The 57,671-nt window shown below is 34.8% G+C and carries 61 protein-coding genes (2 of these 61 running past the window's edge); 30 read left to right on the top strand and 31 right to left on the bottom strand.

What is annotated here, in order from left to right; genetic code table 11:
• From FDM27_RS02735 to FDM27_RS02720, 4 genes are all read left to right on the top strand, one after another.
• Positions 1–1,096 carry the 3' portion of an adenylosuccinate synthase gene (locus tag FDM27_RS02735; RefSeq protein ID WP_140485087.1) on the top strand. It extends 176 nt beyond the left edge of the window, so 1,096 of the gene's 1,272 nt are visible here — the last part of the coding sequence; its start codon lies beyond the left edge, outside the window; its stop codon occupies positions 1,094–1,096.
• Between the two features lie 53 nt (positions 1,097–1,149).
• Positions 1,150–1,731: a GDP-mannose pyrophosphatase NudK gene (gene nudK / locus FDM27_RS02730; RefSeq protein WP_071185216.1), complete on the top strand. Its 582-nt coding sequence runs from the start codon at positions 1,150–1,152 to the stop codon at positions 1,729–1,731.
• 66 nt (positions 1,732–1,797) lie between these two features.
• Positions 1,798–2,052, top strand: coding sequence for a type II toxin-antitoxin system Phd/YefM family antitoxin (locus FDM27_RS02725; RefSeq protein ID WP_140485086.1), 255 nt, complete (start codon positions 1,798–1,800; stop codon positions 2,050–2,052).
• Between the two features lies 1 nt (position 2,053).
• Positions 2,054–2,311, top strand: coding sequence for a Txe/YoeB family addiction module toxin (locus tag FDM27_RS02720; protein WP_140485085.1), 258 nt, complete (start codon positions 2,054–2,056; stop codon positions 2,309–2,311).
• Positions 2,312–2,385: 74 nt separating this feature from the next.
• On the opposite strand, the gene FDM27_RS02715 is transcribed toward FDM27_RS02720, so the two are convergent.
• Complete coding sequence (locus FDM27_RS02715) at positions 2,386–3,024, bottom strand: peroxiredoxin (RefSeq protein WP_140485084.1); 639 nt, start codon at positions 3,022–3,024, stop codon at positions 2,386–2,388.
• Positions 3,025–3,136: 112 nt separating this feature from the next.
• On the bottom strand, positions 3,137–4,048 hold the full coding sequence (locus tag FDM27_RS02710; protein ID WP_140485083.1) for an AEC family transporter: 912 nt from the start codon (positions 4,046–4,048) through the stop codon (positions 3,137–3,139).
• Between the two features lie 228 nt (positions 4,049–4,276).
• Here FDM27_RS02710 and meaB point away from each other — a divergent pair, with 228 nt between their 5' ends.
• Complete coding sequence (meaB, locus tag FDM27_RS02705; protein WP_255510449.1) at positions 4,277–5,347, top strand: methylmalonyl Co-A mutase-associated GTPase MeaB; 1,071 nt, start codon at positions 4,277–4,279, stop codon at positions 5,345–5,347.
• Positions 5,348–5,362: 15 nt separating this feature from the next.
• Here the strand turns inward: meaB and FDM27_RS02700 are convergent, their stop codons facing one another.
• The 5 genes from FDM27_RS02700 to FDM27_RS02680 form a co-directional block, all read right to left on the bottom strand.
• Positions 5,363–6,115, bottom strand: coding sequence for a hypothetical protein (locus FDM27_RS02700; RefSeq protein ID WP_140485082.1), 753 nt, complete (start codon positions 6,113–6,115; stop codon positions 5,363–5,365).
• A 159-nt stretch (positions 6,116–6,274) separates the two neighbouring features.
• Positions 6,275–6,505 carry a hypothetical protein gene (locus FDM27_RS02695; protein ID WP_071185210.1) on the bottom strand — a complete coding sequence of 77 codons (231 nt, stop codon included), beginning with the start codon at positions 6,503–6,505 and terminating at the stop codon, positions 6,275–6,277.
• A gap of 70 nt (positions 6,506–6,575) precedes the next feature.
• Positions 6,576–7,952: an MATE family efflux transporter gene (locus FDM27_RS02690; protein ID WP_071185209.1), complete on the bottom strand. Its 1,377-nt coding sequence runs from the start codon at positions 7,950–7,952 to the stop codon at positions 6,576–6,578.
• Between the two features lie 204 nt (positions 7,953–8,156).
• Entirely contained in the window at positions 8,157–9,917 is a 1,761-nt protein-coding gene (locus tag FDM27_RS02685; RefSeq protein WP_140485081.1) for a cytochrome c peroxidase, read from the bottom strand.
• Positions 9,918–9,999: 82 nt separating this feature from the next.
• Positions 10,000–11,436: a hypothetical protein gene (locus tag FDM27_RS02680; RefSeq protein ID WP_140485080.1), complete on the bottom strand. Its 1,437-nt coding sequence runs from the start codon at positions 11,434–11,436 to the stop codon at positions 10,000–10,002.
• Between the two features lie 364 nt (positions 11,437–11,800).
• Here FDM27_RS02680 and FDM27_RS02675 point away from each other — a divergent pair, with 364 nt between their 5' ends.
• Positions 11,801–12,343, top strand: a complete 543-nt coding sequence (locus tag FDM27_RS02675) for a hypothetical protein (protein WP_140485079.1) — start codon at positions 11,801–11,803, stop codon at positions 12,341–12,343.
• A gap of 71 nt (positions 12,344–12,414) precedes the next feature.
• On the opposite strand, the gene FDM27_RS02670 is transcribed toward FDM27_RS02675, so the two are convergent.
• Entirely contained in the window at positions 12,415–13,293 is an 879-nt protein-coding gene (locus FDM27_RS02670; RefSeq protein ID WP_140485078.1) for a PPK2 family polyphosphate kinase, read from the bottom strand.
• A gap of 180 nt (positions 13,294–13,473) precedes the next feature.
• Here FDM27_RS02670 and FDM27_RS02665 point away from each other — a divergent pair, with 180 nt between their 5' ends.
• The 6 genes from FDM27_RS02665 (at position 13,474) to FDM27_RS02640 (ending at position 19,520) form a co-directional block, all read left to right on the top strand.
• Entirely contained in the window at positions 13,474–14,310 is an 837-nt protein-coding gene (locus FDM27_RS02665; protein ID WP_140485077.1) for a DUF6929 family protein, read from the top strand.
• Between the two features lie 2 nt (positions 14,311–14,312).
• Positions 14,313–15,029 (top strand): 3-ketoacyl-ACP reductase, encoded by a 717-nt coding sequence (locus tag FDM27_RS02660; protein WP_140485076.1) that lies wholly within the window; start codon positions 14,313–14,315, stop codon positions 15,027–15,029.
• A gap of 65 nt (positions 15,030–15,094) precedes the next feature.
• Positions 15,095–15,610 carry a hypothetical protein gene (locus FDM27_RS02655; protein WP_140485075.1) on the top strand — a complete coding sequence of 172 codons (516 nt, stop codon included), beginning with the start codon at positions 15,095–15,097 and terminating at the stop codon, positions 15,608–15,610.
• 260 nt (positions 15,611–15,870) lie between these two features.
• A complete protein-coding gene (locus FDM27_RS02650; protein WP_071185202.1) occupies positions 15,871–16,371 on the top strand; it encodes an RNA polymerase sigma factor in 501 nt (166 codons plus the stop codon).
• Positions 16,372–16,373: 2 nt separating this feature from the next.
• On the top strand, positions 16,374–17,546 hold the full coding sequence (locus tag FDM27_RS02645; protein WP_140485074.1) for a carboxypeptidase-like regulatory domain-containing protein: 1,173 nt from the start codon (positions 16,374–16,376) through the stop codon (positions 17,544–17,546).
• Between the two features lie 39 nt (positions 17,547–17,585).
• Positions 17,586–19,520 (top strand): vWA domain-containing protein, encoded by a 1,935-nt coding sequence (locus tag FDM27_RS02640; protein WP_140485073.1) that lies wholly within the window; start codon positions 17,586–17,588, stop codon positions 19,518–19,520.
• A gap of 91 nt (positions 19,521–19,611) precedes the next feature.
• On the opposite strand, the gene FDM27_RS02635 is transcribed toward FDM27_RS02640, so the two are convergent.
• Entirely contained in the window at positions 19,612–20,475 is an 864-nt protein-coding gene (locus tag FDM27_RS02635; RefSeq protein ID WP_140485072.1) for a L,D-transpeptidase, read from the bottom strand.
• Positions 20,476–20,691: 216 nt separating this feature from the next.
• Positions 20,692–22,020 carry a tRNA (N(6)-L-threonylcarbamoyladenosine(37)-C(2))-methylthiotransferase MtaB gene (gene mtaB / locus FDM27_RS02630; RefSeq protein WP_140485071.1) on the bottom strand — a complete coding sequence of 443 codons (1,329 nt, stop codon included), beginning with the start codon at positions 22,018–22,020 and terminating at the stop codon, positions 20,692–20,694.
• Between the two features lie 122 nt (positions 22,021–22,142).
• Between mtaB and FDM27_RS02625 the strand changes: the two genes are divergently transcribed.
• The 3 genes from FDM27_RS02625 (at position 22,143) to FDM27_RS02615 (ending at position 23,477) form a co-directional block, all read left to right on the top strand.
• Positions 22,143–22,388, top strand: coding sequence for an addiction module protein (locus FDM27_RS02625; RefSeq protein ID WP_140485070.1), 246 nt, complete (start codon positions 22,143–22,145; stop codon positions 22,386–22,388).
• A gap of 220 nt (positions 22,389–22,608) precedes the next feature.
• On the top strand, positions 22,609–23,031 hold the full coding sequence (locus FDM27_RS02620) for a hypothetical protein (protein ID WP_140485069.1): 423 nt from the start codon (positions 22,609–22,611) through the stop codon (positions 23,029–23,031).
• A gap of 14 nt (positions 23,032–23,045) precedes the next feature.
• Positions 23,046–23,477: a hypothetical protein gene (locus tag FDM27_RS02615; RefSeq protein ID WP_140485068.1), complete on the top strand. Its 432-nt coding sequence runs from the start codon at positions 23,046–23,048 to the stop codon at positions 23,475–23,477.
• 225 nt (positions 23,478–23,702) lie between these two features.
• Here the strand turns inward: FDM27_RS02615 and FDM27_RS02610 are convergent, their stop codons facing one another.
• The 11 genes from FDM27_RS02610 to hisS form a co-directional block, all read right to left on the bottom strand.
• On the bottom strand, positions 23,703–24,500 hold the full coding sequence (locus FDM27_RS02610; RefSeq protein WP_140485067.1) for a Cof-type HAD-IIB family hydrolase: 798 nt from the start codon (positions 24,498–24,500) through the stop codon (positions 23,703–23,705).
• Between the two features lie 3 nt (positions 24,501–24,503).
• Positions 24,504–24,803 (bottom strand): type II toxin-antitoxin system RelE/ParE family toxin, encoded by a 300-nt coding sequence (locus tag FDM27_RS02605; protein ID WP_140485066.1) that lies wholly within the window; start codon positions 24,801–24,803, stop codon positions 24,504–24,506.
• A 1-nt stretch (position 24,804) separates the two neighbouring features.
• Positions 24,805–25,050: a hypothetical protein gene (locus FDM27_RS02600; protein ID WP_140485065.1), complete on the bottom strand. Its 246-nt coding sequence runs from the start codon at positions 25,048–25,050 to the stop codon at positions 24,805–24,807.
• Positions 25,051–25,086: 36 nt separating this feature from the next.
• Positions 25,087–25,305, bottom strand: coding sequence for a putative signal transducing protein (locus tag FDM27_RS02595; protein WP_140485064.1), 219 nt, complete (start codon positions 25,303–25,305; stop codon positions 25,087–25,089).
• Between the two features lie 21 nt (positions 25,306–25,326).
• Positions 25,327–26,010: a DEAD/DEAH box helicase gene (locus FDM27_RS02590; protein WP_140485063.1), complete on the bottom strand. Its 684-nt coding sequence runs from the start codon at positions 26,008–26,010 to the stop codon at positions 25,327–25,329.
• Between the two features lie 93 nt (positions 26,011–26,103).
• Positions 26,104–27,267, bottom strand: a complete 1,164-nt coding sequence (locus FDM27_RS02585) for a sigma-54-dependent transcriptional regulator (protein ID WP_140485062.1) — start codon at positions 27,265–27,267, stop codon at positions 26,104–26,106.
• Positions 27,268–27,367: 100 nt separating this feature from the next.
• Entirely contained in the window at positions 27,368–28,684 is a 1,317-nt protein-coding gene (locus FDM27_RS02580; RefSeq protein WP_140485061.1) for an ABC transporter permease, read from the bottom strand.
• A 77-nt stretch (positions 28,685–28,761) separates the two neighbouring features.
• A complete protein-coding gene (locus FDM27_RS02575) occupies positions 28,762–29,688 on the bottom strand; it encodes an ABC transporter ATP-binding protein (RefSeq protein WP_140485060.1) in 927 nt (308 codons plus the stop codon).
• A 150-nt stretch (positions 29,689–29,838) separates the two neighbouring features.
• Positions 29,839–30,951, bottom strand: coding sequence for a molecular chaperone DnaJ (gene dnaJ, locus FDM27_RS02570; RefSeq protein WP_140485059.1), 1,113 nt, complete (start codon positions 30,949–30,951; stop codon positions 29,839–29,841).
• Between the two features lie 46 nt (positions 30,952–30,997).
• Positions 30,998–31,540: a nucleotide exchange factor GrpE gene (locus tag FDM27_RS02565; RefSeq protein ID WP_181161620.1), complete on the bottom strand. Its 543-nt coding sequence runs from the start codon at positions 31,538–31,540 to the stop codon at positions 30,998–31,000.
• Positions 31,541–31,909: 369 nt separating this feature from the next.
• A complete protein-coding gene (hisS, locus tag FDM27_RS02560) occupies positions 31,910–33,280 on the bottom strand; it encodes a histidine--tRNA ligase (protein WP_140485058.1) in 1,371 nt (456 codons plus the stop codon).
• 279 nt (positions 33,281–33,559) lie between these two features.
• On the opposite strand from hisS, the gene FDM27_RS02555 reads away from it, so the two are divergent.
• Positions 33,560–34,801: an ABC transporter permease gene (locus FDM27_RS02555; protein WP_140485057.1), complete on the top strand. Its 1,242-nt coding sequence runs from the start codon at positions 33,560–33,562 to the stop codon at positions 34,799–34,801.
• Positions 34,802–34,878: 77 nt separating this feature from the next.
• Here the strand turns inward: FDM27_RS02555 and FDM27_RS02550 are convergent, their stop codons facing one another.
• Both FDM27_RS02550 and prmC read right to left on the bottom strand, forming a co-directional pair.
• Positions 34,879–35,238, bottom strand: coding sequence for a four helix bundle protein (locus tag FDM27_RS02550; protein ID WP_140485056.1), 360 nt, complete (start codon positions 35,236–35,238; stop codon positions 34,879–34,881).
• A 69-nt stretch (positions 35,239–35,307) separates the two neighbouring features.
• The gene (gene prmC / locus FDM27_RS02545; protein ID WP_140485055.1) at positions 35,308–36,192 is read right to left on the bottom strand and encodes a peptide chain release factor N(5)-glutamine methyltransferase; all 885 of its coding nucleotides are present in this window, start codon (positions 36,190–36,192) and stop codon (positions 35,308–35,310) included.
• A 302-nt stretch (positions 36,193–36,494) separates the two neighbouring features.
• Between prmC and ribD the strand changes: the two genes are divergently transcribed.
• The 3 genes from ribD to FDM27_RS02530 all read left to right on the top strand — a co-directional run bounded on the left by ribD (position 36,495) and on the right by FDM27_RS02530 (position 38,794).
• The gene (gene ribD, locus FDM27_RS02540; RefSeq protein WP_410503834.1) at positions 36,495–37,484 is read left to right on the top strand and encodes a bifunctional diaminohydroxyphosphoribosylaminopyrimidine deaminase/5-amino-6-(5-phosphoribosylamino)uracil reductase RibD; all 990 of its coding nucleotides are present in this window, start codon (positions 36,495–36,497) and stop codon (positions 37,482–37,484) included.
• Positions 37,477–38,079, top strand: coding sequence for an HAD family hydrolase (locus tag FDM27_RS02535; RefSeq protein ID WP_140485053.1), 603 nt, complete (start codon positions 37,477–37,479; stop codon positions 38,077–38,079). Before ribD ends, FDM27_RS02535 begins: the two co-directional genes overlap by 8 nt.
• A gap of 109 nt (positions 38,080–38,188) precedes the next feature.
• Entirely contained in the window at positions 38,189–38,794 is a 606-nt protein-coding gene (locus FDM27_RS02530; protein ID WP_140485052.1) for an IMPACT family protein, read from the top strand.
• A gap of 118 nt (positions 38,795–38,912) precedes the next feature.
• Here FDM27_RS02530 and FDM27_RS02525 read toward each other — a convergent pair whose 3' ends face one another.
• Positions 38,913–39,314, bottom strand: a complete 402-nt coding sequence (locus FDM27_RS02525; RefSeq protein WP_140485051.1) for an acyl-CoA thioesterase — start codon at positions 39,312–39,314, stop codon at positions 38,913–38,915.
• Between the two features lie 197 nt (positions 39,315–39,511).
• Here FDM27_RS02525 and dnaA point away from each other — a divergent pair, with 197 nt between their 5' ends.
• From dnaA to FDM27_RS02505, 4 genes are all read left to right on the top strand, one after another.
• Positions 39,512–40,939, top strand: coding sequence for a chromosomal replication initiator protein DnaA (gene dnaA / locus FDM27_RS02520; protein ID WP_071185176.1), 1,428 nt, complete (start codon positions 39,512–39,514; stop codon positions 40,937–40,939).
• Between the two features lie 7 nt (positions 40,940–40,946).
• Positions 40,947–41,414: a low molecular weight protein-tyrosine-phosphatase gene (locus tag FDM27_RS02515; RefSeq protein WP_140485050.1), complete on the top strand. Its 468-nt coding sequence runs from the start codon at positions 40,947–40,949 to the stop codon at positions 41,412–41,414.
• Positions 41,415–41,448: 34 nt separating this feature from the next.
• Positions 41,449–42,171 (top strand): SAM-dependent methyltransferase, encoded by a 723-nt coding sequence (locus tag FDM27_RS02510; RefSeq protein ID WP_140485049.1) that lies wholly within the window; start codon positions 41,449–41,451, stop codon positions 42,169–42,171.
• Positions 42,172–42,403: 232 nt separating this feature from the next.
• A complete protein-coding gene (locus FDM27_RS02505; RefSeq protein ID WP_140485048.1) occupies positions 42,404–43,531 on the top strand; it encodes a methionine aminotransferase in 1,128 nt (375 codons plus the stop codon).
• A 19-nt stretch (positions 43,532–43,550) separates the two neighbouring features.
• Here the strand turns inward: FDM27_RS02505 and FDM27_RS02500 are convergent, their stop codons facing one another.
• A complete protein-coding gene (locus tag FDM27_RS02500) occupies positions 43,551–45,698 on the bottom strand; it encodes a cation:proton antiporter (protein ID WP_140485047.1) in 2,148 nt (715 codons plus the stop codon).
• A 292-nt stretch (positions 45,699–45,990) separates the two neighbouring features.
• Between FDM27_RS02500 and FDM27_RS02495 the strand changes: the two genes are divergently transcribed.
• The 7 genes from FDM27_RS02495 (at position 45,991) to scpA (ending at position 53,691) form a co-directional block, all read left to right on the top strand.
• On the top strand, positions 45,991–46,872 hold the full coding sequence (locus tag FDM27_RS02495) for an SDR family oxidoreductase (RefSeq protein WP_071185171.1): 882 nt from the start codon (positions 45,991–45,993) through the stop codon (positions 46,870–46,872).
• Between the two features lie 524 nt (positions 46,873–47,396).
• Complete coding sequence (locus tag FDM27_RS02490) at positions 47,397–47,984, top strand: hypothetical protein (protein ID WP_140485045.1); 588 nt, start codon at positions 47,397–47,399, stop codon at positions 47,982–47,984.
• Between the two features lie 227 nt (positions 47,985–48,211).
• Positions 48,212–48,820, top strand: coding sequence for a uridine kinase (udk, locus tag FDM27_RS02485; protein WP_140485044.1), 609 nt, complete (start codon positions 48,212–48,214; stop codon positions 48,818–48,820).
• A gap of 93 nt (positions 48,821–48,913) precedes the next feature.
• Positions 48,914–49,240 carry an FtsB family cell division protein gene (locus FDM27_RS02480; RefSeq protein WP_071185168.1) on the top strand — a complete coding sequence of 109 codons (327 nt, stop codon included), beginning with the start codon at positions 48,914–48,916 and terminating at the stop codon, positions 49,238–49,240.
• A gap of 125 nt (positions 49,241–49,365) precedes the next feature.
• A complete protein-coding gene (locus FDM27_RS02475) occupies positions 49,366–50,733 on the top strand; it encodes a methylmalonyl-CoA mutase subunit beta (protein ID WP_140485043.1) in 1,368 nt (455 codons plus the stop codon).
• A 1-nt stretch (position 50,734) separates the two neighbouring features.
• Positions 50,735–51,517, top strand: coding sequence for an energy transducer TonB (locus tag FDM27_RS16135; RefSeq protein WP_219846396.1), 783 nt, complete (start codon positions 50,735–50,737; stop codon positions 51,515–51,517).
• A 2-nt stretch (positions 51,518–51,519) separates the two neighbouring features.
• Positions 51,520–53,691 (top strand): methylmalonyl-CoA mutase, encoded by a 2,172-nt coding sequence (gene scpA / locus FDM27_RS02465; protein ID WP_140485042.1) that lies wholly within the window; start codon positions 51,520–51,522, stop codon positions 53,689–53,691.
• Between the two features lie 236 nt (positions 53,692–53,927).
• On the opposite strand, the gene FDM27_RS02460 is transcribed toward scpA, so the two are convergent.
• The 6 genes from FDM27_RS02460 to dapF all read right to left on the bottom strand — a co-directional run.
• Positions 53,928–54,566: a peptidoglycan-binding protein LysM gene (locus FDM27_RS02460; protein ID WP_071185164.1), complete on the bottom strand. Its 639-nt coding sequence runs from the start codon at positions 54,564–54,566 to the stop codon at positions 53,928–53,930.
• Positions 54,567–54,663: 97 nt separating this feature from the next.
• Entirely contained in the window at positions 54,664–55,554 is an 891-nt protein-coding gene (locus FDM27_RS02455; protein ID WP_255510445.1) for a DUF2279 domain-containing protein, read from the bottom strand.
• 26 nt (positions 55,555–55,580) lie between these two features.
• The gene (mltG, locus tag FDM27_RS02450; RefSeq protein ID WP_071185163.1) at positions 55,581–56,621 is read right to left on the bottom strand and encodes an endolytic transglycosylase MltG; all 1,041 of its coding nucleotides are present in this window, start codon (positions 56,619–56,621) and stop codon (positions 55,581–55,583) included.
• Positions 56,622–56,631: 10 nt separating this feature from the next.
• Positions 56,632–57,165 (bottom strand): GNAT family N-acetyltransferase, encoded by a 534-nt coding sequence (locus FDM27_RS02445; protein ID WP_071185162.1) that lies wholly within the window; start codon positions 57,163–57,165, stop codon positions 56,632–56,634.
• 9 nt (positions 57,166–57,174) lie between these two features.
• On the bottom strand, positions 57,175–57,351 hold the full coding sequence (locus FDM27_RS16000; protein ID WP_181161619.1) for a hypothetical protein: 177 nt from the start codon (positions 57,349–57,351) through the stop codon (positions 57,175–57,177).
• A gap of 34 nt (positions 57,352–57,385) precedes the next feature.
• A protein-coding gene (gene dapF, locus FDM27_RS02440) for a diaminopimelate epimerase (protein ID WP_140485040.1) crosses the window boundary here: on the bottom strand, positions 57,386–57,671 show its 3' portion. The gene runs 497 nt beyond the window's last position; only the last 286 of its 783 coding nucleotides appear in the window; the start codon falls outside the window, past its right edge — the gene reads right to left on this strand; the stop codon is at positions 57,386–57,388.

The raw sequence follows: 57,671 nt of genomic DNA, 5'->3' as shown, positions 1-57,671 counted from the left end.
TTTCCATAAATCAGCGGTAAATGTTATTGGAAATGGAGTTGTAATTGATCCGGTTGTATTTCAAAAAGAAATCGAAGGATTAGAAAAATTCAACATCGATATCAAAAAGAAATTAATCATTTCTAGAAAAGCACACTTAATCTTACCTACTCACCGTTTATTAGACGCTGCTTCTGAAGCTTCTAAAGGTAAAGCGAAAATTGGTTCTACTCTTAAAGGTATTGGCCCAACTTACATGGACAAAACAGGTAGAAACGGTTTACGCGTAGGAGATATTGAATTAGAAGATTTTAACGAAAGATACCGCGCTCTTGCTGACAAGCACGAAGCAATGATTGATTTCTACGGTGTTAAATTAGAATATAACTTAGCTGAATTAGAAGCTGAATTTTTCGAATCTATCGAAGAAATTAAAAAATTAGATTTCATCGACAGTGAAGAATACATGCACCAAGCTCAAAAGGCGGGTAAATCAATCTTATGCGAAGGAGCTCAGGGTTCATTGTTAGATGTTGATTTTGGAACCTATCCTTTCGTAACTTCATCTAACACTACAGCTGCCGGAGCTTGTACTGGTTTAGGAATTGCTCCTAACAAAATCAAAGAAGTTTACGGAATTTTCAAAGCTTACACTACCCGTGTAGGTAGCGGTCCTTTCCCTACTGAACTTTTTGACGAAGTAGGTGCTACAATGGCAAAAGTGGGTAACGAATTTGGTTCGGTTACAGGAAGAGCAAGACGTTGTGGATGGTTAGACTTAGTTGCTTTAAAATATGCAGTTCAGGTAAACGGAGTAACGCAATTAATGATGATGAAAGGCGACGTACTTTCAGGTTTTGATACCTTAAAAGTATGTACTGAATACAATTATAAAGGAAAAAACATCGCTCACTTCCCTTACAATGTGGAAGAAGAAAATGTTGCTCCAATTTACAAAGAATTCAAAGGATGGAAACAAGATTTAACCGGAATGACTACTTACGAGGAATTACCGCTTGAATTAAAAGAGTACATCGAGTTCATTGAAAAAGAATTGGAAGTGCCTATCAAAATTGTTTCTGTAGGTCCGGACAGAAAACAAACTATTATGAAATAACAATTAACGCTCTGATTTTTCAGGGCGTTTTTTTATATCCAAAATCACAACACATGAACGACCCAAAAATAACCATCCAAAAAACCAAACTGCTTTCGGACAACTGGTACATCCTGAACAAAGTAACTTTTGATTATCAAAAACCTGACAATAGCGTGATTACTCAAAAAAGGGAAGTCTACGATCGTGGTAACGGGGCGGCGATTTTACTTTATAACAAAACAGATAAAACCATTATTTTAACCCGTCAGTTTCGTTTACCAACCTACTTAAACGGAAATAAAAGCGGAATGATGATCGAAGTTTGCGCCGGCTTATTAGATCAGGACGAACCCGAACAATGCATCATCCGAGAAACTGAGGAAGAGACAGGCTATAGAATTTCTAAGGTAAAAAAAATCATGGAAACCTATATGTCACCGGGAGCCATAACTGAAATTTTATATTTATTTATTGGCGAATATGACGCTTCTATGAAAGTCAGCGAAGGCGGCGGACTAGACCATGAACAAGAAAATATTGAAGTCTTAGAAATGTCATTCGACCAGGCGTATGCCATGATTGAAACAGGAGAACTAAAAGACGCCAAAACGATTATGTTGTTGCAATATGCTAAGATAAATGGGCTGATGTAATTTAACATCAACTTATAAAAAACATCAAATATTGTACATATATTTGTACTTAAATAAATACACGTTATGGTAGTTACAAATATTTCCGATTTCAGAAAAGATATTAAATCTTACTTTGATGCAGTAGCGAAGAATTTTGAAACCCTGATTATTAACCGGGGAAAAGATTCAGGGATTGTAGTGATATCGCTTGAAGAGTACAATTCGCTGATGGCAACAAATTACGAATTGTCATCACGATTGAATGAAAAACGCCTTGATGCTGCTATTGAAAAATTAAAAAACAATCAATCATTTTCTAAAGATTTAATCGAAGAATAAGATGAAATATGTCTTTGTAGATGAATCTTGGGAAGATTATTTGTATTGGCAAAAAATCGATAAGAAAAAAGTAAAAAAGATCAATGATTTACTCAAAGATATTGCCCGTACACCATTTGAAGGCATCGGAAAACCCGAACCTCTAAAACATAAGTATGCTGGTTTTTGGTCACGTCGAATTGATGATGAACACCGATTAATTTACAGGTATTTGGAAGATGAAATACAGATTGTAAAATGCCGACACCATTACGACTAAGACTCTGCCCAAAACAAAAAAAGGACAATAAGAATATTTCTCATTGTCCTTTTTTTTGTAAACAAAACCTAAAATTATTTATTAGGTTGTGGTGTCATCCTTAAATAATATTTAATACGATTGAATCCTTTTGGGAATTTTGCCGGAATATCTTCATCTGGTATTGATGGCGAAATAACCACATCCTGACCGTCTTTCCAGTTAGCCGGTGTAGCAACACTGTAATTAGCTGTCAATTGCAAACTATCGATTACACGCAACAACTCATCAAAATTTCTTCCTGTTGAAGCCGGATACGTCAAAATTAATTTTACTTTTTTATCAGCGCCAATAATAAATACGGAACGAACTGTAAAAGTATCATTAGCATTTGGATGAATCATATCATACAAGTTAGCGACTTCTTTGTTCTCATCAGCGATAATTGGGTATTGCAAAGTTACATTTTGAGTTTCTTCAATGTCTTTAATCCAGTTGTTGTGCGATTCTAAACCATCAACACTTAACGCAATAACCTTGGTATTTCTTTTTTGAAATTCAGGGAAATAATTAGCTACAGTTCCTAATTCTGTTGTACAAACCGGTGTAAAATCAGATGGATGCGAAAACAAAACACCCCATGAATCGCCCAACCATTCGTGAAATTGCACTGTACCCTGTGTAGTTTCTGCTTTAAAATCCGGAGCGATATCTCCTAATCGTATTGTTGCCATAAGTTCTATTTTTATATAAGTCCTATAAAATTAGTCAAAAAAAACTAATCCCGAACCAATTCTTGAAACAAATAGACCAACTTAAATCAATCCGATTTCTAAAACCCAGAAATCAAATGATTTGGAGTATAAAATACCAAAAAGCAAGTGTAACAAAAGAAATAGGAATTCCAAAACCAATCATCATACTACTCAATCTTGGCTTTAATCCATGAGAAGATGCCAAAATACTGGCCATAATCATGGGTGCCATCGCAGCTTCGGTAATAGCTACTTTAATCATGAGTGAATTTTGTTTCAGGATAACTACATACAGCAGAAATAAAATGGCAGGAGTAATTAGTAATTTATAAGCTAATCCTATCCAGAGAAATTTCCAATGTTTGCTTCGGCTATCAAAATGCAGTTGTAAACCCACAGAAATCATGGCTAATGGCGTCAGCAAACTCCCTACTTTTTGTAAAGCGAACTGGAAATAATCATGAAAATCCAATCCTATTATATTTGCCGCACAAGCCACCAAAAAAGTAATAAAAGGCGGAAACAGCATTACTTTCTTAATTATTTTACTTCCGCTGGTCGCTTCTTTAGAATAAAGCGTAGCCACAACTACCGCAATAGTAGAAAGCACTACAAAAGTTCCCGGCTGATCGACTAAAATAGCCATTTTCAAACCTTCGGAACCATACAGCGCATTAACAATAGGATAACCCAAAAACGAGGTATTTCCTAAACCGGCAGTAATAATTAAACAGCCTATTAATTTTTTAGACCAGCCGTATTTTTTGCCTAAAAAACGAAACAAGAAAAAAGAGAGCGTAAATCCAATCCAGGTAACACCAATGAGATACAACAACTCATTATCCCAATGGATTTTAGGAATAAAATACAAGGCTAACGAAGGAAGACAGATATAAACTACAATCTTATTTAATAGTTTATAACTATCAGAAGGAAACCATTTAATGCGTTGCAATGCAACTCCCAACAGTAAATAGATAAAAATTAGAATAATATTGATCATAATGCGGCAAAGATATTTACTAATTTGCTAGTATCATAAACATATCCGTAATATCACAAGACAAACACCGCAGTTAAAAAAACTTTTCGCGTAGGTTTCAACCACAGATTAACACAAATTATAAAAAAACTTCGTGTCTCTTTGCGACTACTTTGCGAATCTTTGTGGTAAAAATTAACTACGCCGTTTCCTTTGAATGTATTATTTTTACAAAAAGCATTTTCTATTTTGAAAAAAGATAAGCACAACGAAGAAAGCAATATCCAAAATTTCAGTCCTGCTGTTTTGAAAAAAATCCAGCAAGCCCGAATGACGCAACCTGATACCAAGGAACTTATCTCTGGTATTTTAGCAGGAGAAATCAGTGCGTTAAGTCGAGCTATCACTTTAATCGAAAGCAGCAATCCCGAACATTTCACTAAAGCCAACGCAATAATCAATGCCTGTTTGCCACACGCTAACAATTCTGTTCGAATAGGAATAACAGGTGTTCCCGGAGTAGGAAAAAGTACGTTTATAGAAGCTTTTGGAAAACATCTAAGAAATCAGGGAAAAAAAATAGCCGTGCTAACAATTGACCCCAGCAGTTCTATTTCGCATGGAAGTATTTTGGGAGATAAAACACGGATGGAAGAATTAGCCAAAGATCCCAATGCTTATGTGCGTCCTTCGGCATCAGGAGAAACACTGGGCGGTGTGGCCCGCAAAACAAGGGAAACCATAATTCTCTGTGAGGCCGCCGGATTTGACACCATTATCATAGAAACCGTAGGCGTGGGACAAAGTGAAACAGCTGTTCACAGTATGGTTGATTTCTTTTTGTTATTACAAATTGCAGGAGCCGGTGATGAATTACAAGGCATAAAAAGGGGAATTATGGAAATGGCTGACGCAATTGTAATCAACAAATCGGATGGGGATAACATTCAAAAAGCCACATTAGCAAAATCCGAAATAAACAGAGCCTTGCATTTATTCCCTTCAAAAAAATCAGGATGGATTCCTATGGCTACAACTTGTAGTGCCAAAACACATGAAGGCATTACCGAAGTTTGGCTCAACATTCTAAAATATATCGAACTCACAAAAAGCAACGGCTATTTTGATACCAAAAGAGCCGAACAAAACGAATTTTGGTTATTAGAAACCATTAACAATCAATTACAACAAGATTTTTATACCAATACTGAAATTCAGGATTTATTAGAAAAAACTAAAAAAGCGGTGCAAAACAATGAATCCTCACCTTTTGCAGCCGCTCAATTATTATTGGAAACTTATTTTAAAAACAAACCTTAGATAGCGTAATACCTTTTATCTAATATTACCTACCGAATTCTTAGCCGTATCGTGTTTGGTTTTCAAAACTCCGTTTTCTACGGTAAAACCAATACGAACCTGAGTCTTTAAAGTATCTTTTAATCCAGAAGTGGCTTTTTGCGAAATCACAAATTCTAATTCGTATTCGCCATCCGGCAGTTCCATTACAGTATCTGTATCCTGATCCTGAATTGTATATACTTTCTTTGCACTTTTAGCATAGGATGCAGCTGCTGCGCCTCCACCAACGCCACCAGCTAAATTACCAACACTGGAAACGGCTGCCGAAATAATCGCTCCACCCGGTAAAGCACCTCCTAACAATGATGCACCTTGCGATAAAGCACCACCTGCAGCCTGTAAGCCCTGATTTACTTTTTCGCCAAAAGTAGAACGCTCAATCGCTGTCAATTCATTAATGCTATTGTCTTTTAAATTAATCTTATAGCCTGAATTAAGAGGAAATAAAACGACACAGCCATTTTCAATCAGCCTAATATTCATCCCTGAATTTACCTTTTCGCCAAAGGTTGCCCCCTGTGTCTGTTTTGGAACAGTAATATTCATCGAAATCCTATTTGGCATCCCACTATTATTGATCGTATTGATTCCTCTTTGATTGGATTCAGCAGGGACATCTCCTTTTCCTAAACTCACTTTAGCTCTATTTGCAGTAGTCAATTGAGCATTTACAAAACAATAGAAGCTTAAAGCCAAAACAACAGTTATTCGTTTAAAATTTTTCATTTTAGTATCTTTTTAAGTTTATTATATATCAATTAGAATTTGATTTTGTTACCCTTATTTAAAAAAATATTGAAAGAAAAAAAATGGCTGTAAAACGATTTAAATTTAATCATTTTACAGCCATCAAACTGTTTATTTACAAAGTTTTAAACAGCAAAACTATTCTTTCTCGTAACGTTCCATTTCCCGATCATAAAAAGCATTGGCTTCTTCGATCAAACCTTCCATTTCGGCATTTAATTCGGCTTCATCAAGATCCTCGGCTTCTTCCATAAATTCCACCTCATCATCTTTTAGATTAATAATAAATCTTGGGTAATCTAAATGAATGATAAAAATATCATCCGGAAAATCAGTGTTGTCGCCAAGTAAAAATTTAGGTAATTCCATGCTATAATTAATTTGATTATTTTTTGAGTTGCCTGATTTTTATTCGAAAAAAAGAACAACTATCTTATTTTTAATGTTTTTCTAAAATTAACTTCCTTGTTAATTGAATGAAGCGAATATACAAAAATAAAGCTGCTGTTGTTAATCCTGCCAAAAGTCCAATCCAAATTCCAACTGCTTCTAAACTGGTATAAAATCCCAGATAAATAGACACTGGAAATCCCACAATCCAATAAGCTACAAAGGTAATATACATGGGAACTTTAGCATCCTGTAAACCTCGTAACGCACCTAAGACTACCGCCTGAATTCCATCGGAAATTTGGAAAACAGCAGCTACTAATAACAATTGAGCCGCTATGGTAATCACTTCGGTATTGGCTACAAAATCGGCAGTGTTATTCATATCTACAAACAAGACAGGCATTTGTTTATGAAACAAAACAAAAAACAAAGCAAAGAAAACTTCTAATAAAACGGCCAATAAAAAGATAGAAAAAGCTACGATTTTCATTTTCTTGTAATCACCCAAACCTTTTTGATTCCCTACTCTAATGGTAGCGGCAACGCTCAATCCCATGGCAAACATAAAGGTAAATGAAGCCAGACTCAACGCAATTTGGTTCGCCGCCTGATTGGCAATTCCCAATCGTCCTGAAAGCCAAACCGCTGCTGTAAACAATGCTACCTCAAAAAACATCTGCATAGAAGAAGGAGCCCCTAAACGAATGATTTTCAGATTAATTTCTCGTTGTATTTTTTTTATTGAAAAACCATCAAAAAAGGGATGAAACTTTGCGTTTTTCTTCATCTTATAGTGCATATATCCCAACATTATAAAACGGGAAACCAGGGTTCCAATAGCTGCACCAAGCATTCCTAATTCAGGAAAAATCCAAATTCCGTAAATGAAAACGTAATTTAAAAAAACATGAACCACATTGGCCAAAATTGTAGCCCACATAGCATATTTAGTTTCACTCATTCCATCGGCAAATTGCTTATATCCTTGAAAAATAATCAATGGAACTAACGAAAACGCCACAATGTCCAGATAAGGTTTAGACAATTCGACCACATTTTCGGGCTGTCCCATAAATGCAAGTAACTGTTTGGCAAAAAGAACCAATAGAAAAAGAAAGAATCCTAAAAAAACACACAAATACAATCCATGGTGAAATACACTTCTCCCCTTTTCAATATTCTGCTCGCCATCGGCTTCGGCAGCCAAAGGTGTTATGGCAGTCGAAAAACCAATTCCCAATGACATCGCAATAAAAACAAAACTGTTAGCCAAAGAAGCTGCTGCCAACTCAGTAGGACCTAATTTCCCTACCATCACATTATCTACAAGTCCCACCACAGTATGTCCAAGCATTCCTAAAATAATAGGATAAGCCAATCGTAAATTATAGGAGAACTCTTTGGTATAAGTAGCTAAAGTCACTTTATTTTTTTTAAGGCGACAAAGGTAAGCAGAAGGAAATCGATATCAAGGTTTGTACAGCATAATATTTTATCCGAAGAATGAGCTATTAGCAAACCAAATAATTAAAAATAGCCACGAATTGCTTCGCCTGTTCGCTATCGCTTGGGTCACCAATTTTATTTTAAAAACTATTCGTGAATTCGTGGCTGTACTATGCTAAACTTATTTCAAATATTTTTTATCGGTCAGGGTTTTCATAAAATCAACCAATTGTTTTTTCTCTAAATCAGTCAGGTTCAATTTATCTTCAGGTAAGGTTTGATTTTCTAATGAGAATCCTAATCCTTTCCCTCCGCCTTCATTATAAAACTCAACTACTTCTTCCAGCGTTTTAAAAACACCATTGTGCATATAAGGCGCTGTTAATGCTGCATTTCTAATCGTTGGTGTTTTAAACGAAAATTTATGAATCACGGCTTTGGTCAAATTGTACTTTCCCAAATCAGAATCTAATTTGCCATTGGCATCAGGAACGCCTAAAACTTCACTTTCTGATTTCATAAAATTTGGCGGCACTGTTCCATTGGTTAACGGAATAAAATGACAAGTAGCACATTTGGCTTTGCCTGCAAAAAGATTAAAACCTGCTTTTTCATCGGAAGTAAAAGCAACCTCATCACGCATATAGGCATCAAATTTAGAATCGAATTTACTCAGTGTTCGAATATAAGAAGCCAAAGCATTTTTGATTTCAAAAGCAGTAATTCCTTTTTTTGGAAAGGCTTTTTCAAACTTTTGAATATAATTTTTGTCGTTTTTTATTTTCTGAGCCGCTTCTTCTAATGAACCGTGCATCTCATCAGCATTTGTAATCACCGCTACCGCCTGATCTTCTAAATAATTCACTCTCGAATCAGAGAAAAACACACGTTGAAAAGCAATATTGGTAAGTGTAGGCGTATTTCTTTTTACAAAAGACTTGCCATCAAAAGAAAGGGCTTTTTCTAAACCATCGGTAAAAGCTTTATCGGCGTGATGGCAGGAAGCGCAGGAACGGCTGTTATTTCCTGACAAAACAGGGTCATTAAAAAGTAATTTCCCTAATCCTGCTTTCTCTTTAGTAGTTTTATAATCCGGAAAAGCAGAAAAAGCTTCTTCGTCAAAAACTTCTTTCTCAAATAAGGTCTGCGCATTGGTTTTCAATCCACGTATTTCATCAAAAAAAGGAATTTTCAAATCTTTCTGATTTTGATATAATTTTCTGCTCAACGGATTGGCATAATTTTGAATAAAAGCCGCACGGTCAAAAGCATTAAAATCAGGGTTGGCTTTTAAATAATTAATTGCCTCATCGATGATTTTTAACGTCGCATCCGAGTCGCTTATGGCATACACCTGATAGTATTTTTGTATTCCAGCTAATGCTCCTGCCGCTTCCGGAATGGATTTTTGAGCAACCGGCGAATCAAAACCTGTAATTCCTAAAGTGATAATTCTAAAAACTTCCAATCTTAAGGCATCAAAAACATGCGCATCGGTCAATTCATTTGTCTCGGCTATTCGATTCAAACGTTTTAAATTAGCCGTAAGAATTCCGATTTCTTTCAATAATTCTGATTTGGATTTCACATCATACGCAGGAAACAAAAACTCTTCAATTACCTGAAATCCTTGTGGTGGCAAAGTCATTTTATCATCTTCCTCAAACTCTGAAAGAGCCGGCCCGTTAATAGCCTTAGAAACTTCCGGGAAATAATATTCGCTAAAAACTTCTATTTTTTTATAATTCAGATGTGCTGCTAAAAATTGCTTCTGAAGTTTTTGGGAATCAGCATTGGATTTTATTAAATTTTCCAAATCGTTTACTGATTGAATTAAAGTGGTTATATCGGCTTGAAATAATTGTTTTACTTGAGTTGGTTTTGGAGTTTCCTGACATGAAATTACCAACAAAAGCAATAAAAAAAAGCATATTTTTTTCATAATAGAAGAGACAGAATGAATATACAAAAGCCACGATTTCAAAATAAGAAACCGTGGACTTTTAGAATTATTTTAAGTTTTATTATCTCGCTAATCCTTTGATTAATACAACCTGACTGGCTTGTTTTTCGTTTGGACGACCTGTTCCTCCATCAACTCCTTTGTATTTATCACCATTCCAAGTGTGTGGTTGAACGCACAACATAAAAGTATCATCAATACCTAATTGCTCAGAAACATCAATTAAAGCGCCATATTCCCAACTTCCAAATCTTGAACTTCCTCCTACATTGTATTTAGCAGCATCTGTTTCGGTACGACGGTGGTCTAATTCCACCACTACTTTCATGGTTTTCTTAGCAATATCGTATTGGTAAATATAAGCGTCATGCGTTTCGTCTCCATAACCGTTTGAATCTTCCTGAACATATACATAGTTTTTAGTTACACAAATGTTATCCGGATTTTGGAAAGTTTTAGCTATTCCATTACGGTCATCTCCATCAAGTAATACTTTTAAATTTCCTGATAATGGATTGTTTTCATCTAAATCTAATTGGTACACTCTACCGTATTTTGTTCTCGAAGCATCAGCATTAGCACCTGTTCTATCTTGTCCTGTTACATTAAAATAGATTTCTCTGTCGGCTGCTTTTTCCCCTTTTCTATAATCCAAATCTTCTACTCTACCAAACTTAAGTCCTTTTAAAGTATTTACAGTAGCATTGATTTGAGCCCCTGTTAAAGTTGTATGATTGTCAATTTTTACAAATGAAACTGGATAATTTTTACCTACAACCATGTCTGTTTCTCTTTGATTATCGTTATTTCTTTTCATCATATACAAAGAACCATTTGTAAGATCGCCCACTGTAATAGAAACATACATAAATACTTGCCCTCCATTAGTTCCTGAATCGTCATCACCAAGAATGACAATAGTTTTCCCCGGGAAAGCCGAAGCTTTTAATGGTAAAGCATTCTCTGCACTCAAACGTCCTAAACCTGGCAATTCTTTAGAAACACTGTTAGATTCCACATCTCCATAAGGATTTACACCATGTGTGCGAGACTCTTCTCCTGATTCTCCGGAAGTTAAATACAACGGACCAAAACCATGTTCTTTAGGTGTTGCCATTGTTGCACTACACAATCTCCAAACTCCTCCATTAGAATTCAACAAATACTCTCCGGCAACCGGTTTGAAAGTTTTGTCTAAAGTCACTCTTGAAACGGCAAAATTGTCTTCGTGATTTACTAAAAAGGTAAAAGTACCATCGGTGTTTTTTAACAATCCGCTACCATCAGCTGATCCTCCGAAAACAAAATTTGGAGTATCAGGCAATACATCATCAGAAGTTATCAAAGAGAATAACTCTAATTTTTCAAAACCTTCTTTTTTCTTTAATAATACCGGTGTTTCAGATTGATCGGCTAAAACCACCTCTGACTCTGTTTTGTCATTCTCGCACGAGAAAAAAGCTGTACTTAAAAGTAGCCCTAAAATAATTTTTTTCATCTTGGTTTGTATTTTTGTTTTTTTTCAAAGCAAAGAAAGCCCAGGGATTTTAAAACAGCATGAACTAAACATTAGCAAACCTTAAAGAATTATTCTGTTTTTTGATACAAAAAGCCTAACAAAGCCAGCCTTAAGTTAGCTAAACATTTTCTTTAGATTACCGAAATATCAACTAAGGCTTCTTTTATAAAATTCTCGTTTTAATACAAAATCTCAGCTTATTGAATATCAACAACTAGCTATTTTTTGATGCAAAAAAGTAACGATAGTCACAACATTTGAATACAATTACCGTTTTTTAGCACTAGAAAGTCCTTTTTAAGTTCGAATCAAATTAAAAATGAATTATAAAACCCCTCAAATCATGAAAACAACAAGAAAAATTACCGCTGCCTTTCTATTTGCATTGGCATTATTTAGTTTTAACGGAGCAAAAGCACAAGAGACCTCAAAATACGACCAAGGTTTTAGACTCGGTTTTGGCTTAAATGCAGGTTATGCTAACGAAGACCCATACAAACTCATTCTGGGAGCCGATGCCCGATTGCAATATGACCTGACCAAAAGATATTCGATAACCTTAACAACAGGTTTCAACAACGTCTTTGTAAGCGAAAATGATGGTGACGACTTAGGTTTTATTCCGGTAAAAGCAGGTTTAAAAGCCTTTGTATGGAATGATCAATTTTATTTAACAGGTGAAGCTGGTGCAGCTTTTGCGGTGACTAATAATTACAACGACACTTCTTTATTGTTGTCTCCGGGAATTGGATATGCTAACAAATATATTGACATTTCGGCGCGCTACGAACACTATTCTGATTTCCCAACTATTAATAATGATGGTACTCCAGGCAAAGGTTTTGGTCAATTTGCGCTTAGACTGGCTTATGGTTTTAAATTGTAATTTATAATAGGAATAAAAAAACTGACAGGTTTTTGAAACCTGTCAGTTTATAACACAGCAATTAAAGGCTTTTATTCTTTAGCCAATTGCTCTTTATACATCGTAAAATTAGCTTTTACTTTTTCTTCTAAATCAGGAACTTGAATATCGGTTAATTTCTGCATTTCTTCCCAAATAATTTTAGCTACAATATAGCGTGCCATTTCTTTGTCATCGGCAGGAACAATGTACCAAGGTGCTTTTTCGGTAGCCGTTTTATTGATTGCTTCTTCGTAATATTGCATATAAGTGTCCCAATGTTCACGCTCTTTTAAATCTCCGGGCGAGAATTTCCAATGGTGTTCCATATTTTCCAATCGGCGCAACAAACGTTTACGTTGCTCTTCCTTACTCAGATGAAAATAAAATTTCAATACAATTGTCCCATTTTGAGTAATATGTTTTTCGAAATTATTAATCTGTTCAAAGCGATTCTCCCAAAACTGAGGCGTAATATCTTCCAGTTTTTCAATTCCCGGCAAATTTTCATTCAAAATATATTCGGGATGCACACGGGTAACCAAAACATTCTCATAATGTGTGCGATTAAAAACTGCAAATTTCCCTTTTTCAGGCAAGGCCAAATAATGTCTCCATAAATAATCGTGTTCCAGTTCGGTAGAATTAGGCGTTTTAAAACTATGAACCACTACCCCACGCGGATTAAATTCCTTAAAAACCTCCCGAATCAAACTGTCTTTCCCCGAAGTATCCATGCCTTGCAAACAAATCAAAACCCCGTAGCGATTGTGCGCATACATCACATCCTGCAATACACTTAACTTCTCCTGAACTTTTTCCAGCTTTTCTTCCTTATCATCATCACTGGTCTCATTAAATAAATTCGTTGGGATTTTAGACAAACTAATCGCCTTCGTTACTTTAAAATCATCTGGATTAATCGACTTCATAAGGAATATTTTAACTTTATACTCTCAAATATAAGGAATAAATACTATAATTTTAGCCTTTTATATAGGCCTTTAAGAAGCTATTTCCAGCTATCCGCTTTATCTTTTACTTTTTAAAGAAAAAAGTAAAAGGATACAGCTTCTATCTAGGCTAAGGTAGCTGCTTTCAAAACAAAATACATGGAAAAATTCACACTTGATTTATTATTTCACATCATCGGAATTGGCTCTGCCTCAGGACTCCTTTACAAAGACAATTCCCTGTTTATTGTTGGCGACAACAGCGGTTTTTTATACGAATACCATCTTGATTCTAAAGATTTAAAACGTCATCCGTTAATAGAAAATCCAACCGAAAACATCATCAAAAAAGACAAACCTGACTTTGAAGCCCTAAGTTATTTTCAAGATACACTTTATGCTTTCGGCTCAGGTTCTACTGCAAAAAGGAATTCTATGGTCGAATTTGATTTGGTACAAAAAAAGAAAATTGCCACCAACAATCTATCCGAATTATACGCTGTAATGCAAAATTTCGCCTCCATAAAACCCGAAGATTTTAATATCGAAGGAACTATTCATGATGGCGAAAACTGGTATTTCTTGAATCGGGGCAATGGAATTTCAAACAAAAACACGCTTTTTAGTCTTCGTGCCAAGAAACTGAATCAGGAATTCAGCATGTTGTCAAACGACTATAAACTCCCTAAAATAAAAGGAGTTCGCAGCAGTTTTACCGATGCCGTTAAAGTTGATAACAGCATTTATTTTTTGGCCACAGCCGAAGATACCCAATCCACTTATGACGATGGCGAAGTACTGGGAAGCCTTATTGGTCGCATTGACCTGGAAACCATGAAAATTGATTTCACCCAAAAAATCTCTGACAGCCATAAATTTGAAGGGTTAACCCTTTTCAAAAAAGACAATAATAAAATTGAATTCTTACTTTGCGAAGACAAGGATACCGAAATTCTTGAAACCGCTATTTATAAATTATCTCTAAATCTTAAATAATCATGACCGACTTAAAAAATAAAAATGCCCTAATTACGGGCGCAGGAAAAGGAATTGGTAAAGCAGTTGCAATTGCTTTAGCCAAAGAAGGTGTAAACATCATTTTAGTAGCCCGAACACAAGAGGACATTGACAGCGTTGCACTAAAAATAAAATCTTTAAGAGTAAAAGTATTGGCTATAACTGCCGATGTTTCCGATATTAATTCCATAAACGCAGCTGTTGAAAAAGCCCTAGCCGAATTTGGAACTATTGATATTTTAATCAATAATGCCGGAATTGCCGCTTTTGGAAAATTCATGGAACTGGAACCTGCCGCTTGGGAACGCATCATTCAGGTTAACTTAATGGGAACCTACTATACTACACGCGCCGTTTTACCTAACATGATTGAAAGACAAACTGGTGATATTATTAATATTTCTTCGACTGCAGGATTAGCAGGAAATGCTTTAACGAGTGCTTACAGTGCTTCTAAATTTGCTGTCTTAGGACTTACGGAATCCTTAATGCAAGAAGTGCGCAAACACAACATTCGGGTTACGGCTTTAACACCAAGTACCGTTGCCACTGATATGGCTAAAGAATTAAACCTAACCGATGGAAATCCGGAGAAAGTAATGCAATCGGAAGACATAGCCGAATTAATCATCGCCCAACTTAAACTCAACCGACGCGTATTTATCAAAAATAGCAGTATTTGGTCAACGAATCCCTAAAAAAATAAACTCCAATAATTGGAATTTAAGTATTGGAGTTTTATATTTATTAAAAAACTAAACAAATGGAAAACTATTTAAGACAACTGGTTTCAATAGAATTTCTGGATAAAAAAGAAATTTATAACGGTTTTCTCATCGACTATTCTGATGATTGGATATTATTAAGAAATAATCCTATTGACTTTATAGTAGATGGCTTTGTTATTCTTAGAAATAAGAATGTAGAACACATTCACAGAGATGAAGAACTTGAATTCACTGAAAAAGTGATTCGGTTAAAAGGAGCCAAAACAAATGCTGAAGACATTATTCCTATCAAAGATTTAGATACTATTATTCGCTACATTGATAAAAAACACGGTGTTTTTCAAATTGCAAAAAAATCAGCTAAATCCGCATATTTAGGAAAATTGATTGAATTAAACAATGAAGAACTGACTATTGACTTTCTAGATATCAGAGGTGAATTTGGAGGCGAATTAAGTTTTAATCCCGAAAAAATAAGAGTCATTGAATTTGGCACCGATTATATCAATTCGTTGAAACTGGTAGCTCAGGAAAATCAAAACAAGCACTAAATTAGCTAGAAAAAACCATTAAGAGATTTAAGTTTCATTAAGATTTTGCTCCTTAATTTCCTTAAATCTCTTAATGGTTTAAAAAAACTTACGTGTCTTATACCTCAAAAAACACACTGATAACCAATCAGATACCAATTTTCAGTTATTTTATTTTAAAAAAAATTGACTTCTCTCCCAACCTTTTTCCTTTTTTAACGCTCTTTATTATTAAAGACCATATTGTGATAAACGAAAATCTAATAATAGCTTGCAAAAAAATGCAACGCGATGCCCAGCGTCAAGTGTATGAGTTTTTGGCGCCTAAACTCTACGCAAGCTGCAAGCGCTATTTAAAACAGGAAGAGGAAATTGAAGAAGCCTTAGCAGATGCTTTTTATATCATTTTTACCAAATTAGATCAATTGAAAGAAATTGGTGCTTTTGAAGCCTGGGCTCGAAAAATAGCGGTCAATCAATGTTTGGCAACTATTAAAAAGAAAACCAACTTCAATATGTATCTCGATGATGTCAAAACATTGTCGCAAGCTTTTACTGATGAGATGACGAATCTTGAAGAAGAAGATTTACTTGATTTACTCAATCATATTCCTGTGGGATGCAAGACTATTTTTAACCTTTTTGTCATTGAAGGCTACAGCCACAAAGAAATAGCCAGCATGCTCAACATTTCTGAAGGCACTTCAAAATCACAATTGAATGCTTCAAAAACAAAATTGAAGGAATTAGTAAATAATCTGTATTACCAAAAATCGAATTAGTCATGGACAATCAAGATAAAATAATTAACAAAATCAAAAGTGCTGCTCAAAAGGCAGAACATCAGGATTTTCCGGGAATGGATAAAGTTTGGGCGCGTTTAGAAGACAAGCTCGATCAAAAAGTACTGGAAACCAAAACGAAACTTTGGAAAAAATTAGCCATAGCTGCTTCACTGCTATTGTTTGTTTCTTTGGGTTATCAGTTTTTTAAAAACGACACTAAAATCAATTCATCTTCTGAAATCAATGAGAACAAAGTAGTTATTCAAAAAAACGAAACCAGTAGCGATAGCATAGTTCCTTCTGAAAATATCAAAACCGAAGCTCCAGAAATTTTGCAAAAGCAATTAGAGAAACAAAATCCTGTTGCAGTAGTTGAAAATCCTACTCCAAAAAATGACACCAAAATAATTGTTTCTGATAAAAAGGCTGAAGAATCCAATATTCAGGCAGACGGAATCATCAGTCAGGAATCGAATAGTATTTTAAGTGTAGCTCCGTCAGCTCCTGTAGCGGCAAAAAGCCTTGCACCAGTAGCCAATGAATACAAAGAAAAAGCAGCTATGTTTTTTTCAAAAACCAGCCCTGTAAAAACTATTTCAGGTGTTTTAACTGACGCAAAAGACAACATGGTTATTCCGGGAGCATCAATTCAAATCAAAGGAACCAAAAAAGTTGCCTTTACTGATTTGGAAGGAAAATATACGATAGATGCTGAAAAAGGGGAAATACTAATTTTTAACATGATAGGGTACAAAACTAAAGAAGCTATAGTTAGTAACTCGGATGAATTAAATCCTAAACTCTCCCCTGCCTCCGATGCTTTGAATGAAGTGGTAGTTGTGGGTTATGGAACAGCACGAAAAAATCAGGCAAAAAATGCAGCGCCAATAGCTAAATATGGGACAACCAAATTTTACAAATCAGAAAAAGAAAAATCTGTTCCGCACATAAAAGATGCTTTATATGTAATTAACGGAGAAGCATTCGACGAAGTTTCCTTATTTGGTCCCAATCCTACAAGCCCCTATGCCCCATTGGACAAACAAAAAATTGAAAGTGTTCAAGTTTTATCTAAGGAAGAAATTTATAAATACAGCAATGTAATTGGCCAGAGAACTTACAATGGAGTAGTAATTATTACCACTGAAAACGGAATTCCACTGAAGCGTTAATTCGCAAAAATACTGTCAAACATTTTAAAAATTATTGTCATGAAAAGTCTAAAACTTATTTCATCAGCCCTTGCTATGCTCTTTTCTATCCTAACTTTTGGACAGGAAATCACCATTACCGGAACAGTAACTGACCAGACTGATGGTTCAGTTCTTCCTGCTGTTTCTGTTACAATTAAAGGAACTAAAACAACTACTCTGACTGATTTTAACGGAAATTATTCCATTCAGGCTCAAAAAGGAAAAATATTAGTTTGTAGCTACATCGGTTATCAAACCAAAGAGGTAAAAATTGGAAACTCAAAAGTGATCAACATTAGTCTACAAAGTAATTCTTCATCCCTACAGGAGATTGTCGTTGTGGGATATGGGAACAACCATAAAGGCAAACTTTACTCTGCTAAGGCTGTTGCTTATGAAAAAAAGAATTTAAACAAGGTTGCTTTGAACCAACATACGAGAACTACTGCAATGGTAATGCCTGCAAAAGCAAAAGCAGAATCAATTACTGAACCTCTTCAAATTTATGGAAATACAAATCCCATAAACATCAATCCTCCATTGCCAAACACGCCCAATCAGGAAGATTACGAAACTTTTGTTGAAAATCAGTTTGAAACTCCTAAAAACGCACCACTTTCTACCTTTTCTATTGATGTGGATAATGCTTCTTATACTAACATTCGTCGCTTTATTAATAACGGACAAGCCGTTCCTAAAGATGCCGTTCGAATCGAAGAAATGATGAACTTTTTCAAATATAATTACCCACAACCTAAAGAAAATCATCCTTTTTCTATTAATACTGAATACAGTGATTGTCCCTGGAACAGTAAACATCAATTATTAAAAATAGGATTGCAGGGCAAAAACATTCCAACCGAAAACTTACCGGCTTCCAATTTGGTTTTCCTGATTGATGTGTCAGGTTCGATGAGCGACCCCAACAAACTCCCATTACTCAAACAATCGATGAAAATTTTAGTAAACGAATTGAGAAAAGAGGACAAAGTCGCCATGGTGGTTTATGCAGGAGCAGCAGGAATGGTTTTGCCTCCAACATCTGGAGATCAAAAACAAACGATTATTGATGCTTTAGACAATCTGAATGCCGGAGGTAGTACCGCAGGAGGTGCCGGAATTGAATTGGCATACAGAACTGCTATTGCCAACTTTATCAAAGGAGGAAATAACCGTGTTATTCTGGCTACTGACGGCGATTTTAATGTAGGCACTTCATCAAACAAGGATATGGAAACCTTAATTGAAGAAAAACGAAAATCAGGTGTTTTCCTGACTTGTTTGGGTTACGGAATGGGAAATTACAAAGACAGTAAAATGGAAATCTTAGCCAACAAAGGAAACGGAAACTATGCTTATATCGACAACATTCAGGAAGCCAATCGCTTTTTAGGAAAAGAATTCAAAGGTTCCATGTTTGCCATTGCCAAAGATGTCAAAATCCAAATTGAATTTAATCCTAAACACGTTCAAGCCTACCGTTTGATTGGCTATGAAAACCGAAAATTACGTCCTGAAGATTTTAAAAACGACGCTATTGATGCCGGCGAATTAGGCAGCGGACATACCGTTACCGCCTTATATGAAATTATCCCGACAGGCATTGACAGTGATTACAGCGTTTCGGATTTAAAATATACAAACACGACTATAAACAAAGAGTCTTATAGTAATGAATTAGCAACTATCAAATTCCGTTACAAAAAACCCGATGGCGATAAAAGTATTGAAATGGTAAAAGTAATTGATAACAAATCAGTTCCTCTTAATAATTCTTCTGCAGATTTCAAATTTACAACGGCCGTAGCCTGGTTTGGATTGAAATTAAAAGATTCAAATTTGGTTCCGAATAAGGAAACCGAAAAGATAAAAAATCTAGCCAAAGAAGGATTATCTAATGACGAAGACGGTTACAAAGCAGAATTTATCCGTTTGATAGAAACCGTAAAATAATCTATAAAAAGAAACCATTAAGAAGTTAAGTTTAATAAGTTTCACGCTTATTTTTCTTAATCTCTTAATGGTTTAATTATTTGTAATTTACTTATTTTTTGCCTTTAAGCATTTCTCTATTTTTTTGCTCTTTTAAAATCACACTAATATGTGGCTGAGTCCATTTTTTAATTTCACTTTCAGCTATATTCAGACTATTTGGACTGGAAACTAACTGATACCAAGGTTTTGGTTTGTCAAATTCATAAGCTCCAAAAACAATCACAGGAGTTCCTTTGACTTTGACGTTTTCATCATCCTTAAGTTCCCATTCATCAGCCCAATCATACAGATATTTAGCATCTTTTTCTTGAAGTCTCAAACAAGAATGTGAGGCTGGATAACCTGGTAATTCATATTGATGCCATCCTACACCTAGTTTGTTTTCAATATTAAAATTCCATTTTAAATCCCACTCATCGTTAAAAGTACTGATAGTTTCCTCTGCTTTCCAATTGGTAAAAAACAATCCTGTTGGTGTGGGATCTTTTTTTCTTCCCATATTTGTTGGTCCTGTGTAAACCAACTGGCCATGCTCGTAAGCTCCAAATGTTTGTGTTGGATATGAAAAGTAAATGATTTTATCAATTTCTTCCAAATAAGGAATTTCTAGCGGAAAAGGCAAATAATAAGCTAAATCTCCCGAGCTGTCATTGGGCACTACAATGGAATCTAATTTTTTAAGATTTTGGGCATCCGTTCTATTAATAGCATACACAATATACAATTGTGTACTATCATTAGTCGCTTTTTTTAACCATTCTTTAGTGTTTTCAAAATGATAGGAGACATCCTTTGGTTTTTTGCGCTCAATTTTAATTACTTTTTTTTCTTCTTTTACTGTTTTATCATTCTCTTTACAAGAAAATAAAACAGAACCTACAACAGCACTAAGTATAAATAGTATTGGCTTCATAATGATTCAATTTTTAATTATTTAAAATTACCCCATTAAAAGCTCTACTCCCTTATACAATTAACCTAATGATTTATAAAATTTAACCTTTGATGTAAATAAAAAACCATTAAGAAATTAAGTTCCATTAAGTTTTGCGCTTAATTTCCTTAATCTCTTAATGGTTTAAAAACTTATATGACTCCTGCCTGTCGGCAGACAGGTATATGTTTAAACCTAAACCAAAGCAGAAGCAAATTCCATTCGAACGCTTCCGTCTTCATCAATTTTAGTCAAATTGATTTGGTGTAAAGTATTCACTAATTCAGGATTCCAAGGCGTTTTTACTTTTACGTAATTCTCGGTAAAACCATGAATATAACCTTCTTTATTTTCTCCTTCAAACAAAACGGTTCTGCTGGTTCCTAACTGGCTTTCGTAAAAAGCACGACGTTTTTTAACCGATAATCCGCGGAGCATTTTGCTGCGCTTTGCACGAACATTCGAAGGAACCACTCCTTCCATTTCGGCAGCTTCGGTATTATCACGCTCTGAGTACGTAAAAACGTGTAAATACGAAATATCCAAATCATTCAGAAAATGATAGGTTTCTAAGAAATGCTCATCGGTTTCTCCCGGAAAACCTACAATCACATCCACGCCAATACAGGCGTGAGGCATTACTTCGCGAATTTTATTCACTCTTTCGGTATAGACTTCTCGCAAATAGCGACGCTTCATCAATTTCAAAATATCATTGCTTCCTGATTGTAGCGGAATATGAAAATGCGGTACAAAAGTTCTACTTTTCGAAACAAATTCAATCGTTTCATTCTTCAATAAATTCGGTTCGATAGATGAAATTCGCAAACGCTCTATTCCTTCTACCTCATCCAAAGCCTGAACCAATTCCAGAAATGTATGCTCGTGTTTTTTATTCCCAAATTCCCCCTTACCGTAATCCCCAATGTTTACTCCAGTAAGTACAATTTCTTTGATATTTTGCGCCGAAATCTCTTTTGCATTTTTCAATACGTTCTGCAATTCGTCACTACGGGAAATCCCACGAGCCAACGGAATAGTACAATAAGTACATTTATAATCGCAGCCATCCTGAACTTTCAAAAAAGCACGGGTACGATCTCCTATAGAATAACTGCCTACATAAAAATCGGCTTCGGCAATCTCGCAGGAATGCACTTCGCCCATGTCATTTTTAGACAAATCATTGATATAATCGGCTAATTTGAATTTCTCGGTAGCGCCTAAAACCAAATCCACTCCATCAACACTCGCCAATTCTTCGGGTTTCAATTGGGCATAACAGCCTACAGCAGCAACAAAAGCTTTGTCATTCAGCTTCATCGCTTTACGCACCACTTGTTTGAATTGTTTATCGGCATTTTCAGTCACCGAACAGGTATTGATGACATACATATCAGCCACTTCCTCAAAATCGACACGATCAAAACCTTCGTCTTGTAAGTTACGGGCAATTGTCGAAGTTTCTGAAAAATTCAGTTTACAGCCTAAGGTATAGAAGGCTACTTTTTTACGTTTCTCCATAAGTAAGCGCTATCTAATGAAATCGTTGTCAAAAAAATAGCGTGTGCAAATTTACATATAAATTGCAAGAATTAAAATCCGATTATCATTATATTTATAAATAGATTCTAAATATAGAAATCATGCAATCAGCTAATTTACAAAAGGATAAACTGGAGTTAATTGAAAAGATTATCCACACGGAAGATCAAAGCACTTTGGATTTTTTAAAAGATGTCTTCATTGATGATAATTCAGAATATAAACTAACTGAAGAACAAAAGTTAATTATAGAAGAAGCTACAGCAAAATACTATTCCGGTGAAGACCCCGGCCTCACTTGGGAACAAGTAAAAAACAATGCCAGAAAAAGAAATTTCCAAGACTAGTAAAAATCCAAAGAAAAAATTTTAATAAAAAGTAAAATTTGGGCGTGCCCTCCGTAAAAACTTCGGGTCGGGCTATTCGCTCTATCTTTATGGCTTTTATCAAAGCCATAAAGGATACCGCTGCTATCCCTCACGCAAATCTGAGATATAAGAAAATCTAAATGTTATTTTAAGTTTTGTAGTTATTTATTGATATATTTGAGATAAACATAGATTCTTTATGACCTTTAAAAAGTATATTCCACAAATTTCTTTCACTTTATTACTCCTTTTAGCTATTCCATTTGAATCTGGCTTTACTATTCAAAGCCTAACAGGTTGGAATATGGTTATTCCAAGTACTAGTTATTTAGAAATAATAGTTTTGATTATAATTTCATTAATCACATTTATTTATTGGAAGACAGCAAAAAGCAAAATTGATTTAAAGCTATTTACACTTCATTTTATTTTGACAATTCCTCTTGTACTATGGGCACGATTTAATTTTCCTATCCGTCAATTTACTGCAAAAAATTCAACTGATATTTTTGAGATGATTAATTTAATAGATAGAATTCTTTATTCGGTTCTACTATTATTTTTCATAGGACAAGTCATTTTTGCTTTTTTACTTTTTAAAATAAGAAAGATAAACAAATAACTAACCTTAAAACAATGAAGAAAACCACTCTATTTCTTTTATTATTAACGTTCATTTCTTGTAATCCATTTAATGAAGATAAGGTTTTGAAATACAAAAATGATTTAAGTAATTTAGTTTCAAAATTTGAAAAATATAATAATGGTATTTATGATAGTGATGAATTCGATGAATTTATAATTGGTGATATTGAGCAATTAGATATTGATTTAATTGTAAAAAATGGAAATAAAAAAAATCCAACTTATTCTGGATTTATCGAAGAAAATGATAGCCTAATTATTTTTATTAAAAAACCTAACAACATATTTGATAAGGAAAAAAGAATCATTTATGATTCACATAAAACCCCAAAAAAATTTGGGAACAATCATATTACTGGAGCTTCATACAAACTTATACAATTAGATGAAAGGTGGTATTATTCTGAAATAGGATTTGATTAAAATAAAACAAATACAAACCCCGCTCCGCAAAGTCACCGACTTTGAGGATGCGTTCATCAGTCTATGACTGATATATAAAAAATCGGTTAGAAACCGTAAATCACTACCTCAAAGTCAAAGACTTTGCGGAGCACCAACAAAAAAACCAGTAAAAAACTAAGCTTTTAAGAACCGCTCTTAAATTACCTTAATTTCTTAATGGTTTAAATTATAATTATAAAAATCTTAAGCCAAAATAAATCTTTGGATTACTTCAGCAACACCGTGATTATTATTAGAAGCTACAACCACATCACCTTTGTCTCTTAAATGGGCATCTACATTATCAACCCAAACACCAAGACCTGCATATTCAATCATTGATAAATCGTTGCCTGCATTCCCCACCGCAATCACTTCCGATTGCAAGATGTTTAATTTATCTGCCAGGAATTTTACACTGGCTCCTTTATCAATTCCGGTTTGAGCCGCTTCTAAGAAAAAAGGTTTGGACATACATACACTCAAATGTGGCATGGCAGTTCTCAAATCGGCTTCCACCTCTTTCAAATAACTAGGCTCTTCCAGCAAAATACATTTAATTGCCGAAGTTTGCACACGCTCTTTAAAATTAGGCACTACTTCGTGTTCCAAGCCCGTGATATTCACCTCAACATCAATATATTCTGAATGGGTTTCGCTCACCACTTTTCCGTCCAAATAGGTAATAATATGCGTTTTCTTTTCCTTGCTGTAATCATACAAGGTATGAATTTGCTCTTGAGTTAAACTTTGTTCGAAGATTACTTCGTCATTTTTTAAATCGGTAATTACGGCTCCGTTAAACGAAATCATATACGAATCCATTAATCCCAAATCCCTAGCATATTCAATCATTGCTGGCGTTGGTCGCCCAGAAGCTAAAATAATTTGTACTCCTTTTTCTTTGGCTTTAAAAAGCATCGCTCTATTTTCATCCGAAATGATATGGTCATCGTTCAACAAGGTATCATCCATGTCAAGAACCAACATTTTGTATTTCATCTTTTATTTTTTTAATCTACTATGATTTTGTCTGGTATCAAAAATTTGAAGAATTCTAATTTCAGTTTCCGAATGAATTTTATAAATAATCTTATAATTTCGAACAATCATTCTTCTGTAAGGTTCTCCTAAAAATTCATCCACCTGATATTGCTCCGTAAAATGAATGTTTTTACTCTGCGTAACAATATCTCTAATGACATTTTTAGCTCCTTGAGGTGACTTTAATTGGAGAAAATCAAAGATTAGTTTTAAATCGGCTTTGGCTTGATTATCCCAAAGTATCCTAATTGGCTTTCCCATGTTACCAATTTTCGATTTCTTTTTCTAAATCTTCAAGTGTAGTATAATTGCCTGATGTAATTCGTTCATCAGCCTCTTTAACCATATTGATATATTCTTCTTTATCTACCGGATAACCGCTAATAGTATGGGCAACAGTTTCTTTATCTAAAACTATTTTCAGCGCCATTATTTTTTTGAGTTTACTTTCATCGTTAATATGAAGCAACCAATCCAACAATTCTATTTTCTTTGCATCTATATCCATTTCGACAGTATAATTAGAATAACAAATATACAACTATTAAATATTCAATCGAAACTCTTCAATTACAGGATTTGCCTTAGAAAAATCAGTTTCCTGAATAAACAATTCTACTGCTGAACCAGAACTTCCAAAACCAGCCAATCTAGCCGATTGAATATTGTCTTTTATCACCGTATCAACACCGGCAGCTTCTATTTTTTCTTTCAAAGCCAAAGCTAATACTTCACTCCCCGAAAACACTTTCATTAATCCCATGGTACCCTTTTTATTTATTTTTTATTCTTCTTCTCCGTCCTTTTCTTCGTATTCGTCAAGTTCCTCATCTTTGTATTCTTCATCATAATCCACATCTTCAAAATCAAAGATTTCAGGCTCTTCCATCATTTTATCGGCCAAAATTTCTATTCTTTCTGATAATTGATCTCCAAAAATAATACGTTGCGTTTTAGCAATACTATTCGAAATACGCATAATCTTAGTTTCGTGACGCAATTTCAAAATTGGATTTGCATCATCCAATATGAACATTTTCAATCGGTTTACATTGTAACCCGCTGTAGAAAACATATCATTCAATTTATTTGGAGTACCAATTAAAACGTCGATTCCGGTAGAAACATAATTTTTATCATAATCCATATCACCTTTGTCATGAACACCATAAACTTCCAGTTCACTGTACTTTCCGTACTTTTCAAAAAGCGCTTCCATTTCTAAAACTTTATCTTTGTCCTCCACAATAATTAAAGCTCTTGGCGATTCTTCAACAGAACCAATCAATCGCTGAATCACATTGAGCACAATTGTAGTGGTTTTTCCTTCTCCATCTGGCGCGATAATAATACAATCGACACCACTTTTTATAGTCGAAAAAGTTTCTTTTTGGATATCATTTGCCTCGGTTAATCCGTTTTCAATTAATCCCTGCTGTAACTTTTCGTTTATTTTTTTTAGTTTCATTTTTATAGTTTTTACACAAAGATTCGCTAAGTTTTAATTATAATTCTTTTGCGTTTCTTTTTGTTTTCTCTTTGTGAATCTTTGTGAAATAATTTATTTACTTGCAAACAGCTTTACATCATTTTCAGATATCTGGCTTCCGCCAAGGATAATCAAACGCTCCACCACATTGCGTAATTCACGGATATTTCCCGTCCAATCGTATTCTTGTAATAACTTGATCGCATCATCCGAAAATTTCTTCACTGCATTCCCTTGTTCCGAAGCAATTTTTTCGGCAAAATGAGTCACCAATAACGGAATATCCTCGCGTCTGTCATTCAGCGAAGGTACTTTAATTAAAATTACTGCTAATCGGTGGTATAAATCCTCACGAAAGCGTCCTTCTTCGATTTCTTTTTTCAAATCTTTATTCGTCGCAGCAACAACACGCACATCCACTTTAATGTCTTTATCCGCACCAACTCGGGTAATGATATTTTCCTGTAAAGCACGTAATACTTTGGCCTGAGCCGAAAGACTCATATCGCCAATTTCATCCAGAAAAATAGTTCCTTTATCGGCCGCTTCAAATTTACCCGCACGGTCTTTCACCGCCGATGTAAAAGCGCCTTTTACGTGACCAAACAATTCGCTTTCTATTAATTCTGACGGAATCGCAGCACAGTTCACTTCGATTAAAGGAAAAGCAGCACGCTCACTTTTTTCATGCAGTTGATGCGCAACTAATTCTTTTCCGGTTCCATTAGGTCCAGTAATCAGTACACGGGCTTCGGTTTGAGCCACCTTATCAATCATAACTTTTATATGATTAATTGCTTCGCTTTCGCCAATCATTTCGTAGTTTTTGCTGACTTTTTTCTTTAGAATTTTATTCTCAACTACCAGTTGTTTTCTGTCTAAAGCATTGCGAACCGTATTCAATAAACGATTCAAATCGGGCGGTTTCGAAATGTAATCAAAAGCACCTAAACGCATCGCCTGAATAGCCGTTTCCATATCGCCATGCCCCGAAATCATCACCATCGGAATTTCCGGCTTTATCTTTTTGACTTCTTCCAGTAATTCGACACCATCCATTTTTGGCATTTTGATGTCACATAGAACCAAGTCGTAATCGTTATTTTTTATTTTTTCGTAGCCTGAAACACCATCTTCCGCTTCTTCAACCTGATAAGCATCATTTTCTTCCGAAAGAATTTTAGTAAGCACCCTTCTAATTGCGGCTTCGTCTTCGATAATTAGTATTTTACTCATATATTTTCTAAATTCTGAGGTTCTAAGTTACTAAGATTCTGAGTTCTTTTTTTTAAACATTAAAAAAACCTTAACAACTTAGAACCTTAGTCGCTTCAAATTAATATTTTAACCAACGGTACAATTCTTTCCAACTTGGTTTTTTCCCATACATCAATATTCCCACACGATAAATTTTGGCAGCAAACCAAACCACCAATAAAAATGTCCCAAATAATAATGTAATTGAAACGGCTATTTGCCAAAATGGAACTCCAAAAGGAATTCGCATTAACATCACAATTGGCGAAGTTAACGGAATAATCGAAAAAGCAACTGCAATCGTACTATTAGGATCATTAACTACGCTAAAAAAACCAACATAAACACTTAACATTAAAGGCAAAATCACAGGCAAAAGAAACTGCTGTGAATCGGTTTGATTATCGACAGCGGCACCAATGGCTGCATAAAATGAACTATATAAAAAATAACCTCCGATGAAATAAACCACAAAACCAATCAAAATGCCGGCTATAGGCAAATTCCATAATTCTTTGAGATACAATTGAGCTGTTCCTGTAAATTCTGTTGCAGAATGCTCCATTAATGCAGGCGATAAATTAGCCGCTGGACCAACATTTACTCCAAAAAATACAGAAGCTGCAAACAGTAATGAAAGTCCAATAATGACCCAAATGGTAAACTGTAAAATTCCCGCTAATGATGTACCAATAATTTTGCCAATCATTAACTGAAAAGGTTTTACCGAAGAAATAATAATTTCTATAATTCGGTTTGTTTTTTCTTCAATCACTGATCGCATGACCATATTCCCATAAATAATAATGAACATCATGATTAAATAACCAAAAGCACCACCAATAGCGATTTTAGCTTCATTCAACCCTTTTAAACCTTGTTCTCCTGATGTTTTTGCTATAGCAATATTAACATGGGCCTGCGCTTTTTTTATAGCCAAAGTATCTAAATGCGCATTTTCCAGATTGATTTTAGTAATTTTTCTGGCAATAATATCCTGAGTATTTTCAATAAACGAAATACTTGGACTGGCATTAGAAATAAACTCTATTTTGTTTTCTAAATCAGTTACAGCTGTAGTTTTAGGAATAAGCAATAATCCTTCATAACCATTATTAGCAATACTGTCTTTCAGGTACTGACTGTCAATTTGGGAAAAATCAAAATATTTATAGTCGCTGTCCACATTATTCTGAGCAACAAATTCATTGGCAAACAAACCCGTTTCGTCATGAATAGCCACTCGTTTCACATCGGCTTTCATCGAACTCAAATAGCCCACAAATATTGCTACCGCCACAAATAACAATGGACTTAAAAAGGTCATTACAATAAAGGATTTATTGCGCACCTTGGCAAAAAATTCTCTTTTTATAATCAGTGATATTACACTCATTTCTTGATTTTAGATTTTAGATTGTTGACTTTAGATTTTAGATCTTAGGTTTTACTCTAAAATCTGAAATCTGAAATCTAAGCTTTTTCAGTTACTGTTTGAATAAAAATATCGTTTACACTCGGAATTTTTTCTACAAAGTGAGTGACTTGCCCGCGTTGTGTTATTAAATTCAATAATTCATTAGGCAGTGCATTACCTATTTGAATTTCAAGTTTTAATTCTTTATTCAAGGATTTAAAATTAGCCGGGCTAACAGTGAATTTCTGGGTAATATCATACATCAAACCTTCTACATTATCGGTTAAAACCCCCACTTCAAAACTATTGGTCTTATGTTGTCTTTTAACATCGTCTAATTTCCCTTCGATCAATTTATTCGATTTATGAATCAAAGCAATATGATCACATAATTCTTCCACACTTTCCATTCTGTGAGTCGAAAAAATAATTGTAGAACCCTGTTCTTTCAAAGCCAGAATTTCGTCTTTAATCACATTAGCATTTACAGGATCAAAACCGGAGAAAGGTTCGTCAAAAATCAACAATTTAGGTTTGTGCAACACACAAACTACAAACTGGATTTTCTGTGCCATACCTTTAGAAAGTTCCTGAATTTTCTTGTTCCACCAACCTTGAATTCCCAATCGGTCAAACCAATATTCCAGTTGTTTTTTGGCTTCAGCCTTAGACAAACCTTTCATTTGTGCCAAATACAAGCATTGTTCACCCACTTTCATGCTTTGGTACAAACCTCTTTCCTCTGGAAGATAACCAATATATTGTACGTGTTTGGGTTGCAATTTTTCGCCATCCAGGATAATTAGACCACTATCTGGCATGGTAATTTGATTAATGATTCGAATAAGGGAAGTTTTTCCGGCACCATTAGGACCTAAAAGTCCATAAATACTGCCTTTAGGAACAGACAAAGAAACTTCGTTTAATGCCACGTAATCTCCGTATTGCTTCACTACTTTATTGACTTCTAATAAGGTATTCATGCTGATTTTTTGAATTTTCTTCTTCAATTAGGCCTTTTCGACCTTGCGGCTGTAAAAGTAAATAATTACTACCTAAATCGATTACAATTGTTTCATAAAAAAACCCATTGGCCGCGGCGAATGGGTTTATATGATTTTTATTTAAAAAGTCTAAGAAAACATATCTTTTACTTTCTCAAAAAACGATTTATCTGATTTTTCAGGATTTGGTGAGAAGTTATCATCTTCTAAATATTTCTCGAAGAATTGTTTTTGCTCTTTGTTCAATGTTTTAGGAGTCCAAACATTTACATGAACTAACAAATCCCCATTTCCATATCCATTGATACTTGGGATACCTTTTCCTTTTAATCGAAGAATTTTTCCTGATTGGATTCCTTCTTCTAATTTGATTCTTACTTTACCGTTGATAGCCTCAATATCTTTAGAAACTCCAAGAACAGCCTCAGGGAAACTTACATATAAATCATAATGTAAATTCTCTCCTTCACGCTTTAGAAATTCGTGCTCTAACTCTTCGATAGCCACAATTAAATCTCCGGGAATACTGTTTCCCGGCGCATCGTTTCCTTTGTTAGAAACTTTTAATTGCATACCATCCACAACACCGGCAGGAATTTTAATAGAAACCGTTTCGTCTTCTACAATCATTCCTTGCGCATCAGCGTTAGATGGTTTTTTATCTAAAATTTGACCAGACCCACCACAAGCAGGACAAGTTGTCGCTGATTGCATTCTACCTAAAATAGTATTAGTCACTCGCATTACCTGTCCCTGACCATTACAAGTAGAACAAGTTTTGTAAGTAACTCCAGGAGCCTGAACTTTACGTTTTACCTTTACTTTTTTCTCAACACCATTAGCAATTTCTTCCAAAGTCAGTTTTACTTTGATACGCAAATTGCTTCCTTTAGCACGACGAACACCGCCTCGGCTTCCGCCTCCGCCAAAACCACCGAAACCACCTCCAAAGATATCACCAAACTGACTGAAGATATCATCCATGTTCATGTGATGACCTCCGCCAAAACCGCCAGAACCGTCAAAAGCTTGGTGTCCAAATTGGTCATACTTTGCTTTTTTGTCAGGATCACCTAAAACTTCATAAGCTTCTGCCGCTTCTTTGAACTTTTCTTCTGCCGATTTGTCTCCAGGATTTTTGTCAGGATGAAACTCAATAGCTTTTTTTCTGTAGGCTTTCTTTATCGCCGCAGCATCCGCATTTTTAGAAACACCTAATATGTCGTAAAAATCTTTTTTCATTTGTATTTATTTTTTAAAACGCATTGCAATGCATTTCTACCCAAATTTATTGCCCAATAACTACTTTTGGGTAACGAATAATTTTATCTCCCAGTTTGTATCCTTTTTCAAGAACATCTACTATTTTACCTTTTAATTTAGGTGATGGAGCAGGAATTTGTGTAATTGCTTCTGCAAAATCTGCATTAAAAGCATCTCCAACTTTCACATCAACTAACTCTAATCCCTTAGAAGACAAAGTACTTTTTAATTTCTCATGAATCAACTCTACTCCTTTGGTTAAAGTTTCATCTCCTGATTTTGCAATTTCAACTAAAGCACGGTCAAAATCATCCAAAACAGGTAACATTGCTAATAAAACTTCCTGATTGGCCGTTTTAAACAATTCAATACGTTCTTTTGAAGTTCTTCTTTTATAGTTTTCAAATTCAGCAAATAATCGTAAATGTTTGTCTTTTTCATCCGCTAAGTCTTTTGCCAATTGCTCTTCAACACTTAACTCCTCAGCAACTGCCTGCTCTTGGCTTGCCGTATTTTCTACTGTTGCCTCATCCATTTCTTTATCGATCTCTGTATTCTCAGTACTCATATTTCCCTTATTTTTAAATATATTTTTAAACTTCTTCATTTTTACACTTTCCTTTGGATAGCAAAAGTACTGCCAAAGCAATCCAAATGCCAAATTGTCACCCTTTTCTCTTATAACTATTTTTCCACCCTGTTTTTTCTTAATTTAATTTTTTTTAATGTTAAAATTAAAATTTTAATAAATTTTTAAGACATATTTCAAATAGATTCTATATGTTTGTTATTAGGTTCTAATCAATCTCTGATTTTTAACTAAAACAAGTTTAAAAATTACAGTTGATTTCAAAACAATTATTAATTCGCGATTACTTATACTAAAAAAAGCTTTGTCAAACCGACAAAGCTTTTTTTGTGTTTATACATTTCTGAATTAAATCAAAGCATTCTTTAACGATTCAAAATCCATCGTTATTTGCTCTCCAGAAACCAAATTCTTAAGCGAAAAAGTATTCGAACTCATTTCTTCCCCTCCCACAATTACTGCAAAAGGAATATTGCGTTTGTCAGCATGCTGAAATTGTTTGGCCACCTTAGCTTTATCAGGATACAACTCTACTTTTATACCTGAAGCTCTTAATTTTTTAATGGCTTGTAAAGCATAAAAAGCTTCAGCATCTCCATAATTCACAAACAAAGCCTTTGAACTTGCCGTAACGGTTTCCGGAAACAATCCTAATTCCTCAATTACTAAATAAATACGATCCAAACCAAAAGAAATACCCACACCACTCATGTTTTTCAAACCAAAAATCCCGGTCAAATCATCGTATCTTCCACCACCACCAATAGATCCCATGGCAACACCTTTTGGCGCAGCTACTTCAAAAATTGCTCCTGTATAATAATTTAAACCACGTGCCAAAGTCACATCCAAATCCAAAATGGCAGTTGTCAAGCCTAAATTAGTCACATTATCACAAATAAAACGCAACTCCTCCACTCCTTTCATTCCTTCTTCCGAAGCGGCTAAAAGCTGTGATAATTTTTCTATTTTCTCAGAAATGCTTCCGGTAAAATTAAATAAAGGCTGTACTTTTACAATTGCGGCTTCAGAAATTCCTTTTTCAATCATTTCCTTTTTTACACCGTCTTCACCAATTTTATCCAACTTATCTAAAGCCACTGTAAAATCAATCAGCTTATCCGAAGCACCAATTACCTCAGCAATTCCAGATAATATTTTTCGGTTATTGATTTTAACTGTCACTCCGTTTAAACCTAAAGTAGTGAAAACTGTATCATATAATTGTACCAATTCTACTTCCTGCCACAGCGATTTTGAACCTACCACATCGGCATCACATTGAAAAAATTCTCTAAAACGTCCTTTTTGCGGTCTGTCAGCACGCCAAACTGGTTGGATTTGGTATCTTTTAAAAGGAAATTCAATTTCGTTTTGATGTTGCACCACATAACGGGCAAATGGCACAGTCAAATCATAACGTAAAGCTTTTTCAGAAATACTTGAAGTTAATTTTGTACTGTCTTTAGCCTCCAAATGAGTAGCATTAGCTTTTGCCAAATAATCTCCTGAATTCAATATTTTAAAAATCAATCGATCGCCTTCTTCTCCATATTTCCCCATCAAGGTTTCTGAATTTTCAAACGAAGGTGTTTCTATCGGTTGGAAACCAAATTTCTCAAAATTACTTTTTATAGTCTGGATAATATATTGACGTTTAGCCACCTCAGCAGGTGAAAAATCTCTTGTTCCTTTAGGAATACTTGGTTTTGATGCCATTTTTAAAAGTTAGAAGTTATTTAGAGTTGGAAGTCTGAAGTTGGGAGTTAGAAGTCTGAGGTTGGAAGTTGAAAATTAGAAGTCAGAATCTGAGAGTTTGAAACATTAATATTCCTTCTTCCCTATTTCATCTTTTTCCTTCTTCTTTCTTATTCCAGCTCCCCACTTCCAACTCCCTGCTCCCTACTTCGCCATGCAAATATCTTATTTTTAAAATAAATAACTTGCCTTGAAAACAAACTTCTCTCAAAAATTGTATTTTCGTAGCAAACTACTACAATGCGCAATCTATTAAAGGAAAATATAAGAATAGCTTTTGGTTCTATCAAAACCCAAATCCTACGAACCACCCTTACAATATTAATTATCGCTATTGGCATCACGGCATTAGTGGGAATTTTAACGGTGGTTTCGGCATTAGAAAACACGATTTCTTCTGATTTTGCTTCAATGGGCGCCAATACTTTCAACATCAATCGGTACGAAAACACCATAAAAAGACACGGTGGCGAAGAACGGGAAATCATCAACCCCATTATTTCTTATCCTGAAGCAGTAGCTTTTAAGAACAAATACAATTTTCCGCTTTCGCAAACCTCACTGTCTTTCAAAGCCACTTCAACTGCCGAAGTAAAATTTGAAGCTGAAAAAACCGACCCTGAAATTTCTATTCTGGGTGTTGATGAATATTTTGTTACTAATTCCGGATTAGAAACCAGTTCAGGGCGTAATTTCAATAATTTCGACATCAGCAATAATAATTATGTTTGTGTAGTAGGATCTGATTTTGAAAAAGGATTACTGAAAGACGTCAACCCTATCAACAAAACCATTTCAATTCGCGGTGCAAAATTCAAAGTGATTGGTGTTTTAAAAGAGAAAGGCTCCACTTTTGGCAACAGCCAGGATTTAAGAGTTTTAATTCCTATTCAGGTGGCTCGCTCACTTTTTACAGCTCCTAATATCAATTACAGCCTGAGTGTCATGGTCAACAATAAAGAATTTCTTGATCAGGCCACTGACAATGCCATTAGTACAATGCGCAGCATTCGAAAATTAAGTCCCATAAAAGACAATAATTTCGGCGTAGTTCGAAGTGATGATTTGATTAATCGAATCCTAAGCATTACGCAATATTTAGGATGGGCATCCTGGGTTATCGGTATTATTACAATTCTTGGTTCTTCGATTGCTTTGATGAATATTATGATTGTTTCGGTTACTGAACGCACTCGCGAAATCGGTGTTCGAAAAGCATTGGGAGCCAAACGCTCTACAGTTGCAGTTCAGTTTTTCATAGAAACTTTACTTATAGGGCAATTGGGTGGATTAGCCGGAATTATTTTCGGAATCTTAATCGGCTACGGAATTGCGACTGCCTTAAGTTTTGTTTTTGTTATTCCGTGGGAAGCTATCATGGCTGCTTTCTTGACCAGTTTTATTGTGGCTATTGTTTCTGGATTGTATCCAGCCATTAAAGCCGCAAAACTAGATCCTATTGAGGCGTTGCGTTACGAGTAATCAGATTTTAGAACGCAGGTTGCAGACTACAGATTAAAAAAGGCAGATTTCAGAATTCAGAAAGCAGAATTTAGATTTTAAGAAAATTTGTCTGGATTGTTAATCATGTAATTGATAAGTTTTCCAACTTCTAAACTTTTAGCGGTTAATTCCATGAATAATTCTTCTGAAATATATTCACAAGCAAATGAATATTCCAACCATGCTTGAGTTTCTGCATTTTCTGCATCACAATCTGTGAGTTTTAAGACAAAGTGTTTTTCGTATCTTATTTTTCGTGAAGCTTCAGCCAGGTTTGCAGAGACACTCCTTGACGAACGTCTAATTTGGTCTGTTAGCGAGTATTTCTCTTCGATTGGGAAGGATTTTGTCATTTTAAAAATCAACATAGACAATTCAAATGATTTTTTATAAGCTAATAAATCTTGAAATCTCATCTTATCTTTTTTAGTTAAAACTACAATCTAATTTCTGCTTTCTGCAACCTCCCTTCTGCCTTCTGAAATCTAAATTCTCCCAAAAATCATTCGATCATTCCCGTAAATATCTTTTCTCAACTCAACATTCTTGAAATTCATTTTATCGAGTAAGACTATCATTTCCTCTCCTAGATATTGATTGATTTCGAAGAATAATTGTCCGTTTTGAGTTAGGTTTTTTTGAGCTAATTCGGCTATTTTTCGGTAAAAAATTAAGGCATTATCATCTTCTACAAAAAGAGCCAAATGCGGTTCGTTGTCCAAAACATTTTTCTTGATTTCCTGTTTTTCCAGATTTCGAACATAAGGCGGATTTGATACAATGATGTCAAAATGAGTAGGAAGCTGGAAGTTAGAAGCTGGAAGTTCTTGTAAATCATTAATTTTTAAAATGTCAGTTTTTACAAAATGTACTTCAGTTTGATTCATTTCAGCATTTTTTTGGGCTGTAGCCAAAGCTTTTCCGGAAACATCAATAGCAAAAACCTGTGCATCGGGAAGATTTTTTGCTAAAGAAATTGCAATACAGCCACTTCCTGTACCAATATCCAAAATCCTTAACTTCTCAGTTCTAACTTCTGAGTTCTGCGTTTCAATAATCCACTCTACAAGTTCTTCGGTTTCTGGTCTGGGAATCAAAACGTTTTCATTAACTTCAAATTCTAATCCGTAAAAATGGGTTTTCCCAAGTAGGTACTGAACAGGGATTTCTAATTTTAGTTGTTCCAAAATGGCATTCCAAATCCTAATTTCTTCTTCAGAAAAAACCAAATCAGGCTGTAAAGCCAAATCAATTCGTTTCAATTGCTTTTTATCTTCTAATATCAAATAAAAAAAACTTTCGGCTTCGCCTTTGTCGAAAATAGTCGAAAGTGCTTGAATAAATTGAGTTCTGTATTGTTTGATCTGCATATTTTTAAATTTCTTGATGAAACAAGAAAAAACTTTTTTCCAACCTTTATCAGATTAAAAAATTAAAATCTTTCCTTTCACCATTCAGATATTAAGAAACATTAAGTCTCAATTCCCTTAATCTCTTAATGGTTATATTATTTTTTACTATTAAACTTCAAAAAAGCAAAAATAGCAATAGTTTATTGTTATTTTTAGCCGTTTCAAAACTAAATCATAAACTCAAAAATAACTACTTTTGCGCCGTGAAGAAGATACATGAAAAATACCTGGCGCGCTGCATTGAACTAGCCAAAAATGGCATGGGAACGACCTATCCTAACCCGATGGTAGGCAGCGTTATTGTTTATAATAACCAAATTATTGGCGAAGGCTGGCACAAAAAAGCAGGAGAACCTCATGCCGAAGTAAATGCCGTAAATTTGGTTAAAGACAAGTCTTTACTAGAAAAAGCGACTATTTATGTGAGTCTGGAGCCTTGCAGCCATTTTGGAAAAACACCACCTTGTTGCGATTTAATCATTCGAAATAAAATCCCAAATGTAGTCATTGGAACGGTAGATCCTAACAAGAAAGTAGCCGGTAAAGGCATCAAAAAACTAATCGAAGCAGGAATTAACGTTACTGTAGGCGTTCTGGAAGACGAATGCAACGCACTCAATAAACGTTTTTTTACTTTTCACCAACAAAGACGACCTTATGTTATCTTGAAATGGGCCGAAAGTCAGGACGGATTTATTGCTCCAATAGAAAGAAACGAACAAAAACCTGTTTGGATCACCAATCAATATTCGAGACAATTAGTCCATAAATGGCGAAGCGAAGAACAGGCTATTCTTGTAGGCACACAAACAGCCATAGACGATAATCCTAAACTGGATGTAAGGGACTGGAATGGTAACAATCCTGTAAGAGTGGTTTTAGACAAAAATAATCGGATTCCAAAAGAAAGTTTTCTATTAAACAATCAAATCAAAACGATTGTTTTTTGCCAAACAAATATTGATGCAAACCAAGAAAACCTTATCTTTGAAAGAATTGATTTTGAACAAAATATAGCTCCCCAAATCTTAACAAAATTATTTGAACATCAAATTCAATCGGTAATAATTGAAGGTGGTCGTCAAACCTTACAAACTTTTATTGACGATAACCTTTGGGACGAAGCACGTATTTTTAAAGGAAAAACTATCTTTAAGAACGGAACAAAAGCACCAACTATACAACCAAAAACAAACCAAAAACAGTTCATTTTAGAAGATGAACTAATAATTTCTACCAACCATGATTAATACTATTATTTTTGATTTTGGAGATATCTTCATCAATTTAGACAAAAAAGCCACTATGGATGGCTTTAAAAATCTAGGTTTAAAAGAATGGAATGAAGATTTAGATCGTTTGAATATTCAATTTGAAAAAGGAAACATTAAAAGAGAGGAATTCTTAGCCGGATTTCAAAAACACATGCCTAATGCCAGCATCGAAGAAATTCTGGAGGCTTGGAATGCTATTTTAGCCGACTTTCCTTTGTATCGATTGGAATTTTTACAAATGCTTTCTAAAAAATACCGTTTGTTTTTATTGAGCAACACCGACTCGATTCACATTGAAACATTCGAGCAAAGAGTAGGAACTTCTTTCTACAGCGATTTTTACCAATGCTTTGAAAAAGTCTATTTTTCATTCGAAATGGGAATGCGCAAACCCGATGTCGAAATTTACCTTTCGGTTTTAAACAAACACGAACTGCAAGCCAAACGCACCTTATTTGTTGACGACAAAAAAGAAAACACCGATGCCGCTCAGGCTTTAGGAATTCACGTTTGGAATCTTCAGGTTGACAAAGAAGACGTAGTCGATTTATTCAACAAAGACATTCTTTAAATCAATAGCAATTTCAATATGAAAATTCAATAACAAAATTATATTTTGACATTGAATTTTCATATTGAAATTGTTATTGAATTTTGATTTTTGATATTACTATTGAATAATGAAAGACACCTACAATACCATTGCATTTCCATCCGAAGAAATTCTTTTTAAAGAAAAAGGAAGTAAATTCTTTGGTTATGCTTTCCCAATAAAGTCTGAAGAGGAAGTCAAACCTATAATTGAGGTTTTAAGAAAAAAGCATCCCACCGCTTGCCATTATTGTTATGCTTACCAGATAGGCAGTGAAAAAATCAGCTACAGAGCCAATGATGATGGAGAACCCAGCAATAGTGCAGGAACGCCTATTTACGGACAAATCCAGTCTTTTTCAGTAACCAACACTCTCGTTGTTATTGTTCGCATCTTTGGCGGAACTAAATTAGGCGTTGGCGGATTAATTACTGCTTATAAAACAGCCGCACAACTCACACTAGAAAATTGCCCCATTGTAGAAAAAACAATCGACATCCATTATTTAATTTCTTTTGATTACAAAAACATGAATAAGGTCATGCGCATCATCAAAGAAAAAAATTTAGACATAGTGAATCAAAAAATGGAAATGAGCTGCGAAATTGAGATCAAAACCCGAAAAAAAAATGCCGAACAAATATTCGACATTTTTAATTCTTTATTCGAAATTGAGATAAAAGCAAAGGAATAATTTTCAAGCCAAAATAAATCCCTTAAAAAATACTCCTAAAAAATTCAGAGATTATTAAATTTAATATTCAAATTCCTTCTCAATTTTAAAGAAAATCAAATATAAAATCCTTAGATTTTTATATTCGTAAAAGCTGCGTTTTGACATATTCCGGAGCAGCCATCGGACGACCCGTTTTCATGTTCACAAACACCAAAATTGAGTTCCCAATTGTTAATAACTCATTTTGTTCATTGTATATCTCATAATCAAATTCAATCTTCACTGAAGTCTGACTTTTAAAAATTGTTTTTACCCTCAACAAATCGTCATATCGGGCTGGTTTTTTATAATTAATATTCAAAGAAACCACAGGAAGCATCACCCCGTTTTCTTCCATCCATTTGTATGAAATCCCAATGTTTCTAAGCCATTCCACACGACCCATCTCAAAATACTGTGCATAATTCCCGTGATAAACCACTCCCATTTGATCGGTTTCTGAATATCTTACACGCACATTAAATTCGTATATTTTCATTTTAAACTGTATTATTTTTTATCTTAATTTGGAATATTTTTCTTCTTACTTACAATAATATTTCTTCAAAATCAACCCCTATTTATTTTTTTTTAACGAAAATTGTTCACATATTTGTTACCCCGAGAAATAACATCTTTAACGATATTATTTACTTCAAAAAACAGAATAAAAAATATAATAATTTAACAGAATTTATGAACAAAACTGCTCAATCAGTATGGGATAACTGTTTGTCTTTTATAAAAGACAATATTCAAGACCAAGCCTATAAAACTTGGTTTGAGCCAATCAAGTCAGTTGAACTTACCGATAACGCATTATACATTCAGGTTCCTAGTAAATTTTTCTACGAATGGTTAGAAGAACACTATGTTAAACTATTAAAAGTTGCCCTTACTAAAGAACTTGGTAAAAACGCAAAGTTACTTTATAAAATTAAAATGGAGAACACTTATGGCAACAAACAGCCGTTTACGGAACAATTGCCAAGTGCCAACCGTTCTCCTGTAAAACCGCAAAATGTTGATGCTCCTTTAAAAAATCTGGATCCTGAATTAAAAAATCCTTTTGTAATTCCAGGGATCAGAAATTTAAAAATCGAATCACAACTAAACGCTAATTATAGTTTTGACAATTTCCTTGAAGGAGATTCTAACCGTCTGGCTCGTTCGGCAGGTATGGCTGTAGCCAATAAACCTGGAGGAACTTCATTTAATCCATTATTGATTTTTGGAGGTGTTGGATTAGGGAAAACGCATTTAGCGCATGCTATTGGAGTTGAAATTAAAGACAAATATCCTGAAAAAACAGTTTTATATATTTCTGCTGAAATCTTCACGCAACAATATATAGACTCTGTAAAGAAAAATAACCGAAATGACTTTATTCATTTCTACCAATTAATTGATGTATTAATCATCGACGATGTTCAATTCCTATCAGGAAAATCAGGAACACAAGATGTATTTTTCCATATTTTCAATTATTTGCACCAAAACGGAAAGCAGGTTATCCTGACTTCTGACAAAGCACCTGTGGACATGCAGGATATTGAGCAACGCTTATTATCCCGTTTCAAATGGGGATTATCAGCCGAATTGCACCAACCGGATTACGAGACCAGAATTTCGATTCTAAAAAACATCTTGTACCGCGATGGTGTTGAAATGCCGGACGAAATTATTGAATATGTAGCCCGCAACATTAAATCGAATGTTCGTGAACTGGAAGGTGCTATTATATCGTTGATTGCACAATCTTCTTTCAACAAAAAAGAAGTTACTATCGAACTGGCGAAGAGCGTAGTTGAGAAATTTGTCAAGAATGTAAAACGCGAAATTTCTATAGATTACATTCAAAAAATTGTTTCCGATTATTTCCAATTGGACGTAGAGACTTTGCAATCAAAAACGAGGAAAAGGCACGTAGTTCAAGCGAGGCAGTTAGCGATGTTTTTCGCTAAAAAATTCACTAAATCGTCTTTGGCAAATATTGGTTCTCAAATTGGTGATCGTGATCACGCAACAGTACTACACGCTTGTAAAACTGTAGATAATTTGGTAGCAACCGACAAACAATTCAAAAAATTTGTCGAAGACATCCACAAAAAACTAACGCTATAAAAACCTTATGTCTGTAAAGATTTTAATGGTATGTTTAGGCAATATTTGTCGATCTCCTTTAGCCGAAGGAATTTTAGCTTCCAAACTACCAAAAGACAAATTCTTTGTTGATTCTGCCGGTACAGGCGCCTGGCACTCAGGAAATCAACCCGACGCACGTTCTATTGCTGTTGCCAAAAAACATCAATTAGATATTTCTACTCAAAGAGCCAGACTATTCAAAGTTGAGGATTTCGAAACTTTTGATTACATCTATGTGATGGACAAATCCAACTTTAGAGACGTAATCCGTTTAGCCAAAAATGATGAGCAAAAAGAAAAAGTTGAAATCATTCTGAACGAATTGTATCCAGACGAAAATGTCGATGTTCCAGATCCTTATTACGGCATCGCCAATGGATTTGAAATGGTATATAAAATGCTGGATGAAGCTTGCGAAATCATCGCCGCAAAACTAATAGCAAAACACCACTAATCCGTTCTCAATTTTATTTTAAAAAAGTACAATAATGAAATCAACCCCTCTTTTAGGAAAACTCTATTTAATCCCAACTACAATGGGAGAATGTGACCCGATGGATGTTTTACCGCAAACCGTAAAAAGAACTATTGATTTTATTGATTATTATATTGTCGAAAACGAAAAAACCGCCCGAAAATCCATCAAAGCGGTTCATCCCGAAAAAAAACAAGCAGACTTAGTGCTTTTTGCATTAAACAAACATACTGAAGCCAAAGAACATCTGGATTTCATCAAACCATTATTAGAAGGAAAAAATGTAGGCTTAATGAGCGAAGCCGGTTGTCCCGGAGTTGCCGATCCCGGAGCTGTAATTGTAAAACTGGCACACGACAGAGGAATTCAGGTAATTCCATTAGTAGGACCTTCATCCATTTTATTAGCCATGATGGCTTCGGGAATGAATGGCCAAAGTTTTACTTTCCACGGCTATTTGCCTATTGAAAAAGACGAAAAAAGAGCGAGTTTCAAGAACTTAGAAAGAATCTCTTTCGAAAAAAATCAATCACAAATTTTTATTGAAACACCATATCGCAATAATAAATTACTGGAAGATTTAATCCAAACATTACATCCGGAAACATATTTATGTATCGCAACTGATATTACTTTACCAACCGAATACATCAAGACTAAGAAAATTTCGGCCTGGAAAAAAGAAGCTATCGATTTACATAAGCGTCCTACTATTTTTATTATTCATAAAATGTAGTTCTTTAAAAACATATAAGTCATATAAGTTTTTTTTAAAAGCTTTTGAGCTTACATTATTTTAGCGCACATGAGCTTAAATAAAGAAAATATTTCAATATTATTCCCTTATATAAACTCATCTACAAACTTCATTAAGTTATTAAAAACTTATATGACTTATATGGTTTAATAGACCAGAATTTATTTTCTCAGTACGATTCCTTACTTTTAGCCTTTCAAAAAAGTAAAGCATGTCTAAACTTCCCAACATTAGCACCAGCATTTTTACAGTCATGTCAAAAATGGCTGCAGAATACAATGCTATTAATTTATCACAAGGTTTTCCTAACTTCCCCGTGGATAATAAACTGACAGCAATTGTTGCTAAATTGGCTAACGAAGACATTCATCAATACACTCCAATGGCAGGTTATACGCCGTTGTTATCAAAAATAGCATTACTTGTTAGTGATTCGTACCAAAGAAATATTCTGCCCGAAACTGAAATCCTGGTAACAACCGGAGCGACTCAGGGAATTTTTACCACAATCCAAGCTTTAGTAGAAAACGAAGATGAAGTTATAATTTTAGATCCAAGTTATGATTGTTACGAAGCTCCAGTTTTATTGTGCAATGCAAAACCTGTTCGCGTTCCATTAAATGACGATTATACTCCAAACTGGGAAGCCATCGAAGCAGCTTGTTCTGAGAAAACGAAAATGATTATCATCAACAATCCGCATAATCCAACGGGGAAAATTTTGACTGAAACGGATTTTGAAGCTTTAGAAAACTTACTCGAAAAATTCCCAAAAATCATTTTGCTTTCTGACGAAGTTTATGAATACATTACTTTCAAAGAAAAACACATTTCGATTCACACCCGCGAACTACTTCGCAATCGGGCTGTAGTAGCTTCCTCTTTTGGAAAGACTTTTCATATCACGGGTTGGAAAATCGGATATTTAGTTGCTCCCGAACATTTGATGAAAGAAATCAAAAAAGTGCATCAGTTTTTGGTTTTCAGCGTAAACAGTCTTTCGCAAGCTGCCATAAGTGACTATTTAGACATTGTTTCTGTCGATGAAATTGGTAGTTTCTATCAGCAAAAAAGGGATTATTTCAGGCAATTACTTTCAAAGAGCCGATTCAAATTAATGCCATGCGAAGGCACTTATTTTCAGGTCGTATCCTACGAAGCCATTTCAAATGAAAATGATGTAGATTTTTGCAAACGCTTAATTATTGAACACGGTGTAGCGGCGATTCCTATTTCTAATTTCTACGAAAAAGGCAAAGATTTACATTTAATCCGCTTTTGTTTTGCCAAAGACAATGCTACCTTAGAAGAAGCAGCGAGGAGACTTTGCAAAATCTAACAGAAAAAAATTCCCGGTTTTATTTTCCTTTAAAAATACTTCCAATATCTTTTCCAATTTTTTGTATGGTTTCAATACCTATGTTTAAAGGTTGCGACGAAAGATCTTCATAACGTTGAGCCGTATAGGCATTATCAAATTGTTGCGGATAAATCACAAACTTATTGTTGTCTGGAAAATGTTTACCTAATTTAAATGGCAATTTTTCAAGTAAATTCATGTACGAAGCAGAACCTTTTCTTGCAGAAATAAGAACAAACAAATCATCTTCATTTATTTTTCTCGACAATACCAGAAAATCTTCCCAATCCTCAAAGATATTTATTGTCATTTTAATGTTCAATTTCATCTCTACTGAGAATTTTTCAACTGCTTTTTGGGTAGCCGGATTGCATTCTAAAAACAAAGGAATACTGAGTTCCTGTGCCAATTTAACTATCTTTACAACCCATAAATCAAAGCCATTTTCGTGTTCAGCCAACGGTGGTACTACTACCAAAATTCGCTTATGAAGCACCAATGGCTTAACCAAATCGCAAATAAAAACGGTTTTATCTGTATTCTCTAAAATACTTTCAGTTTTTTCGCCAATTAATTTATCCAATACACCACTGCGCACCGGCCAGCCCATAACAATAATATTTGCCATAATTTCTCTGGAAATACGCGCAACTCCACTGGTAATATTATGATCTATAGTTGTAATTGCATTCACTTTTGTCTCGGTTGCCGAGCCTTGCCTTACAAATTCTTCTAACTTATTTCGGGTTTTAATAATGTTAGATTCAGCCTCTTTATCATTAGAAACCACAGATAGAATCGATACGGGATTAGGTGATTTTTTATCCTTAATCAATATTGAAAATTCGAGTAATTTTTCAATTTTTTTAATACTGGCTATGGGAAGTAAAATATGCTCTTCATTGAGTTTATTAGCAACTACCAAATCAGTTTTATCATTTTCAGATTCAATAACAATTTGCTTGGCTGCTTTTTCGGTAACAAATGAAGCAATAACACAGGTTATTAGAATCAAAATAATAGTACCATTTAAGATATTCTCATCCAGAATATTCGCTTTATAACCTACCAATATCACCGCTAAAGTAGCCGCAGCATGCGCACTACTTAAACCAAAAATGAGCTGTCTTTGTACTTTAGAATACTTAAGCGTGTACTGGGTAATCAATGCTGCAACCCATTTTCCCAACAAAGCTACAACCGAAAGCGTTCCCGCCACGATAAGTGCGGTAGGTCCTTTCAAAATAACACTGGTATCGACTAACATTCCTACACTTATCAGGAAAAACGGTATAAACAAAGAATTCCCAATAAACTCAATTCTGTTCATCAATGCAGAAGAATGCGGAATTAATTTATTCAAGGCCAAACCAGCCACAAAAGCTCCAATTATAGGTTCAACTCCGGCCACTTCGGCTAAAAAAGCAGCAAAAAATACTACCGATAAAACAAATATATAATGAGAATGTTTTTCGCTTTCCAACTTTCGAAAAAACCATTTGGCAATTTTTGGAATAAGCAAAAACATAATGGCCGAAAAAATTGCCAGAGAAATCCCTAATCGCAACCAAAACTCCTGATTAAGATTTCCATTCGTATTACCCATAATTACCGCCAGAATAATCAATACTGCCGTATCGGTAAGTATGGTTCCACCAATGGTTATGGCCACCGCCTGATTTTTCACTATTCCTAATTTACTCACAATAGGATACGCCACCAGAGTATGAGTTGCAAACATACTGGCTGTTAAAAAACTAGCATTAAAATCATAGTTTAAAAAATAAAAACAGACTGGGAAACCTATAGCCAACGGAAAAATAAAGGTGCAAAAACCAAACAGAAGACTCTTATTTCTATTAGCCTTAAACTCATTCATATCCAATTCTAAGCCGGCTATAAACATGATATACAACAATCCGATAGTCGAAAACAAATCGATAGCTGAATTTTTTTCCAGAATATTCAAACCATGAGGTCCAATAACAACTCCCGAAATGATTAAACCAATAATACCGGGAATATTCAGCCTTTTTAAAAGAATGGGAGACAATAATATAATGAACAAAATCAATGAAAAAACCAATACGGGGTTTCCTAATGGCAATTCAAATTCATGTATTAGGTGATTTATAAAATCGGTCATATTTTGATTTATTTTTTAATAAATGATTCGTTAGTTTAAAAGAATCGAATGTTCTAAAAACTGACTTAACAACAAAAAAACACAATTATTTTGCTGCAACAAACACAAGGTCATTTTAACAAATATAAAAACATATACATAAAACACCGCACGATTAATTTAATTTAAGACAGATTTAATATTCAAATAGCTTCAATTTTGTGACATTGGGAGCTTTCAATTAAAAAATCTTAATTTTAAATTCCTGAAAAAATTAGTCTAATTTGTATATTTACCATAAAACGATAAACAAATGAACTTTAGCCAAAAAATGTTACGGGACGATGCCCTCCAAGGAAAAGTAATTGTTGTTACCGGTGGAGGTAGCGGACTGGGAAAAGCTATGACCAAATATTTCCTGGAACTGGGCGCTAAAGTAGCCATCACTTCCCGCGATTTAGAGAAATTGAAAAATACGGCTGCCGAATTAGAAGCGGAAACTGGCGGAATTTGTTTGCCTCTACAATGTGATGTGCGTCATTATGAAGAAGTCGAAAACATGTTGCAACAAGTCTTGAAGGCTTTTGACAAAGTAGATATTTTACTCAACAACGCTGCGGGCAACTTCATCTCTCCTACCGAACGCTTATCGGCTAATGCCTTTGATACCATTATTGATATTGTTCTAAAAGGAACCAAAAACTGCACCCTGGCTTTTGGAAAACACTGGATTGACAGCAAGCAAACTTCGGCTACCGTTTTAAATATTGTGACCACCTATGCCTGGACGGGTTCAGCCTATGTGGTGCCCAGCGCCACTGCCAAGGCAGGCGTTCTCGCCATGACCCGAAGTCTTGCCGTGGAATGGGCTAAATACGGCATCCGTACCAATGCCATTGCGCCGGGACCATTCCCTACCAAAGGTGCCTGGGACAGATTGCTCCCCGGAAATCTTGCCGAAAAATTCGATATGGCTAAAAAAGTCCCGCTCAAACGCGTGGGTGACCATCAGGAATTAGCCAATCTGGCCGCTTATCTGGTTTCTGATTTTTCTGCTTACATCAACGGCGAAGTCGTGGTGATTGATGGTGGCGAATGGCTTAAAGGCGCAGGACAATTTAATATCCTTGAAGCCATCCCCGAAGAACTTTGGGACCAACTCGAAATGATGATTAAAGCGAAGAAGAATAAATAAAACCTCAATATCTAGCCTCATTGTCCTAATGGGGCTTTTTTATGCCCAAAAGGGAACTAAAAAGTCCCCAATACAGACTATTTAAGTCCTAAAAGGACTATTTTTAGTACCAAAATGACCTTTTTAAGTACCATTATAGACTATTATAAGTACTAAAAGAACCTTTTTAAGTCCTATTAGGGGCTTTTTTTAGTATCTAAACGACCTTTTTAAGTACCACTAGGGACTCTTTTAAGTACTAAAACGACTTTTTTAAGGTCGTTATATAGGGTTTTATTGAAATTAAAACAGCCCACAGATTTTACACAAACCATAACCTCCCAGTTTGTCATTCCGACGAAGGAGGAAACTCCGTACTGCTCTTCAAACCACTGTGGAAACACAAAGATTAGCAAAACAGTATTTGTAAATAATTATCTATATATTTGAGAGATTATAAAACAACGTTAATCTGCCTGATTTTGGATTTAAAACCGCTATTTTGTAACGAGTATAAAAAGTTAATAGCCATAATAAAACACAAAATGAAAAAATCTAAATACACTGTAATAGCAATAGTAATTCTTATAACGCTAATACCGCTACTTATATATATTTATAAATTTAGTTCAAATGGAATCTCAAACAATCCAGACCAGTGGAGTAACTTCTCAACATTTTGCAATATATCTCTCAGCTTAGGTAATCTATTTGTCTTTATTTGGCTAACATCCGAAATTCACAATTATAACAAACTGCAAGACCAAGAAAATATAAAACCAATTATTAGCTTTTTCAAGCGAAAAAATAGTGAATTCTACACAATTGAAAATATTGGTTTGCGAGCAGCTATAGACCTAAAAATTAAAAAAAACCTTAAAAATAATGAATGGGAAGTGGAGAAACAATATTACACATTACCTCCTGGTGAAAAAATCGAATTGGAATGGACTTTTGGAAGTATGGAATTAGGAGCCACATATAAAGATATAAATAATCAAAAACATTATTCTTATATGGAAGGAAATGTACTCACTTATTTTGATGATAAATCAGGAAAAGAAAAATTCGGAGAAGTATATAAAAAATTAAACTATCCAAAGATGAACGATTATACTTTTACGAAAGAATAAATTACGGATGTTAACCAGCTCCGCAAAGTTTGCAACTTTGCGGTAGTGACTATCTGTTTACAACCGATATTTTAATGATTATTTCTACAGCTGTCACAGACAGCTTAACGCTTCCTCAAAGTCGGAGACTTTGCGGAGCAATAAAAAGCAAAACACTTTTACACAAAACCTAAACTCCTCCCAATTAAATTCCTATTTTTGTTTTACAAACAACAACAAACCATTTTATGCTGATTATAGGAATTGCAGGCGGAACAGGAAGTGGAAAAACAACGGTCGTGCACCAAATCATGAAGCAATTGCCTGATGCCGAAGTAGGCGTTATTTCTCAGGATTCTTATTATAAAAAAACAAGCCATCTCAGTTATGACGAACGCGCTTTAATCAATTTTGATCATCCCAGAGCCATCGATTTTGACTTATTAGTCACACATTTGCAGGAACTCAAGGAAGGCAAAACCATTCAGCAGCCCGTATATTCTTTTGTGACCCACAACCGAACCGAAGACAGCATCAGCACACATCCCCGAAAAGTAATGATTGTGGAAGGCATTTTAATTTTGGCTCATGCTGAATTAAGGGAATTGTTTGACATCAAAATCTACGTTCATGCCGATGCTGACGAAAGACTCATCCGCCGACTAAAAAGAGACATTGCCGAGCGTGGTCGTGATATGGATGAAGTTTTAAACCGTTATCAACAAACCCTAAAACCCATGCACGAACAGTTTATTGAGCCTACAAAAGCATTTGCCGATATCATTATCCCGAACAACAAATACAACACCGTAGCCATAGACATGCTTCGCACAGTAATAAATCAAAAAATTCTATAATTTTATTGTAATTTTATAATAACACACTAAAATACTAATGCCGTTTTACTTTTATCAAAAGCTGATTTTAGTTTAACCTGACATAAAAAACTAATGAAGAATCCCTATAAAGACAAAGCCTGGTTTCAATTTTTAAGCAACAAATACATTTGGTCCTTATTGTTTTTTGTAACCTGGATGCTATTTTTAGACAATTACTCCTATTTTGACCACAGTGTTTTAAACGACCAAATTGAAGAATTAGAAGACAATAAAACCTATTATCAGGAAGAAATTATAAAGGATGAAGCCCAAATTAAGCAGCTTAAAAATCCGCAGCAGGTAGAAAAATATGCCCGCGAAAAATACTATATGAAAAAAGACAGTGAGGATATTTACATCATTGAATTTGAAGGCGACACTATCGAAAAGAAACAATAAATTATTAACTTTCTAGAAGTTTACACAGAACTAAAAAAAATCTGTGTAAATCTGTGTAACCTGCCTGTCGGCAGACAGGTCTGCGGTAAAAAAACAGAAGCAAAGCTTCAAAAAATCAAATTAAAATGGCTACTAATCTATTCGAAGATTTCGACCCTGTTTCATCAAAGCAATGGAAACAAAAAATCCAGTTTGAATTGGATGGAGCCGATTATAACGAAAGCTTGGTTTGGAATTCGCCAGAAGATATTAAAGTCAAACCCTTTTACCATCGGGATGATTTTAGTAAAACCACCACGGCTGCCACAAAAGCATCGCAATTTAAAATCTGCCAAAACATTTTTGTCTTTGATGTAGAAAAATCCGTAGAAAGAGCCTTGGATTCTTTAAAAAGAGGAGCCGAAAGTTTACGATTTACAATCGAAAATGAATCTGTTGACATCCAAAAACTACTAGAAAAACTTCCGCTGGAAAACACGGCGATTCATTTTGACCTAAAATTTTTATCGGTTGCTTTTATTTCGAAAGTTAATACCATTGTAGAACAAAAAAAAGCTACTGTATTTTACAATCTGGATCCTATTGGACAATTAGCCAAAGAAGGCAATTGGTTTGTCACCAAAGAAAAAGACAATTTTGAAACGCTTCGTTTATTGTCTAAAACAACCAGAGAAAGTTCTTTAATCAGTATTAACGCTGCTTTGTACCAAAATGCAGGAGCGAACATCGTTCAACAAATTGCTTATAGTCTGGCTCACGCCAATGAATATTTGAACCGGATTCCAACGATTCACCAAGCCATTGTTTTTGAAGTTGCCGTAGGAAGCAATTACTTTTTTGAAATCGCCAAATTGCGTGCGCTACGCTTGTTATTTCAATTGATTGCAAAAGAATATTATCACGATAAAGATTGTCATATTTTGGTAACGCCTACAAAACGCAACAAAACATTGTATGATTACAATATCAATATGTTGCGCACCACGACCGAATGTATGTCGGCAATACTAGGCGGAGCGGATGCCATTGCCAATTTGCCTTACGATTCCATTTATCATAAAAACAATGAATTTGGAGACCGAATAGCCCGCAATCAATTACTGATTCTTAAAAACGAAAGCTATTTTGACAAAGTAAACAATCCTGCCGACGGAAGTTATTATATCGAAACCCTAACACAACAACTGGCCGAAAAAGCTTTGAATTTGTTTAAAGAAATCGAAGCCAATGGTGGCTTTTTAAAGCAATTAAACGACGGCATTATTAAAAGAAAAATTCAGGAAAGCGCTGATAAAGAGCAACAACTTTTTGATTCGGGTAAAGAGATTCTTATTGGAACCAATAAATATTTGAATCCAAAAGACAAAATGAAAGAACAAATCGAATTGTATCCTTTTGTAAAAATAAAGCCTCGAAAAACATTGATTACACCAATTATCGAAAAACGACTGGCGGAGAAATTAGAACAAGAACGACTAGAAACAGAAAAATAATATGAAAAAAATTGCCTTACTTATTTTACTGGTGAGCTCACAAATAATGCTTGCTCAAACTAAAATTTATTCGGAGAAAGAAGTTGATAATCAGCCCTATTTTTCTGGCGGATGGAACGAATGGATTGGTTTTGTTGAAAAAAACATGAAATGGATACCTGAAAAAAAGGGAGCACAAAATATCCAAATAGAATTTACTGTACAGGCAAATGGTGCAATTACTGATATTAAAGTAATTAATCCTAAACCAAATATAAATGAAAAAGAAGCATTGCGTGTTATGGCATTGAGCCCAAAATGGATTCCAGCAACCTTAGCAGGAAAAAAAGTACCCTGCCGTCTAAAATATGGTATGTTCAATCCTTGGGCTGATACTGAACCCGCTTTAACTGTAGCCCCTATACACCACACTTCAAATCGCATTACACCTGTAATAAATGACGATGATAATTTAATTTACAGTGCTGCAGGTATAGAAGTAAAACCCAATTTTCCTGAAGGATTCGAAAAATTCTACCAATTTTTCAACAACAACTTCCAAACACCTGATGAAGAAGGCTTAAAAGGAAAGGTTTATGCAACCTTCATTGTAGAGAAAGATGGTAGCTTATCGGATATAAAAATTCTTCGTGACATTGGCTATGGAACGGGTAAAGAAACAATTCGAGTATTAAATCTTTCACCTAAATGGAATCCCGGAATACAAAATGGAAAACCAGTACGAGTAATGTACTCAATGCCTTTTACAATTGGAGGAATTAAAACCTTGCCAGAAACAAAATAATTATGTTGAGAAAAGACCTCCGACATATTCAACTCAATCCTCAGCCATCCGAAGCTAATGCTAGTTTCGAATTTTCTTTTGCCAAAGAAAAAGAAAATGCAGCTGCTGAAAACTTTCTAACAGCTGAAGGAATCGAACTAAAACAAAGCTATTCGGAGCAGGATATTGAGGATTTAGAGCATTTGGATTTTGGAGCAGGTTTCCCCCCTTATTTACGCGGTCCACATACAACTATGCACGTTCAAAAACCCTGGACGATTCGTCAATATTCGGGTTTTTCAACTGCCGAGGAAAGCAATGCATTTTATAGAAAAAATATCAACGCAGGTCAGGAAGGACTTTCCATTGCTTTTGATTTGGCAACGCATCGCGGCTATGATTCCGACCATGAACGCGTAGTGGGCGATGTTGGAAAAGCAGGCGTAGCAATTGATACTGTTGAAGATTTCAAAATATTATTTGACCAAATTCCATTGGATAAGATGTCGGTTTCGATGACCATGAACGGAGCTGTTTTACCCATTATGGCATTTTATATCGTAGCCGCAGAAGAACAAGGTGTTCAGCCAGACCAACTTTCGGGAACCATACAAAATGACATCTTAAAAGAGTTCATGGTACGCAATACCTATATTTATCCACCGGAAGCTTCGATGAAAATAACTGCTGCTATTTTTGAATACGTCAGCAAAAAAATGCCCAAATTCCATTCGATATCCATATCAGGTTATCACATGCAGGAAGCTGGAGCCACCGCCGATATTGAATTAGCTTACACCCTTGCCGATGGATTAGAATATATCAGAACCGGACTTTCAACGGGAATGAAAATTGATGAATTTGCTCCTCGATTATCATTTTTCTGGGGAATTGGCATGAATCATTTTATGGAAATTGCCAAAATGAGAGCGGCAAGAATGATTTGGACCAAACTAATCAAAAGCTTTAATCCAAAAAATCCTAAATCACTAACCTTGCGCACCCATTGTCAAACCAGCGGTTGGAGTTTAACAGCTCAGGATCCGTTTAACAATGTAGCCCGTACCTGTATTGAAGCCAGTGCCGCAATATTTGGCGGAACACAATCGCTTCACACCAATTCCTTAGATGAAGCTATGGCCTTGCCAAGTGATTTTTCAGCTAGAATTGCGCGAAATACTCAATTATTTTTATTAGAAGAAACTAAAATAACAAAAACAGTCGATCCTTGGGCCGGCAGTTATTATGTTGAAAGTTTGACCAATGAAATTGTAGAAAAAGCATGGAAACTAATTGAAGAAATAGAAGCCCTTGGCGGAATGACCAAAGCATTGGCTACTGGAATTCCAAAATTACGAATTGAAGAAGCCGCAGCAAGAAAGCAGGCACGTATTGACAGCAAACAGGATATAATTGTAGGCGTTAATAAATTCAAATTAAAGAAAGAAGCGCCTTTAAATATTTTAGACATTGATATTGAAAAAGTTCGAACACAACAACTCGAACGTCTCCATCAGGTAAAAACAAGCCGAAATGCTTTAAAAGTAAAAGAGGCTTTAGAAAAAGTCACCCTTTGTGCTCAAACCGGAGCAGGAAATTTACTGGAATTAGCCATCGATGCTGCCAGAGAAAGAGCAACATTAGGCGAAATTAGTCAGGCGTTAGAAACAGTATTCGGAAGACATAAGGCTCAAATTAAATCTTTTAGCGGTGTGTATAGTAAAGAAATAAAAGAAGACGAAAGCTTTGAAAAAGCAAAACAACTGGCAGATGCTTTTGCCAAACAAGAAGGTCGGCGCCCTAGAATTATGATTGCAAAAATGGGACAAGACGGGCACGATAGAGGTGCAAAAGTAGTTGCTACTGCATTTGCCGATATGGGTTTTGACGTTGACATTGGTCCGCTTTTTCAAACTCCGGCTGAAACTGCTAAACAGGCTATGGAAAATGACGTTCATATACTGGGTGTTTCTTCCCTTGCCGCTGGTCATAAAACACTGGTTCCACAAGTAATCGAGGAACTAAAAAAACTGGGACGTGAAGATATTATGGTTATTATAGGCGGGGTTATTCCTCCACAGGATTACCAATTCCTGTTTGATGCCGGTGCTGCAGCGGTTTTTGGACCGGGCACTAATAGCAGTAAAATAGCAGTTACAATTCTAAGTCTCTTTGTAAAAGACGAACAAAATTGATAAAAAATTAGAAGATGAGCATTAAAAAAACGGGCACAAATTACACAAATAAACGCAAATCAAATCCCGCTTTAATTACATGAATCTACCGAAGCCGGATAGAAATTTATGTCATCCAATTTTAATTTGATTGGAATTAGTTACGATTAGTATAATATTTTTTTTAAAGTACACAAGCCAAAAAAGCCCATTTGCATCAAAACAAACGGGCTTCTCTATTTATGCTGAATAAATAATTAAAGTGTAACTACTGCATTAACATTAGGCACAATAAATGAAGTGTCATAACCTCCAAAGGCTTTCAAATAACTTCTTATAGAAGTACCGTAGGCATCTCTAATGTACCTTTTGCCATTGCTTCTAAAGTATTTTTTTACTGAACCTGCCCCACCCAAATGAGCGGCTGCTAAAATACCTGATTCAGTTACCAAAATACCGTTTACGACCTTTCCGTCGTATTTAGCAATAACATCCTTTAAAATTGATTTGTTTTTAGATAATAAAGCAACAAATGCTTTTTCTTGTAGTTTAGGACTCTTTAGGAATTTATCTGTATCGTGAATTCCAATAGACCTTAAAGTTTCATTTCCGAATTGGTATTTTCCTAAATACCCTAATGAATTGACTTTTTTGTACTTGTTTTGGGATTCTTTAAACCCAATTGCTTCTTTGAAGCCGATGAAGAAATTCCCTGTAAAAGGAATATTCGAATTAGTATATTCTTGCTTTTCTAATGATGGTAATGAATATGAAACTCCATCATTATTCTTTGTAAAAAACCACTCATTTGTATCCAATTTGTGTGGTTTAAAACTGTAACTTAAAAAGACCACAATTACAGTCAGACTAGTGTAAAAATACCATTTTTTTATCATAAATTATATTTCTTCTAAACCTGTCACTTTTAGAAATTACTGCATGCAAATATACAACTTTTTAACAGAAAGCTGTAAATCAACATATTAAAGTTTTCTAAAAATACAAAAGATGAGCTCTAACCCCCTCGTTAGCCGAGTATTCGATAGTGGGTGCCGGAATTTTCAAAACTGAAAAAACAGAAAAAAATGTCTTTAAAAAATGGGATTTAGTCTCAATTTTTGTCAAATCGAGGTCTAAACTAAGATAAAATTGTCGTGATTTAGGCTGATTTAGGTCTGAAATAATTACGGAATTTTCGTCTTTTCCGGTCAGCATTCCATCGGCTCCATAGCCTATGGCAATATTCAAAATTTTTGGAATTTTTGCCTCTTTAAAAAAGGACTTCAAATTGGCCGATAACCAATAGGTTTGACCATTGTAATCTTTTAAAATTTGTTCGCTAAAATTACTGCCTAAAACTTCAGGTCGGTATTGTGCAAACCGGGTGGTATGAAAAGAAAATTTGGGTGTAATACGCTGTTCTTTCCAAAGCAATTCCTGAGAAACATACAAAGCCGTTCCGCTAGCATTAGCAATCACATCCCCTGTTGAAGCTCCCCATTCAGAAGAAAAACCGTCCAGGACTTCCACAGCGGTTAAAAATGCAAATCCTAATCCTGCCCCATAAATTAATTGCTGTTTAGTACCTGAACCGCTCCATTGCAACATTTCGCTACCCAAACGACCAATATGATAAGCCGAAAAAACATGTCCAGCCTTATCCATTTGCAACCACTCCTGATTGTCATTGATAAAATGAAAGTTGGATCTTGGATAATCGGCGTACCATAACTGGTTCAAACCGACTAAACTTATAGCAGAAAAAGCTGCTTCCGAAACGAAAACAGCTTTTTGTCTTTTAATATTTAAAGTATCCGAAGGTTTAAAAAAAGATTGTAATCCACTTTGAGCCACACAATTTGAAATTGCAAGCAACAAACTCAAGAAAAAAAAGCTTTTAAACTTCAAAACTATCTTTTAATTCCCTGAGCATTCACCCAATCAGAATATTTTTTAGCATTAATATTGTGCTCTGCCAAAGTAGCCGCAAATTCATGATATCCAAAACGATCCACACTTGCACAGAAATAAATAAAATCATTTTTCTCGGGATTTAAAACTGCTTCTAAAGCCGTAATATCAGGCATAGCAATAGGTCCGGGAGGAAGACCAACCACTTTATAAGTGTTGTATGGTGAACTCAAAAACAAATCGTTATAGAAAACTCGTTTGATAACCTGATTAAAATCGTTATCCTTTTTCTTTTTAGCAAAAATAACCGTCGGATCAGCCTGAAGTGGCATTCCAGCGCGTAATCTGTTTAAATAAACACCTGCAATTCTGGGTCTTTCGTCTTTTTTAACCGATTCTTTATGTACAATAGAAGCCAATGTTGTTACTTCTATAGGTGTTAATCCTTGTTTTTCAGCTTTGGCAACACGCTCTTTATCCCAAAAATTACGGTATTCCTTAATCATTTTATCTCTAAACTTCTCTGCCGAAGTATTCCAATATACCTCATAAGTATTAGGAATAAACATGGATAAAACGTTCTCTTCGGTAAAACCATTTTCTTTTAAAAATATAGAATCTTTAAAAGAATTCAACAAAGACAAACTATCAGCTTCAATTTGAGAACCTACACGACCTGCTAAATTCTCGATTCGTTCCTGATTGTTAAAAGCTAATTTTACAGCTACATTGTTTCGCATTGCTTTAACCAATTCGTAACTATTCATTCCCTTGGTCAACAGGAAACGCCCTGATTTTACATTTTCAGGATAACTCATTTTATTAGCGACCATTTCAAAACGATCTAAATTAGTTACATAAAGAGTCAACGAATCCAAGGCTTGTTGGTATGTTGCATCGGTTGGAATATGAACATAAACTTCGTTCTCTGCAAATTTAGTATTATCTGAAAATATTTGGCTAATTAAAACAAAGCCATAAATAATCAATGCCGAAATAATCGTAATAAAAGCGATTGAAATAATTTTTTTTGGGGTCAAAGCTAAAAATTTAAAATTGTTGATTAATTAATTGATAGATGGCTTCGTCTTGATACACTCCGTTGATAAGATTCCAATCCTTTTTAACACCTATACATTGAAAGCCAAATTTAGTAAAAAGTGCTTTACTTGCTTCATTTCCCATAGCAATATTTGCATACAACTGATGTAAATTAAGATGATGGAATGAATAGCGAATCAATAATTCTAATGCTTCAGAACCAATTTTCAGATTTCTATTCGCATCATTTAAAATCATAATCCCTACTCCTGCCCTATTATTTTTAGGATCAAAATCAAACAAATCAATTAAGCCCAAGGCCGGAAAATCCTGATCCTGACAAATGGCTAATCGCAATTGCTTGGCTTCATAAATATCCTGATGCGCATTTTCAAGATATTGACGAATTAAAAATCGGCTATAAGGAGTTTGAGTATTACTCACTTCCCAAATACTTTGATCGTTCTCTACGGCATAAATAAATTCCAAATCATTGGGTTCTAATGCCCGAATATAGATATTATCTCCTTTTAAAGTAATCATTTTGAATAATTATGGATTGATTTCTGAGTAAACATAAATACCAAAATAGAAGAAAACAAGAATCGTTATCAGTCCGACAATAAACGAATTAGTAAAATCATTAATACAATCTTTTAAAGATGTTTTAAAACCTCTAACAGCCCATATCACAATTCCACCAATCAATCTCACATTATAAGTTCCCATTTATCTCGCTTAAAGATTATTTAAATGCTGTTTTCTAAACCTCGATAATACCTTCAAAAACAAATTTTGCAGGACCGTTCAAGAATACATTAACATATTTATTGCCTTCTTTTTCGAAAGAAACAGATAATTTCCCTCCTTCTACATTCATATTAATGGCAGTCAAATCAGTTTGTCCGGTAGCGTTCATTGCAATAGCTGCTGCAGTTGCCCCGGTTCCACAAGCTAAGGTTTCGTCTTCTACTCCACGTTCATAGGTACGAAGTGCAAAAGTGGAATTATCTATTTTTTTTACAAAATTGATATTACTTCCTACTTTG

Source organism: Flavobacterium sp. GSA192, assembly GCF_006386525.1.
GTDB classification, from domain to species: Bacteria; Bacteroidota; Bacteroidia; order Flavobacteriales; family Flavobacteriaceae; genus Flavobacterium; species Flavobacterium commune.
This window is presented reverse-complemented; position numbering and strand designations above follow the sequence as displayed.

What these genes read in the sequence shown, in the direction of transcription:
- FDM27_RS02680 (WP_140485080.1), bottom strand. Translation starts at nt 11,436, where the DNA reads ATGAAAAAAATTATTTTAGGGCTACTTTTAAGTACAGCTTTTTTCTCG.
- FDM27_RS02500 (WP_140485047.1), bottom strand. Translation starts at nt 45,698, where the DNA reads ATGACCGATTTTATAAATCACCTAATACATGAATTTGAATTGCCATTA.
- FDM27_RS02510 (WP_140485049.1), top strand. Translation starts at nt 41,449, where the DNA reads ATGAAATCAACCCCTCTTTTAGGAAAACTCTATTTAATCCCAACTACA.
- hisS (WP_140485058.1), bottom strand. Translation starts at nt 33,280, where the DNA reads ATGGCATCAAAACCAAGTATTCCTAAAGGAACAAGAGATTTTTCACCT.
- FDM27_RS02665 (WP_140485077.1), top strand. Translation starts at nt 13,474, where the DNA reads ATGGAAAAATTCACACTTGATTTATTATTTCACATCATCGGAATTGGC.
- FDM27_RS02655 (WP_140485075.1), top strand. Translation starts at nt 15,095, where the DNA reads ATGGAAAACTATTTAAGACAACTGGTTTCAATAGAATTTCTGGATAAA.
- FDM27_RS02530 (WP_140485052.1), top strand. Translation starts at nt 38,189, where the DNA reads ATGAAAGACACCTACAATACCATTGCATTTCCATCCGAAGAAATTCTT.
- udk (WP_140485044.1), top strand. Translation starts at nt 48,212, where the DNA reads ATGCTGATTATAGGAATTGCAGGCGGAACAGGAAGTGGAAAAACAACG.
- FDM27_RS02550 (WP_140485056.1), bottom strand. Translation starts at nt 35,238, where the DNA reads ATGAGATTTCAAGATTTATTAGCTTATAAAAAATCATTTGAATTGTCT.
- FDM27_RS02725 (WP_140485086.1), top strand. Translation starts at nt 1,798, where the DNA reads ATGGTAGTTACAAATATTTCCGATTTCAGAAAAGATATTAAATCTTAC.
- FDM27_RS02505 (WP_140485048.1), top strand. Translation starts at nt 42,404, where the DNA reads ATGTCTAAACTTCCCAACATTAGCACCAGCATTTTTACAGTCATGTCA.
- FDM27_RS02710 (WP_140485083.1), bottom strand. Translation starts at nt 4,048, where the DNA reads ATGATCAATATTATTCTAATTTTTATCTATTTACTGTTGGGAGTTGCA.
- FDM27_RS02645 (WP_140485074.1), top strand. Translation starts at nt 16,374, where the DNA reads ATGGACAATCAAGATAAAATAATTAACAAAATCAAAAGTGCTGCTCAA.
- FDM27_RS02720 (WP_140485085.1), top strand. Translation starts at nt 2,054, where the DNA reads ATGAAATATGTCTTTGTAGATGAATCTTGGGAAGATTATTTGTATTGG.
- mtaB (WP_140485071.1), bottom strand. Translation starts at nt 22,020, where the DNA reads ATGGAGAAACGTAAAAAAGTAGCCTTCTATACCTTAGGCTGTAAACTG.
- dnaJ (WP_140485059.1), bottom strand. Translation starts at nt 30,951, where the DNA reads ATGAAAAAAGATTTTTACGACATATTAGGTGTTTCTAAAAATGCGGAT.
- FDM27_RS02715 (WP_140485084.1), bottom strand. Translation starts at nt 3,024, where the DNA reads ATGGCAACAATACGATTAGGAGATATCGCTCCGGATTTTAAAGCAGAA.
- FDM27_RS02685 (WP_140485081.1), bottom strand. Translation starts at nt 9,917, where the DNA reads ATGAAAAAAATATGCTTTTTTTTATTGCTTTTGTTGGTAATTTCATGT.
- FDM27_RS02585 (WP_140485062.1), bottom strand. Translation starts at nt 27,267, where the DNA reads ATGAGTAAAATACTAATTATCGAAGACGAAGCCGCAATTAGAAGGGTG.
- FDM27_RS02635 (WP_140485072.1), bottom strand. Translation starts at nt 20,475, where the DNA reads ATGAAGCCAATACTATTTATACTTAGTGCTGTTGTAGGTTCTGTTTTA.
- FDM27_RS02650 (WP_071185202.1), top strand. Translation starts at nt 15,871, where the DNA reads ATGCAACGCGATGCCCAGCGTCAAGTGTATGAGTTTTTGGCGCCTAAA.
- FDM27_RS16000 (WP_181161619.1), bottom strand. Translation starts at nt 57,351, where the DNA reads ATGGGAACTTATAATGTGAGATTGATTGGTGGAATTGTGATATGGGCT.
- FDM27_RS16135 (WP_219846396.1), top strand. Translation starts at nt 50,735, where the DNA reads ATGAAAAAAATTGCCTTACTTATTTTACTGGTGAGCTCACAAATAATG.
- FDM27_RS02525 (WP_140485051.1), bottom strand. Translation starts at nt 39,314, where the DNA reads ATGAAAATATACGAATTTAATGTGCGTGTAAGATATTCAGAAACCGAT.
- FDM27_RS02480 (WP_071185168.1), top strand. Translation starts at nt 48,914, where the DNA reads ATGAAGAATCCCTATAAAGACAAAGCCTGGTTTCAATTTTTAAGCAAC.
- FDM27_RS02565 (WP_181161620.1), bottom strand. Translation starts at nt 31,540, where the DNA reads ATGAGTACTGAGAATACAGAGATCGATAAAGAAATGGATGAGGCAACA.
- FDM27_RS02575 (WP_140485060.1), bottom strand. Translation starts at nt 29,688, where the DNA reads ATGAATACCTTATTAGAAGTCAATAAAGTAGTGAAGCAATACGGAGAT.
- FDM27_RS02605 (WP_140485066.1), bottom strand. Translation starts at nt 24,803, where the DNA reads ATGGGAAAGCCAATTAGGATACTTTGGGATAATCAAGCCAAAGCCGAT.
- FDM27_RS02620 (WP_140485069.1), top strand. Translation starts at nt 22,609, where the DNA reads ATGACCTTTAAAAAGTATATTCCACAAATTTCTTTCACTTTATTACTC.
- FDM27_RS02700 (WP_140485082.1), bottom strand. Translation starts at nt 6,115, where the DNA reads ATGAAAAATTTTAAACGAATAACTGTTGTTTTGGCTTTAAGCTTCTAT.
- FDM27_RS02515 (WP_140485050.1), top strand. Translation starts at nt 40,947, where the DNA reads ATGTCTGTAAAGATTTTAATGGTATGTTTAGGCAATATTTGTCGATCT.
- FDM27_RS02675 (WP_140485079.1), top strand. Translation starts at nt 11,801, where the DNA reads ATGAAAACAACAAGAAAAATTACCGCTGCCTTTCTATTTGCATTGGCA.
- nudK (WP_071185216.1), top strand. Translation starts at nt 1,150, where the DNA reads ATGAACGACCCAAAAATAACCATCCAAAAAACCAAACTGCTTTCGGAC.
- FDM27_RS02490 (WP_140485045.1), top strand. Translation starts at nt 47,397, where the DNA reads ATGAAAAAATCTAAATACACTGTAATAGCAATAGTAATTCTTATAACG.
- FDM27_RS02535 (WP_140485053.1), top strand. Translation starts at nt 37,477, where the DNA reads ATGATTAATACTATTATTTTTGATTTTGGAGATATCTTCATCAATTTA.
- FDM27_RS02595 (WP_140485064.1), bottom strand. Translation starts at nt 25,305, where the DNA reads ATGGGATTAATGAAAGTGTTTTCGGGGAGTGAAGTATTAGCTTTGGCT.
- scpA (WP_140485042.1), top strand. Translation starts at nt 51,520, where the DNA reads ATGTTGAGAAAAGACCTCCGACATATTCAACTCAATCCTCAGCCATCC.
- FDM27_RS02600 (WP_140485065.1), bottom strand. Translation starts at nt 25,050, where the DNA reads ATGGATATAGATGCAAAGAAAATAGAATTGTTGGATTGGTTGCTTCAT.
- FDM27_RS02625 (WP_140485070.1), top strand. Translation starts at nt 22,143, where the DNA reads ATGCAATCAGCTAATTTACAAAAGGATAAACTGGAGTTAATTGAAAAG.
- FDM27_RS02615 (WP_140485068.1), top strand. Translation starts at nt 23,046, where the DNA reads ATGAAGAAAACCACTCTATTTCTTTTATTATTAACGTTCATTTCTTGT.
- ribD (WP_410503834.1), top strand. Translation starts at nt 36,495, where the DNA reads ATGGGAACGACCTATCCTAACCCGATGGTAGGCAGCGTTATTGTTTAT.
- FDM27_RS02555 (WP_140485057.1), top strand. Translation starts at nt 33,560, where the DNA reads ATGCGCAATCTATTAAAGGAAAATATAAGAATAGCTTTTGGTTCTATC.
- FDM27_RS02640 (WP_140485073.1), top strand. Translation starts at nt 17,586, where the DNA reads ATGAAAAGTCTAAAACTTATTTCATCAGCCCTTGCTATGCTCTTTTCT.
- FDM27_RS02670 (WP_140485078.1), bottom strand. Translation starts at nt 13,293, where the DNA reads ATGAAGTCGATTAATCCAGATGATTTTAAAGTAACGAAGGCGATTAGT.
- dnaA (WP_071185176.1), top strand. Translation starts at nt 39,512, where the DNA reads ATGAACAAAACTGCTCAATCAGTATGGGATAACTGTTTGTCTTTTATA.
- FDM27_RS02445 (WP_071185162.1), bottom strand. Translation starts at nt 57,165, where the DNA reads ATGATTACTTTAAAAGGAGATAATATCTATATTCGGGCATTAGAACCC.
- FDM27_RS02660 (WP_140485076.1), top strand. Translation starts at nt 14,313, where the DNA reads ATGACCGACTTAAAAAATAAAAATGCCCTAATTACGGGCGCAGGAAAA.
- prmC (WP_140485055.1), bottom strand. Translation starts at nt 36,192, where the DNA reads ATGCAGATCAAACAATACAGAACTCAATTTATTCAAGCACTTTCGACT.
- FDM27_RS02580 (WP_140485061.1), bottom strand. Translation starts at nt 28,684, where the DNA reads ATGAGTGTAATATCACTGATTATAAAAAGAGAATTTTTTGCCAAGGTG.
- FDM27_RS02695 (WP_071185210.1), bottom strand. Translation starts at nt 6,505, where the DNA reads ATGGAATTACCTAAATTTTTACTTGGCGACAACACTGATTTTCCGGAT.
- FDM27_RS02610 (WP_140485067.1), bottom strand. Translation starts at nt 24,500, where the DNA reads ATGAAATACAAAATGTTGGTTCTTGACATGGATGATACCTTGTTGAAC.
- FDM27_RS02475 (WP_140485043.1), top strand. Translation starts at nt 49,366, where the DNA reads ATGGCTACTAATCTATTCGAAGATTTCGACCCTGTTTCATCAAAGCAA.
- FDM27_RS02460 (WP_071185164.1), bottom strand. Translation starts at nt 54,566, where the DNA reads ATGATAAAAAAATGGTATTTTTACACTAGTCTGACTGTAATTGTGGTC.
- FDM27_RS02495 (WP_071185171.1), top strand. Translation starts at nt 45,991, where the DNA reads ATGAACTTTAGCCAAAAAATGTTACGGGACGATGCCCTCCAAGGAAAA.
- FDM27_RS02590 (WP_140485063.1), bottom strand. Translation starts at nt 26,010, where the DNA reads ATGAAACTAAAAAAAATAAACGAAAAGTTACAGCAGGGATTAATTGAA.